At 51.6% G+C, this 57,671-nt stretch carries 62 protein-coding genes and 1 other RNA gene (1 of these 63 running past the window's edge); 8 read left to right on the top strand and 55 right to left on the bottom strand.

What is annotated here, in order from left to right; all coding sequences use genetic code 11:
• From bshC to NR121_RS10645, 5 genes are all read right to left on the bottom strand, one after another.
• On the bottom strand, positions 1–1,447 hold the 5' portion of the coding sequence (gene bshC, locus NR121_RS10665; protein WP_054818099.1) for a bacillithiol biosynthesis cysteine-adding enzyme BshC. Its footprint begins 191 nt before the window's first position; only the first 1,447 of its 1,638 coding nucleotides appear in the window; its start codon is at positions 1,445–1,447; the stop codon falls past the left edge of the window.
• A gap of 277 nt (positions 1,448–1,724) precedes the next feature.
• Positions 1,725–2,012, bottom strand: coding sequence for a late competence development ComFB family protein (locus tag NR121_RS10660; protein WP_054818066.1), 288 nt, complete (start codon positions 2,010–2,012; stop codon positions 1,725–1,727).
• Between the two features lie 13 nt (positions 2,013–2,025).
• A complete protein-coding gene (locus NR121_RS10655; protein ID WP_256831184.1) occupies positions 2,026–2,424 on the bottom strand; it encodes a DUF3397 domain-containing protein in 399 nt (132 codons plus the stop codon).
• 26 nt (positions 2,425–2,450) lie between these two features.
• Positions 2,451–3,437, bottom strand: coding sequence for a ketopantoate reductase family protein (locus NR121_RS10650; RefSeq protein WP_256831183.1), 987 nt, complete (start codon positions 3,435–3,437; stop codon positions 2,451–2,453).
• A gap of 149 nt (positions 3,438–3,586) precedes the next feature.
• The gene (locus tag NR121_RS10645; RefSeq protein WP_062407632.1) at positions 3,587–4,237 is read right to left on the bottom strand and encodes an RsfA family transcriptional regulator; all 651 of its coding nucleotides are present in this window, start codon (positions 4,235–4,237) and stop codon (positions 3,587–3,589) included.
• A 309-nt stretch (positions 4,238–4,546) separates the two neighbouring features.
• On the opposite strand from NR121_RS10645, the gene NR121_RS10640 reads away from it, so the two are divergent.
• The gene (locus tag NR121_RS10640; RefSeq protein ID WP_062407630.1) at positions 4,547–4,777 is read left to right on the top strand and encodes a DUF2626 domain-containing protein; all 231 of its coding nucleotides are present in this window, start codon (positions 4,547–4,549) and stop codon (positions 4,775–4,777) included.
• Between the two features lie 47 nt (positions 4,778–4,824).
• On the opposite strand, the gene NR121_RS10635 is transcribed toward NR121_RS10640, so the two are convergent.
• The gene (locus NR121_RS10635) at positions 4,825–5,946 is read right to left on the bottom strand and encodes a class I SAM-dependent methyltransferase (protein ID WP_254611374.1); all 1,122 of its coding nucleotides are present in this window, start codon (positions 5,944–5,946) and stop codon (positions 4,825–4,827) included.
• A 97-nt stretch (positions 5,947–6,043) separates the two neighbouring features.
• Here NR121_RS10635 and NR121_RS10630 point away from each other — a divergent pair, with 97 nt between their 5' ends.
• The 4 genes from NR121_RS10630 to NR121_RS10615 all read left to right on the top strand — a co-directional run bounded on the left by NR121_RS10630 (position 6,044) and on the right by NR121_RS10615 (position 8,521).
• Positions 6,044–6,271, top strand: coding sequence for a hypothetical protein (locus NR121_RS10630; RefSeq protein ID WP_174350719.1), 228 nt, complete (start codon positions 6,044–6,046; stop codon positions 6,269–6,271).
• 67 nt (positions 6,272–6,338) lie between these two features.
• Positions 6,339–6,698, top strand: coding sequence for a hypothetical protein (locus tag NR121_RS10625; RefSeq protein WP_256831182.1), 360 nt, complete (start codon positions 6,339–6,341; stop codon positions 6,696–6,698).
• Between the two features lie 107 nt (positions 6,699–6,805).
• Positions 6,806–7,921: a hypothetical protein gene (locus NR121_RS10620; protein WP_256831181.1), complete on the top strand. Its 1,116-nt coding sequence runs from the start codon at positions 6,806–6,808 to the stop codon at positions 7,919–7,921.
• 78 nt (positions 7,922–7,999) lie between these two features.
• Positions 8,000–8,521 (top strand): hypothetical protein, encoded by a 522-nt coding sequence (locus NR121_RS10615; RefSeq protein WP_082660682.1) that lies wholly within the window; start codon positions 8,000–8,002, stop codon positions 8,519–8,521.
• Positions 8,522–8,743: 222 nt separating this feature from the next.
• Here the strand turns inward: NR121_RS10615 and NR121_RS10610 are convergent, their stop codons facing one another.
• Entirely contained in the window at positions 8,744–10,078 is a 1,335-nt protein-coding gene (locus NR121_RS10610) for a PhoH family protein (RefSeq protein WP_054819409.1), read from the bottom strand.
• Between the two features lie 109 nt (positions 10,079–10,187).
• Between NR121_RS10610 and NR121_RS10605 the strand changes: the two genes are divergently transcribed.
• A complete protein-coding gene (locus tag NR121_RS10605) occupies positions 10,188–10,709 on the top strand; it encodes a YhcN/YlaJ family sporulation lipoprotein (RefSeq protein WP_062407620.1) in 522 nt (173 codons plus the stop codon).
• A 36-nt stretch (positions 10,710–10,745) separates the two neighbouring features.
• Here NR121_RS10605 and NR121_RS10600 read toward each other — a convergent pair whose 3' ends face one another.
• The 21 genes from NR121_RS10600 to NR121_RS10500 all read right to left on the bottom strand — a co-directional run bounded on the left by NR121_RS10600 (position 10,746) and on the right by NR121_RS10500 (position 27,305).
• A complete protein-coding gene (locus NR121_RS10600) occupies positions 10,746–11,198 on the bottom strand; it encodes a pyridoxamine 5'-phosphate oxidase family protein (RefSeq protein WP_174350722.1) in 453 nt (150 codons plus the stop codon).
• Positions 11,199–11,334: 136 nt separating this feature from the next.
• The gene (locus NR121_RS10595; RefSeq protein WP_074726964.1) at positions 11,335–11,607 is read right to left on the bottom strand and encodes a hypothetical protein; all 273 of its coding nucleotides are present in this window, start codon (positions 11,605–11,607) and stop codon (positions 11,335–11,337) included.
• 7 nt (positions 11,608–11,614) lie between these two features.
• Positions 11,615–12,070: a hypothetical protein gene (locus tag NR121_RS10590; RefSeq protein ID WP_062407615.1), complete on the bottom strand. Its 456-nt coding sequence runs from the start codon at positions 12,068–12,070 to the stop codon at positions 11,615–11,617.
• A gap of 39 nt (positions 12,071–12,109) precedes the next feature.
• Positions 12,110–12,382 carry a YlaH-like family protein gene (locus tag NR121_RS10585; RefSeq protein WP_054819407.1) on the bottom strand — a complete coding sequence of 91 codons (273 nt, stop codon included), beginning with the start codon at positions 12,380–12,382 and terminating at the stop codon, positions 12,110–12,112.
• Between the two features lie 91 nt (positions 12,383–12,473).
• The gene (gene typA, locus NR121_RS10580) at positions 12,474–14,315 is read right to left on the bottom strand and encodes a translational GTPase TypA (RefSeq protein WP_062407613.1); all 1,842 of its coding nucleotides are present in this window, start codon (positions 14,313–14,315) and stop codon (positions 12,474–12,476) included.
• Positions 14,316–14,507: 192 nt separating this feature from the next.
• A complete protein-coding gene (locus tag NR121_RS10575) occupies positions 14,508–15,233 on the bottom strand; it encodes an amino acid ABC transporter ATP-binding protein (protein ID WP_062407611.1) in 726 nt (241 codons plus the stop codon).
• A 10-nt stretch (positions 15,234–15,243) separates the two neighbouring features.
• Positions 15,244–15,693: an amino acid ABC transporter permease gene (locus tag NR121_RS10570; protein WP_256831196.1), complete on the bottom strand. Its 450-nt coding sequence runs from the start codon at positions 15,691–15,693 to the stop codon at positions 15,244–15,246.
• Complete coding sequence (locus NR121_RS10565) at positions 15,609–15,890, bottom strand: hypothetical protein (RefSeq protein ID WP_256831180.1); 282 nt, start codon at positions 15,888–15,890, stop codon at positions 15,609–15,611. The genes NR121_RS10570 and NR121_RS10565 overlap by 85 nt, the downstream gene beginning before the upstream one ends.
• 17 nt (positions 15,891–15,907) lie before the next feature.
• The gene (locus NR121_RS10560) at positions 15,908–16,558 is read right to left on the bottom strand and encodes an amino acid ABC transporter permease (protein WP_256831178.1); all 651 of its coding nucleotides are present in this window, start codon (positions 16,556–16,558) and stop codon (positions 15,908–15,910) included.
• A 59-nt stretch (positions 16,559–16,617) separates the two neighbouring features.
• A complete protein-coding gene (locus NR121_RS10555) occupies positions 16,618–17,511 on the bottom strand; it encodes a transporter substrate-binding domain-containing protein (protein WP_256831177.1) in 894 nt (297 codons plus the stop codon).
• A 226-nt stretch (positions 17,512–17,737) separates the two neighbouring features.
• A complete protein-coding gene (locus NR121_RS10550) occupies positions 17,738–18,247 on the bottom strand; it encodes an electron transfer flavoprotein subunit alpha/FixB family protein (protein WP_074726968.1) in 510 nt (169 codons plus the stop codon).
• Positions 18,244–18,423, bottom strand: coding sequence for a hypothetical protein (locus tag NR121_RS10545; RefSeq protein WP_054819401.1), 180 nt, complete (start codon positions 18,421–18,423; stop codon positions 18,244–18,246). The genes NR121_RS10550 and NR121_RS10545 overlap by 4 nt, the downstream gene beginning before the upstream one ends.
• Positions 18,424–18,440: 17 nt before the next feature.
• Positions 18,441–19,457 carry an NAD(P)/FAD-dependent oxidoreductase gene (locus NR121_RS10540; protein WP_054819400.1) on the bottom strand — a complete coding sequence of 339 codons (1,017 nt, stop codon included), beginning with the start codon at positions 19,455–19,457 and terminating at the stop codon, positions 18,441–18,443.
• An 18-nt stretch (positions 19,458–19,475) separates the two neighbouring features.
• Positions 19,476–20,690 (bottom strand): threonine synthase, encoded by a 1,215-nt coding sequence (locus NR121_RS10535; RefSeq protein ID WP_054819399.1) that lies wholly within the window; start codon positions 20,688–20,690, stop codon positions 19,476–19,478.
• A gap of 278 nt (positions 20,691–20,968) precedes the next feature.
• Complete coding sequence (locus NR121_RS10530; RefSeq protein WP_174350728.1) at positions 20,969–21,631, bottom strand: TerC family protein; 663 nt, start codon at positions 21,629–21,631, stop codon at positions 20,969–20,971.
• A 21-nt stretch (positions 21,632–21,652) separates the two neighbouring features.
• Complete coding sequence (gene thiI, locus NR121_RS10525; protein ID WP_256831176.1) at positions 21,653–22,867, bottom strand: tRNA uracil 4-sulfurtransferase ThiI; 1,215 nt, start codon at positions 22,865–22,867, stop codon at positions 21,653–21,655.
• A gap of 3 nt (positions 22,868–22,870) precedes the next feature.
• On the bottom strand, positions 22,871–24,040 hold the full coding sequence (locus NR121_RS10520) for a cysteine desulfurase family protein (protein WP_256831175.1): 1,170 nt from the start codon (positions 24,038–24,040) through the stop codon (positions 22,871–22,873).
• A gap of 95 nt (positions 24,041–24,135) precedes the next feature.
• Entirely contained in the window at positions 24,136–24,828 is a 693-nt protein-coding gene (locus NR121_RS10515; protein ID WP_074726970.1) for a lytic transglycosylase domain-containing protein, read from the bottom strand.
• Positions 24,829–24,945: 117 nt separating this feature from the next.
• Positions 24,946–25,368 (bottom strand): hypothetical protein, encoded by a 423-nt coding sequence (locus NR121_RS10510; protein WP_054819398.1) that lies wholly within the window; start codon positions 25,366–25,368, stop codon positions 24,946–24,948.
• Between the two features lie 220 nt (positions 25,369–25,588).
• Entirely contained in the window at positions 25,589–26,728 is a 1,140-nt protein-coding gene (locus NR121_RS10505; protein WP_174350732.1) for a glycoside hydrolase family 15 protein, read from the bottom strand.
• A 76-nt stretch (positions 26,729–26,804) separates the two neighbouring features.
• Complete coding sequence (locus tag NR121_RS10500; protein ID WP_074726973.1) at positions 26,805–27,305, bottom strand: YpuI family protein; 501 nt, start codon at positions 27,303–27,305, stop codon at positions 26,805–26,807.
• Between the two features lie 217 nt (positions 27,306–27,522).
• On the opposite strand from NR121_RS10500, the gene NR121_RS10495 reads away from it, so the two are divergent.
• Positions 27,523–29,388, top strand: coding sequence for a S8 family peptidase (locus NR121_RS10495; protein WP_256831174.1), 1,866 nt, complete (start codon positions 27,523–27,525; stop codon positions 29,386–29,388).
• A gap of 77 nt (positions 29,389–29,465) precedes the next feature.
• Here the strand turns inward: NR121_RS10495 and rnpB are convergent.
• The 25 genes from rnpB to NR121_RS10370 all read right to left on the bottom strand — a co-directional run bounded on the left by rnpB (position 29,466) and on the right by NR121_RS10370 (position 50,643).
• Positions 29,466–29,876, bottom strand: an RNA gene (gene rnpB / locus NR121_RS10490) — RNase P RNA component class A.
• Positions 29,877–29,949: 73 nt separating this feature from the next.
• Positions 29,950–31,065 (bottom strand): Nif3-like dinuclear metal center hexameric protein, encoded by a 1,116-nt coding sequence (locus tag NR121_RS10485; protein ID WP_054819396.1) that lies wholly within the window; start codon positions 31,063–31,065, stop codon positions 29,950–29,952.
• Complete coding sequence (locus NR121_RS10480) at positions 31,041–31,805, bottom strand: tRNA (adenine(22)-N(1))-methyltransferase (protein WP_054819395.1); 765 nt, start codon at positions 31,803–31,805, stop codon at positions 31,041–31,043. The genes NR121_RS10485 and NR121_RS10480 overlap by 25 nt, the downstream gene beginning before the upstream one ends.
• Positions 31,806–32,648 carry a hypothetical protein gene (locus tag NR121_RS10475; protein ID WP_062407578.1) on the bottom strand — a complete coding sequence of 281 codons (843 nt, stop codon included), beginning with the start codon at positions 32,646–32,648 and terminating at the stop codon, positions 31,806–31,808.
• A gap of 114 nt (positions 32,649–32,762) precedes the next feature.
• The gene (gene rpoD / locus NR121_RS10470) at positions 32,763–33,881 is read right to left on the bottom strand and encodes an RNA polymerase sigma factor RpoD (RefSeq protein ID WP_054819410.1); all 1,119 of its coding nucleotides are present in this window, start codon (positions 33,879–33,881) and stop codon (positions 32,763–32,765) included.
• 51 nt (positions 33,882–33,932) lie between these two features.
• The gene (dnaG, locus tag NR121_RS10465; RefSeq protein WP_174350734.1) at positions 33,933–35,768 is read right to left on the bottom strand and encodes a DNA primase; all 1,836 of its coding nucleotides are present in this window, start codon (positions 35,766–35,768) and stop codon (positions 33,933–33,935) included.
• Between the two features lie 41 nt (positions 35,769–35,809).
• A complete protein-coding gene (locus NR121_RS10460; protein WP_062407575.1) occupies positions 35,810–36,271 on the bottom strand; it encodes a YaiI/YqxD family protein in 462 nt (153 codons plus the stop codon).
• A gap of 104 nt (positions 36,272–36,375) precedes the next feature.
• Positions 36,376–37,188 (bottom strand): pyruvate, water dikinase regulatory protein, encoded by an 813-nt coding sequence (locus tag NR121_RS10455; RefSeq protein ID WP_054819394.1) that lies wholly within the window; start codon positions 37,186–37,188, stop codon positions 36,376–36,378.
• A 250-nt stretch (positions 37,189–37,438) separates the two neighbouring features.
• On the bottom strand, positions 37,439–38,185 hold the full coding sequence (gene recO / locus NR121_RS10450; RefSeq protein ID WP_174350736.1) for a DNA repair protein RecO: 747 nt from the start codon (positions 38,183–38,185) through the stop codon (positions 37,439–37,441).
• 54 nt (positions 38,186–38,239) lie between these two features.
• Entirely contained in the window at positions 38,240–38,386 is a 147-nt protein-coding gene (locus tag NR121_RS10445) for a YqzL family protein (RefSeq protein ID WP_256831173.1), read from the bottom strand.
• Between the two features lie 143 nt (positions 38,387–38,529).
• On the bottom strand, positions 38,530–39,447 hold the full coding sequence (gene era, locus NR121_RS10440) for a GTPase Era (protein ID WP_062407569.1): 918 nt from the start codon (positions 39,445–39,447) through the stop codon (positions 38,530–38,532).
• A complete protein-coding gene (locus NR121_RS10435; protein ID WP_256831171.1) occupies positions 39,447–39,863 on the bottom strand; it encodes a cytidine deaminase in 417 nt (138 codons plus the stop codon). Before NR121_RS10435 ends, era begins: the two co-directional genes overlap by 1 nt.
• A gap of 33 nt (positions 39,864–39,896) precedes the next feature.
• Positions 39,897–40,598, bottom strand: a complete 702-nt coding sequence (locus NR121_RS10430; RefSeq protein WP_256831170.1) for a diacylglycerol kinase family protein — start codon at positions 40,596–40,598, stop codon at positions 39,897–39,899.
• Positions 40,595–41,125 carry an rRNA maturation RNase YbeY gene (gene ybeY, locus NR121_RS10425; RefSeq protein ID WP_054819393.1) on the bottom strand — a complete coding sequence of 177 codons (531 nt, stop codon included), beginning with the start codon at positions 41,123–41,125 and terminating at the stop codon, positions 40,595–40,597. Before ybeY ends, NR121_RS10430 begins: the two co-directional genes overlap by 4 nt.
• Positions 41,122–43,386 (bottom strand): HD family phosphohydrolase, encoded by a 2,265-nt coding sequence (locus NR121_RS10420; RefSeq protein WP_256831169.1) that lies wholly within the window; start codon positions 43,384–43,386, stop codon positions 41,122–41,124. The genes ybeY and NR121_RS10420 overlap by 4 nt, the downstream gene beginning before the upstream one ends.
• A gap of 20 nt (positions 43,387–43,406) precedes the next feature.
• Complete coding sequence (locus NR121_RS10415; protein ID WP_074726977.1) at positions 43,407–44,369, bottom strand: PhoH family protein; 963 nt, start codon at positions 44,367–44,369, stop codon at positions 43,407–43,409.
• A 65-nt stretch (positions 44,370–44,434) separates the two neighbouring features.
• Positions 44,435–45,616, bottom strand: coding sequence for a sporulation protein YqfD (yqfD, locus tag NR121_RS10410; RefSeq protein ID WP_074726978.1), 1,182 nt, complete (start codon positions 45,614–45,616; stop codon positions 44,435–44,437).
• A 21-nt stretch (positions 45,617–45,637) separates the two neighbouring features.
• On the bottom strand, positions 45,638–45,916 hold the full coding sequence (gene yqfC, locus NR121_RS10405; RefSeq protein WP_054819392.1) for a sporulation protein YqfC: 279 nt from the start codon (positions 45,914–45,916) through the stop codon (positions 45,638–45,640).
• 186 nt (positions 45,917–46,102) lie between these two features.
• Positions 46,103–46,558, bottom strand: a complete 456-nt coding sequence (locus tag NR121_RS10400; protein ID WP_062407556.1) for a hypothetical protein — start codon at positions 46,556–46,558, stop codon at positions 46,103–46,105.
• 32 nt (positions 46,559–46,590) lie between these two features.
• Positions 46,591–47,583 carry a flotillin-like protein FloA gene (gene floA, locus NR121_RS10395; RefSeq protein WP_062407554.1) on the bottom strand — a complete coding sequence of 331 codons (993 nt, stop codon included), beginning with the start codon at positions 47,581–47,583 and terminating at the stop codon, positions 46,591–46,593.
• Positions 47,584–47,612: 29 nt separating this feature from the next.
• Positions 47,613–49,001, bottom strand: a complete 1,389-nt coding sequence (locus NR121_RS10390) for an NfeD family protein (RefSeq protein ID WP_256831168.1) — start codon at positions 48,999–49,001, stop codon at positions 47,613–47,615.
• 126 nt (positions 49,002–49,127) lie between these two features.
• Positions 49,128–49,571 carry a GatB/YqeY domain-containing protein gene (locus NR121_RS10385; RefSeq protein ID WP_054820180.1) on the bottom strand — a complete coding sequence of 148 codons (444 nt, stop codon included), beginning with the start codon at positions 49,569–49,571 and terminating at the stop codon, positions 49,128–49,130.
• Between the two features lie 12 nt (positions 49,572–49,583).
• On the bottom strand, positions 49,584–49,757 hold the full coding sequence (gene rpsU, locus NR121_RS10380; RefSeq protein ID WP_010491812.1) for a 30S ribosomal protein S21: 174 nt from the start codon (positions 49,755–49,757) through the stop codon (positions 49,584–49,586).
• A gap of 129 nt (positions 49,758–49,886) precedes the next feature.
• Positions 49,887–50,231, bottom strand: coding sequence for a histidine triad nucleotide-binding protein (locus NR121_RS10375; protein WP_062407552.1), 345 nt, complete (start codon positions 50,229–50,231; stop codon positions 49,887–49,889).
• A 118-nt stretch (positions 50,232–50,349) separates the two neighbouring features.
• Positions 50,350–50,643, bottom strand: coding sequence for a hypothetical protein (locus tag NR121_RS10370; RefSeq protein WP_137670490.1), 294 nt, complete (start codon positions 50,641–50,643; stop codon positions 50,350–50,352).
• A 294-nt stretch (positions 50,644–50,937) separates the two neighbouring features.
• Between NR121_RS10370 and NR121_RS10365 the strand changes: the two genes are divergently transcribed.
• Entirely contained in the window at positions 50,938–52,860 is a 1,923-nt protein-coding gene (locus NR121_RS10365) for an FAD-dependent oxidoreductase (RefSeq protein ID WP_062407549.1), read from the top strand.
• Positions 52,861–52,983: 123 nt separating this feature from the next.
• Here the strand turns inward: NR121_RS10365 and NR121_RS10360 are convergent, their stop codons facing one another.
• Positions 52,984–55,167 carry a stalk domain-containing protein gene (locus NR121_RS10360; protein ID WP_256831166.1) on the bottom strand — a complete coding sequence of 728 codons (2,184 nt, stop codon included), beginning with the start codon at positions 55,165–55,167 and terminating at the stop codon, positions 52,984–52,986.
• 104 nt (positions 55,168–55,271) lie between these two features.
• Positions 55,272–57,155 carry an SbcC/MukB-like Walker B domain-containing protein gene (locus NR121_RS10355; RefSeq protein ID WP_256846831.1) on the bottom strand — a complete coding sequence of 628 codons (1,884 nt, stop codon included), beginning with the start codon at positions 57,153–57,155 and terminating at the stop codon, positions 55,272–55,274.
• Positions 57,156–57,671: the final 516 nt, after the last annotated feature.

Raw genomic sequence — 57,671 nt, 5'->3', positions numbered from 1 at the left:
ACCCGTCTTCGGCCTTATGCTGTAAAAATTCGATCTGTTCGATAATTTTGCCCAAATTGGTCTCTCCTAATTTCCCGAGACCCGGATTAATACCGGAAATCGCCGCGATCAAGGGCTCATAACCCGAACGGAACTGTTCTTTCACTTCTCCGAACCGGGCTTTGAGCTGCAGCCGGTCTTGGGCACGCAGCCATTCCTGCTGTTTCTCTTCAAGACGCAGCACCACATCTTCGAACGTGAGACCATATTTTTGCATGTTTTTGTGGACCGTGCCTTCCACAATGGTGAATCCGAGGCGCGGAACCAATAGCGGCATCCTCATCCCCAGCAGATGAAACGCCTTGCGCGTCAAGCCCCAATAGGCAATCTCCGCAGGGCCGAGTACGGTGGCCAGTACAGGAAACAAAAATTCCTGCATCAGCGGCCGGGTCATGACATTATTGCTCAGCCGCTCCGGCGCGGTGTCCGCCCAATCCAGCAGCCGTTCCCGCGAGAACCTCCGCACGCCCTTGCGGTCGGTGAAGCCCCCACTGTCATCGGCATACAACAAAATCCGTTCGCCTTCTTCATCGTATACAAATAAATTGGCTGCATTCGTATGGAGCTCCGCTTGAGGCTGATAGCCGCATGCTATCAGTTGATCACGGTTTTGGAGGAAGGCTTCGTTCAACTCGCCGTTTTGCTCAATGAGCGTCCGAAACATGGATCCTTCCACCTTGCGCAGGGCGGGATCGTCGGAGTCCAGAAGCACGAGCCCTTGCGAGCCGAACAGCCGAGCCATCAGCCTGGCGAATAAATCCACCAGCGTGGCCGAGTCTTCCACCGCAGCCCGAAACGATTGGACTAATTCATCCTTAAACTCGGTTGTCATTAACGACTGCTCCAGCTGCCGCAGCGCATCCTCCCACTGCTGGCGTCCAAGCTTCGTTCGGCTGACCGACGTTCTCAAGCCGGTAGGATGCTCCACCTTAATTTTATCCACTTGAAGATTCGGCGTCAGATAGTTCACATGATTGACTTCATCAAAATCATGATCCTCACCGGCAATCCAAAACACCGGCACCACCGGCCGGTTCAGTTTCCCGGAAGCTTCTTTCGCCAACCGAAGCAAGGTGACCGCCTTATAAATCACGAGCAGCGGTCCCGTAAACAGCGAAGCCTGCTGGCCTCCTACCACGCACAGCGTCCGTTCGTCTCTCAGCCGCTCGATCGCATCCATCGCTTCGCCGGCGTTGCCGGCCCGCTCATTGAACCGGCGCAGCGCATCCGCCAGCCGCTGACGATCCGCTCCGGTCACGCGCTCCTGATCAAGCCAGGATGCTCGGGCCCGCCAGCTTTCCCATTCCCAAGGATTATAGTCATAAAGCTCGCCCGTCTTCTCAAAACGGCTCACGTAATCGTCCGTCAAAGGCTGGCCGGATTCCCATTGTATTGCTTCCAAGCGCACGTTTCCCGCCACCTTTCCCATACTTGATCCTGCTTATACTTATGTAAAGAAAGCCGCTTTCGCTTTGTAATCGCAAGTAGCATCTATATTGTACACATGTTGAGAAAAATCGTCAAAATGTACGTCCCCGCTAACAGCAAGAACCGTTCGCCAACTGCCCGCGAACGGTTATCTTCTTTATATAATACAACCACGCTGCAAAATCGACGAGCTTGCCGAGGTCCGTTATGCCGATCCGGCCGGAAATCGGCTTGGCTATCGCCAACCAGGCCATGTTCTATTCGCTGTCGGCCCGCAATGCAAACTTCCTTTCCGAATTCAGCACCACATGTATGGCATTCGACAGCTCCCGGTATACATCGGTCTCCACCTGCATCCGCAGCTGGGTTTTGGCGAATACCTCTCCCTTGACCGTCGAAACATATTTGGCCGGAAGTTTATTCAGTGCAATCGCGATGATGTCGCTTTGTTCAATTTCCGTTAGATCGGCCAAATACTCCTGGGAATTCATCAATTCTTTCAGGCAGCTTTTCACAACGTCTTCCATTAAGTTATGTACGTTCATTAGGCTTCTCTCCTCAAGAGCTAATCATATACTTGCCGATGCCGAAAAATAACAGCAAAACATAGCAGGCTCCAAGCAGCAAAAAACCGAGTCGTCCAAGCGTCCGGACAATTTTGACAAGGTCGATGCGCCCCTTAATCCGGTTCTGCAAATTTCCGAGCAATCCGGCCGCAATTAAAAAAAACAGTATGATCGTCCACAACAGCATTCCCGATCCGAACAGATTGCGGCTCATATAGGCTACGGAGCCGATTAGGAACAAGGTGGTGATGTCCATGCTGACATAGGTCGCTTTACGTTTATTCCGGCCGCAACCGTAATAAATGATCAGCCATGTGATCAAAAAAGCCACGAAGGGGACAAAAGCAATCACCTTGTAAAGCTGATGGAGCCACTCTAATATTTCGTTCAACCCTCATCACCGACCCTCAAATAAGTTCAACGTCTAATCGGCGGCAGGCGTCCTTCCAGCGCTTTCACAAGCCGGTATACGGCAAGGTGCGTCGGCATGGAAAGGCCGATCGCCTCGGCTTTCTTAAGCAGCCCCCCGTTAATCGCGTCCAGCTCGGTAGGACGGCCTGCAAGCACATCCTGCAGCATGGAAGACCGATTGGCCGAAGTTCTTCGGCATACCTCGAGCAGTTGTTCCCATAGATCCGGTTCCAGCTCGATATGAAGCGCCGCTGCCAAAGCGGTTCCTTCATCGAATAAAGCACGCATCAGCTGCTGCGCTTGGGGCAGCCCCGGCAGTTCTCCATTGGTCACTTGCAATATGGCTGTCAGCGGGTTGATGATGGAATTCACGAGAAGTTTGTGCCAAATTCGGCTAGTGATGTTTTTCGACAGAAAAGCCTCGAATCCTGCAACCTCCAGCAGCTTTACCCATTTTTTTTGCGCATCCTCGGCACCTTCATTGTAATGAGGAGAAGCGCTCCCGATCCAGGTGCGTCCTCGGCCGGTATGCTCCGCTTCCGTTTCCGAATGCTTCAAAGCGGCTTCGGTCGTTACGGCAAGCAGGATCCGGTTTGCAGGAATGAATTTTTCAAGCGTTTCCACGTGGCCGATTCCGTTCTGCAGACAAATCACCCAGGAATGAGGGCCCATTCTTTGTTGTACCGTATGAGCCAAGTCCATTGTTATCGCCGTTTGCTTCACTGCGAGCACAATCCAATGCGTACAGCCCTCCCAAGCTGCATTGCTGCAATCCTCTTCGTTCATTAAACTGATCTTGGGAAAGATCTTTACCATTTTTTTCGATCCATCCGGCCAAGCACCGGCTTCGGTTAAAGAAACCCCTTCAGACATCAAGAGATGCTTTTGCTCCGCTCGTCGAACTACAAGTTCCATATTGGGAACGGCGCTTGCAAGCTTAACAGCAAAGAGCATACCCAGCGCCCCTGCCCCAATGACCGTGATCCGGTTCACATCTTTCACATCCTTTTATTGTAAACGGCTATCTGGACTCTATCATAACAAAAAAAACGGAAGCCGTAACAAAAAACCCCCCAAACGCTGAAAACGTCCAGGGGGATGCTTATGTAGGAATTGTCGGATATGCGGTCTCTTCGCCGGACTTATTCAATCCGTTCGAGATTTCCGTTCTCATCCATTTTAAAACGCGCCTTGATCTCCTCTTCTTCCTCCGTGAGAAAAGCCAGCTTCCTCGCTCGGTCCATGATTTGAATCAAAGCTTTATAATCGTCATTGACCACACGATAATCGGTGGAAACATCGCTGACCTTCCTGCTTAGCTCGTCATTGATCGTACGAAGCCGCTCCAGCTCATCCTGCTTCTCATTCACTTCTTTTTCCAGCTGCCGCACATGGCGGACCATTTCTTGATAGCTTCCTTTCCACTGCCGCAAAAACCGGATCACCGCGTCGATGGACAACTCTTCTACGATGCCGTCGCTGCGGACGGAGCCTCCTTCCACTAAAGGACCTGCGATAGCGCCGCCCGCCACGGTAGCAAATGAGCCCGTATGCTTTCTTTGCTGGTTGCGTTTTTGCCGCTGTGCCTTGGCGATTTGGATCGCCGCTTCGTATTTTTTTCTGACAAAGCTATTCCAACGGAAGCCGCAGGCTGCCGCGGTTCTACCGATCTTCTCACCAACTTCTTCGAAAGCGGAGAGCTGAGTGCTGCCCTCCCGGATATGCCTTAACGTCACCTCCGCCAATATTAAATCGTCTTCCTCGCTCCATGCATCTTGTCTGATTGCAGTCATCAAAGCCGTCCTCCTAACCACTATAGGTTCATCCACATCTATGATAGGCAGTGCATGAAATATTACGTTACTTTATCTCTATGCCCATGGTAGAGTTCATAGAATACTTTTCTAGTAATTTGTATTGCCATTTTTACAGGAGGTCATACATCATTTTATTCAAAAATGGGGATGATATTTATCAAGCGGGCATAAATTGACTTAATTTCGTCACCGTTTGGACGTTTACACGTCAATCCGGTTTCGCTATAATGTTGAGTAGTAACGTAAAAAATGCAACGTATGTGATGGAAGAGAGGGGGCTGCAGAATGGATCGCATGTTTCGTGTTCTCGGTTTTTGGACGCTTGTCATCGGACTAGCCGCGCTGGCCGGGGAGATGATTCCGTTCGCTATGATCTTTTTCGCCCAAACGGCGATTTTCGTACTGTTAGGATACATGAAATTGTCCGAACGTGCCTACATATTGATTTTTTGGGGGTACATGATTCTTTCGTTTACCGGATTTACGTACTGGTCATTCTTCAAAATGTCCGTATAATCCTGAAACGAAACCGCTATCGCATAACGCTAAAGGTGAACCGTTTTTTACTGCGGTTCACCTTTTTTTTGGATCAGCACCTTAAACAGCTCGCTCATTTGATCGCTGATCAGCAGCTGTCGTATGGCTCGGTTTCGCTTGGCTGCCGGAGAGAACGGATCGGCGGCATCGTGCGGCTGCAGCCTGTTCAATAATCCGTTTTCCACCAAAAATTGCTTTTGGGTCATCAACTGGAATTGATTTAGGCCGCACTCCCGCCCTGCATCGATCAGCGTACTGAAATTAACATGAGAGGTCATATCCTGCTCGCCCGGATACAACAAAGGCAGATCATAAGCCTGATGCTTCCGGTAGCACAGGAACGTTCCATTCATGCGATGCGGGGCATAAAGCTCTTCCCGGACATCTCCGTAATCGATCGTAATCAGCTCGGCCCGTTCTCCCAAGCCCGCGGCTACGTTTTTGAGCCACTGTACGGACGCAAGTCCCGCCTCCAACCTTTGTCCCTCCCGCATAGGCATCTGTTCTTTGGAGATAAAATCCAGCAGCCCTTGGTCCGTCACGGGCATCTCCCGTTCTACCAGCGTCTGTTCCCGATCGTCCCACGCTACGAAGGTTTCCATCCAACCGTCTTTCCGATACGTAATGCGATGCACCGGCAGGGCATCCGGGAGCTCATTGGAAAACACAACGCAATCCTTCCAAGGACCTTCCTCCACCCACTCGTCTTCCATCAGCCAGCGCACCTTCTCTATATGCGGCGCCAGCGTCTCAGCCTGAAGCCTCCGGTGATAGGCACTCGCTTCTATGCTGATATACTGAAGCCTGTTGTACAGATCCGGAGAAGACAGCTGAAGGGCGTTGAGCAGATGCAGCGCCAGCATGCCCCTGCCTCCGCCCCACTCGGTCAGGCAGATCGGTCCCGATTGACCGGACGCTCTTCGGCTCACATATTGCGCCAATACCTCCCCCAGCAGCGTACCTACAGAAGCAGCGGTATAGAAATCACCGTCTCTTCCGATTTTTGTCCTCTCTTTCATATAGTAGCCGTAATCCGGATGATATAGACACAAGTCCATGTATTCAAAAAACGAGATGGCCCGCTCCTTGCGTTTCTCCATACGTTCGCGGATGATCGCCAGAAGCTCGCGGCCTCCTGATGGTTCCATATGCATATGCCCTCCAAGTATCACGCGATTTTAATTACAGACAAAGCATCTCCTGTCCGATATGATGAATGAAGACGACAATGGAAGGAGCGCAACCTTGCTGATTACTCGAAAAATGTTACCTTTACTGCTTCTATGCTGTATCCTTGTCCTTGCCGCCGGATGCACGGATCATGAACAGCTGAAGCAAGATCTGCTGCAGGCCGCAGCCAAGCAAAAACAGGTACAGAGCTACCGATTCTCCGGCCAGGCCAACCTTCAGCTCGACCCCTCCCTCTTTCAGGGAGCGCAGCCAATGACAGCCGCAATGCTTAGCTTTGTTTAAGGAAAGCACAATTCAATATGAAGGGATGGTCTCGCTCCCGGAACCGATCCTTCTTAAAGATAACAAAATGTACCTGCACTTGCCAGCGATCAGTCCAACGGATGAATATATTATGCTCCCGCTTGAGAATGCTCAGAGCCTATGGAATGCCGATCGCGGGCTTGCTTCCGGCATCTTTGCAGAGCAATGGAGTCCGGCCGCGCCCTCTTCCGTAAGCACCGTGATCGATGAACAGGGCTTTATCCGTGAGCAATCCGGCAAGCTGAGCTTTACGGATAAAAAGAGAGGCAAAGCGGTGAGCGTGATCGAATGGACACAACAGATAGACGATGTGAACCAGACGCCGAATTTTACCAAAGAAGAGCCGAAACAGGTGAAGAACCTCCAGGATATCCTTCGGTTTCTCCCCGCGGCGCCCAAATCATAATATCTTTCCGCTGCTTTTCGCCGATTTCCGGCAGAAAGCCATTTTTTTGTCATCATTTTCCCATTCGTATGATAATCTTTAGGTGAGAGGATGGGAGGGAAACTCGGGTGACATCGCCATTAAGACAATTAAGACAAGCCATGACTGGTTTTATTCTGGTTGGCTGGTGCGTTCTTGGCTTGGGATTCCCAATCGCGAAGGCCGAAACGATTCAGGAAAACAAAGAATTGCTGCAAAAAGGTCTGACGATCTACGAGATCGACCAGGAGCTCCTGCGCATAACGGAGCAAGAGGCAAAGCTGCAGGAGGAGCTCAAGACCGCCGAAGAACAGCTTAAGCTGGCCGAAGCGTCGTCGGCCGAGGCGAGGGCCCACGCGGCCAAGGTCATTCGCGCTTATTACATGGGAGACCGGGATTCGCTTTGGGCTTTGCTGTTTACGATCCGCAGCTTCTCCGAAGCGCTGGCCTCGTTGGACTACCTGCAAATGATTCTAAAAAACGATCAGCAAGCGCTCAGGCGTCACACCGAGACCTGGCGGCAGTTAACGGAAGTGAAAGACAGACTGACCAAGGCGCAAACCGGACTGCAGCAAACCAAATCGAATTATCAGGAGCAGCGGACTCGTCTTGCGGCTTTGCAGCAGGAAGTGGACGATACCCTGGCAGAAAATAAAGAAACGGCTGTTCAGCTTCAGCAGCAGATGCTGGAACTAAACCGCTTATGGCATGACAAGGGTGTGCCGATGCTCAGAACCTACTTTCAGGCGCTGGGGGATGCGTTGGAGCAGCTGCCTGAACTGGTGACCTCCGGATCAGGCTCGGGCAATAATTTGATCATGAATGGATTTAACTATACTTTTCAGATGACCGACCGGGAGCTGAACGACTATTTAAAGCAAAAACACGAGCTGTTCACGGATATGACGTTCCGGTTCGCGCCTGACAAGATGACGGCTGCCGGAAGCCGGGACGGCATCTCCGTGCAGATGTCCGGCAGCTACGAGCTGGCTTCCAGGGACGATCGCCGAAATGGAGCGTTTTTGCGTTTTCGGATTACAGAGCTGCAGTTCAACGGCTATATGCTGCCCTCCACGACGATCGATGCCTTGGAGAAAGACTTCGATTTGGGACTTTATCCGCAAAACATCGCATCGTTTCTCCAAGTGACAGGGGTGAAAATCGAGGAAGGAAAGCTTAGCATCATGCTGAAGCTGGCCTTGTAACGCAAAGGTTGCACCGGCCGGCTTTTTTTGTTCATAATGGTGAAATAAGAAACAAACGGAAAGAGAGGAACTGCAGGTATGACAGGATTACAAATGAAATTCGGTTTGGCTATGGACCTGCCTGAGGACAAGCGGGCGGGTTACTACGCACAAATTGTAAAAGCGCTGGCCGGTAAAGCAAGCCTATTCGACCGGGATAAGGAGCTTCTGATCTTCTCCACCCCGCAAGAGCGCGAGCAGGCCAAACCGATTATGAACCAGTATTCCGTACCCTGCGAGGAGTTCGATTTGCTGCTGCTGCCTTCAACGGTGCGAATGAGCCCTTCTTTTGAGGATTACGGTTTTATCACTCGGCTGGAGAACGCTTATCTCTACGCCGATATGGCCGTCGTATGTAAGCTGAATAAGCCGGAAGAGCCGTCCAGCCGCGCTTATGAGCCGGAACAAGCGGCTGCGCAGCTTGAAGAACACCTGCTGGCGTATTGGAGCTCGGATGATGACGGCGCCGCGGTTTACACCCTGGAGAAGCAGCACGCCGAACTGGCCGAAGGCATTGCCCGTGCCTACGGCTGCAGCGTCGAATGGATCTGCGGTCCGTAAGAAAAGCTTCTGAGCGAAGCCCCTTTGCTGAAGGAAACCGGTCATAACCTGATAGGCAGCTTTGTTTTGGGAAAAGGAAGGTTTAGGCTCCGCATGAATCTCGTATCATAACAACATCGGCCGCAGGACGATAAGAATATCGCTGTGGCCGATGGGTATGGGAACTGCCTTTGCGCTGCCTATAGGGTTGAACCGGATGCGAAGCTTTCCCCCCGCTTTTCTTTACAGCAAATCCGCTGCAAGCTGCGCCAGATGGGAGCGTTCGCCCCGCTCCAGCATAATATGCCCGCTGATGCTCTGATCTTTAAAACGTTCCACGACATACGTAAGTCCGTTGCTGGAGGCATCGAGATAAGGATGATCGATTTGTTCGGGGTCCCCGAGAAGAACGATTTTGCTGCCTTCCCCAACGCGGGAGACGATGGTTTTGACCTCATGCTTGGATAAATTCTGCGCCTCATCGATAATGATGAATTGGCCCGGTATCGACCGCCCGCGGATGTAAGTCAAGGCTTCAACTTGAATACTTCCGAGCCCGGCCAATATTTTATCGATATCTCCCGGCTTTTTCGTATCGAACAAATATTCCAGATTATCGTAAATCGGCTGCATCCAGGGGCGCAGCTTCTCCTCCTTCTCACCCGGCAAAAAACCGATGTCCTTGCCCATAGGAACGACGGGACGGGCGATCAGAAGCTTCTTGTACTTCCTTTCGTCTTCCACCTTCATCAAGCCCGCTGCAAGCGTCAAAAGCGTCTTTCCCGTGCCGGCCTTGCCTGTCAAAGTAACCAAAGGAACCTCATCATTGAGCAGCAGTTCCAGAGCCATCCGCTGCTGGGCGTTTCTTGCCGCAATGCCCCAGATCGGGTCGTTGCTCAAAAAGAGCGGCTCGAGCTTCTTGCCATCCGCATTCACCTTCAGCAGAGCCGATTTGCTGGTCCCCATTTCATCTTTTAGAATGACGAACTCGTGAGGATGCAGCCGGTAAGTCAAGTTTAAAGAGCTGACGCTCAGCTGGCGGTACGTATAAAATTCATCGATAACGGATGGATGCACACGAACGGTAAGATATCCGGTATAAATATCATCAGCCACATTCACAATCCGGTCCGACAAATAATCCTGCGCCGTAATGCCCAGGACGTCGGCTTTAATCCGGACCAGCACGTCTTTGCTGACCAGAATAACCGGCTTCGGTTCGGGCTTCTCATTTTCCTCCAAATGATAATTCAGCGCAACGGCCAGAATTCGGTTATCGCTGGTCGCATCCGCAAATACTTCCTGCAGCCTCGCAAAGCTTCTGTGATTGAGTTCCACCTTCAAGCTTCCGCCGCTCTCAAGGTCAATGCCTTCAAATAGTCTTCCGCTGCTCCGCAAGCCGTCCAGCATCCGGGAGATCTGGCGTGCATTTCGCCCCAGTTCGTCTGCGTTTCGCTTTTTGGAATCGATCTCCTCCAGCACTACCGCCGGAATAATCACCTCATTATCCTCAAAAGCATATACGGCATTTGGATCATGCAGCAAAACGTTGGTATCCAGCACATAAATTTTTTTCACCTTGAGTCCCTCCCAGGTTTGGTGTTCGGTAAAAGCTAAATACATAGGAACTAGCCAGTCAGGACAAACTAAACCTAAGCAGATCATGAACAGAAAGGAACGAAAACAAGTGAGGAAATTTGTTGCGCTTATTATGCTGTTGTCCGCTGTGCTAACAGGTTGTACCCAATCACCAAAAAATGGAGCAGCCCCTCCTCAAAACGTTGATCCAAACCATCAGGTGCAGGTTAATCAAACGGCTCCTCAAAAGAAAGAGATTACAGATCCCGCGGGCGTTGCCCAAAGGCTGGAGCAAATCGCCGGCAGTGTACCGAATGTGGAGAGCGCCAATTGCGTCGTATTCGGCAATACGGCCGTCGTGGGAATCAACGTACCGCAAGGTATGGATCGAGCCAAAGTCGGTACGGTCAAGCTGTCTGTCGCAGAAGCGTTAAAGCATGATCCTTATGGGGTGGACGCGCTTGTGACGGCCGATATGGATCTGGCCGAACGTTTGCGCCGCGTAAGGGATCATGTCATGAACGGCAGACCGATCAACGGATTTGCGGAAGAAATGGCGGCCATTATCGGAAGAATCGTTCCCCAAGTGCCGCGGGATGTGGTTCCGCCACAAACGAACCCGAACCGTTGATCTGTGTAGAAAAAAAGCCTAGAACGCATAACGATTCTAGGCTTTTTTCATGGCGTCGAACACCTGCGTGTCCAGCTTCTCGGCGGCACGCTTATCGTACGTCTTTTCATATTCAGGCGCAACGGAAATGCGAGCTCCGTAGAACATGGCATCCCGTATCGCAGAAATGTCGATGTCATAACAGGCCAGCTTAAACGGAACCCCGTCTAATGCTTCAGCAACAAGACGTGCAGTACCATAAACGGCATGTACCGAGCCGGCACCGATGAAGGTCAGATTCACTAGCGGTTGTTTCTTCAGGTTGGTTCCGATACGCGAACGCTGGTCCACGGCAAAACGAATGGTCTTCTCATCCTTGGCATAAAGCCAGGAAATAGCATTCATGGCCGGCGCACCGGTTTCATGATCAATCGTGCTTAACAAAGCAAACGATTCCTTCTGCAATGCGTCGAAGAGCTGTTCCGAAAGAGCTGTGATCGTTTCGGCCATGGATTCCCCTCCTACAGTTATTCCTGCTGCTGAGTTCATTATATCATACGTGAATACTGACAGCTACAAACAGTTGTCATGGCCACTCCTTTCCATTGTTAATATTTTATTTTATCTACCTGTTTAACGGATTATGTCATTCATTGTATTTCGGGTTTGAACGAATATCCTCCAGCAGCTGCTCTGCGGACTCACGGTCAAATTGCTGTGTACGTTGTTCCTCCGCTGTTTCATATTGAACCCGGTATACGTGATCGTCCGCGGTATACCCGAATTGAGTCAGGTGATGGTCTTCCCGCAAGATCACTTCAAAAAACGCTTTCGTCTCCGCGGCTGCACGATCTTCCGGACGAGCTTCAGCGACGATACTGATTTGCAGCCAATTGAACAGCGCATCCTGTAATTTCAAAACGCTTTCAGTCCTCTCTCAGCAAAATGACGAAGCGGCCCTGCTCCAGCCATTGCCGCATTGTCTCCAACCACGGCTCCGCTTCCTTGCCGGCGTCCGTTTGCGACAGCAAGGATAAAGCCTCCTGCGGTGTCATCAAACGATTGAAATACGCTTCGGCACAATGGGACAAAGGATAATCTTCCCCCTGTTCCGGCTCCTGTCCCTTCTGTTCACCGGCTGCAAGACGGATCGGTTGTCCTTGTCCCAAATCAAACGGAAGCGCGTCTGTTCCGCATGCTTCAAGAGCTTCATCGGCGAGCAGCAGCTCCGCCTTAAAGCTTAACAGCAGCCTGGGATGAACCGGGCGAAGCGCTTCGACAAAACGGATACGGGCTTGTTCCGGCTCCAGCAGCAGCCTTTCTTCACCCAGCACAGCGTAACTCCCATCCCACTGGACCGGCATCAGCCAAAATTTAGCCATAGGATCCACTCCCATCCGAACACCTTGTGCAAGGCGGCTCTATTCCTTTTTCTGGCTCCGCTCCTGAATGAAATAACGGATCTTCACCATGAACATCAAGGCTACGGCAACAGATAGGCTCGGTACGATCGGCAGACCCGCCAACTGAAAGAACAGCAGCATGCCGGAGCCTAATGCGAGCATCAAATAGATGATCGCGTCTTTTAAGATCGGCAGCTTCCGTACCCGAAACACTTTATTGTAAACATAAGTGATAAGAACGAAAATCAGAACCCAAGTGATATAAGGATGAGCACGAAACCAATCCGTCATAAAATACACCTCTCTTCGGGAGCGATTATTCTATCATGATGGAAAAGAAAGCTCTGATCCCTCAGAGCTCTCGTCATGAAGCATATGATCATTACACGCGGGCTTCCGCCATTTTGCGGTGTTTCTCAGCCCGTTCACGCTCATTCTTATTCAAAATCTTCTTCCGCAAGCGGATCGATTTCGGTGTAATTTCACAGTATTCGTCGTCGTTCAAATATTCGAGCGCCTGCTCCAGCGAGTAAATGCGTGGCGTCTTCATTTTGACGGTGTCTTCCTTCGTAGCGGAGCGAACGTTGGTCAGCTGCTTCTCTTTACAAATGTTAACGATGATGTCGTTATCGCGGTTATGTTCGCCAACGATCATTCCTTCGTAAACCTCCGTTCCCGGTTCCAGGAACAGTGTACCCCGGTCTTCAACCGACATCATGCCGTAGAACGTGGAGACGCCAGTTTCACTGGAAATCAGCACGCCTTCATGACGTCCGCCTACGCCGCTGCCTGCATAGGGACCATAGCTGTCGAAGGCGTGGTTCATAATGCCGTACCCGCGGGTTAGCGTCAAGAAATAAGTCCGGTAGCCGATCAGACCGCGTGCGGGAATCAGAAACTCAAGCCGTACATTCCCCGACCCGTTGTTGATCATATTGACCATCTCGGCTTTACGCGTGCCCAGACTTTCCATCACCGGGCCCATGCTCTCTTCCGGAATATCAATGATCAGGCGCTCAATCGGCTCCATCTTTTGTCCGTCGATTTCTTTAATAATAACCTCCGGTTTCGATACTTGAAGCTCAAATCCTTCGCGTCGCATATTTTCGATCAAAATCCCCAGGTGCAGCTCGCCGCGTCCGGATACGATGAAAGCGTCAGGGCTGTCCGTCTCTTCCACGCGAAGACTGACATCCGTCTCCAATTCTTTGAACAGGCGCTCGCGCAGCTTTCTGGACGTCACCCATTTGCCTTCCCGTCCGGCGAACGGACTGTTGTTCACCAGGAACGTCATTTGCAGCGTAGGCTCATCAATTTTGAGCACCGGCAAAGCCTCCGGATGGGCCGGATCGGCCAATGTTTCCCCGATGTTGATATCTTTGATGCCGGCAATGGCAATGATATCGCCCGCACCGGCTTCTTCGATCTCCAAACGCTTCAAGCCCTGGAAGCCGAACAGCTTCTCAACGCGCGCTTGCTTGGTTTGTCCTTCACGGTTAATGACAGCAACCGATTGGCCTTGACGGACCTTGCCGCGGTTAACCCGACCGATGGCAATGCGTCCCAAATATTCATTATAATCCATCAGCGTGACGAGGAACTGCAGCGGCTGCTCCACATCTTCCTTCGGATATGGGATATGGTTCACAATGGTATCATACAGCGCCTGCATGTTCCCGTCCTGACGGTCGGGCTCCAAACTGGAGGTTCCCATCAACGCCGAAGCATAGACGACCGGGAAGTCCAGCTGGTCGTCATCGGCTCCAAGCTCGATAAACAAATCGAGCACCTCGTCCACCACTTCGGCAGGGCGGGCATTCGGACGGTCGATCTTGTTCACGACGACAATCGGGGTCAAATGCTGCTCGAGCGCTTTGCGCAAAACGAATTTCGTTTGCGGCATCGTGCCTTCGAAGGCGTCGACGACAAGCAGAACGCCGTCAACCATTTTCATAATCCGCTCCACCTCACCGCCGAAATCGGCGTGGCCCGGTGTATCGACGATATTAATCAGATAATCCTTGTAATGAATAGCCGTATTTTTGGCCAATATGGTGATGCCCCGCTCACGCTCCAAATCATTGGAGTCCATAGCCCGTTCCTGAATGGCTTCGTTCTCACGAAACGTTCCGGATTGTTGAAGCAATTTATCTACGAGCGTCGTTTTGCCATGATCGACGTGAGCAATGATGGCAATATTTCTTATCTTTTCTCTTGAATGCATAAGTCACATAACCCTCTCTTCAGATGTAGCTTGTTTCTGCGGGCATGATAAGCCCCGCTCGGAAGCCCGTTCAAAAAAGAAGCGTCGGACGTAAGCGCCGACGCTACAATTCACACTTCATTATACGGGAAAATACATAAGAACGCAAGAAACTTGCATATGAACCGTATGCCAAAACCGTTGAATCACCGGCTAATGCAGCACCCTGTTCAGAAACTGCTTAACCCGTTCGTCCTTTGGAGCTTCAAAGAAAAGCTCGGGCGGTCCTTCTTCGATAACGGCTCCGCCGCTGAGAAAAACGACCCGATCCGCGGCCGCTTTGGCAAAGCCCATCTCATGTGTGACGATGACCATCGTCATTCCTTCCCGCGCAAGATCAAGCATAACGTCCAGCACCTCCTTGACCAACTCCGGGTCAAGTGCGGAGGTCACTTCGTCGAACAACATCACATCGGGACGCATGGCTAACGACCTTGCAATGGCTATCCGCTGCTGCTGGCCCCCGCTGAGCTGAGCAGGGTAAGCGTTCCGCTTATCGGACAACCCGACGCGCTCCAGCAGCGAAAGGGCGATTTCAACCGCTTCTTTTTTCGTTTTTTTCTGCACCCTGACCGGTGAAAGGATTAAATTATCAAGCACCGTTAAATGAGGGTACAAGTTGTAACTTTGAAAAACCATCCCTACCTTTTGCCGAATCCGCTGCCAGTTGACACGCTTCCCGGTAATGTCGATGCCGTCGATCCATATTTTCCCTTCGCTTACGCTCTCAAGCCCGTTGATGCAGCGCAGCAGCGTGCTTTTCCCGCAGCCGCTCGGACCAATCAGCACAATAACTTCTCCTTTGGCGATCGTCAAATCGATGCCGTTAAGAACCTGATTGTTATCGAATGTCTTATGTATATTTTCGAGTTTAATCATGTCGAAGCGGTCACCTGCTCAATTTTTTTTCCAGATAAAAAGAGGCGATAGAAAACGGGTAACAAAGGATGAAAAATACAGCGATGATAAACAGATAAATTTCCAGGGAAGCCATCGTACGCTCGATCACAATTTGTCCTGCGGTGATTAAATCCCTGACGCCGATCAATGCGGCCAAAGTAGTGGACTTGGCAAGCCGGTTGTATATGCCGATCAGAGGCGGCAGCATTCTGCGGAATGCTTGCGGCAGCAAGATCCAGACAAGAATCTGGAGGTAGGTTAACGCATGCGCCTTTCCCGCCTCCGTCTGTCCTTTCGGAATCGATTGCAGCGCGCCTCTGACCACCTCCGCAATCTCAGACATGCACCACAGCGTCAAGCCGGATACGGCGGCAATTTTACTTGGGATATCGATATGAAGAACATAAGGCGCAGCGAAAAAAACGAAAAATAAAGTGATCGGGACAGGCAGTCCGCGAAATACTTAATTATACCGAAAACCGGAAGCCGTACCGCCGCTATCTTCGAATTGCGCAGCACGCCCAAAGGTATGCCAAGCGCCGTCCCCAGCACCAATGTATAAACGAATATTTCAACGGTGACCCATACTCCTTTGGAAAGCAACGGCCAATTATCGATAATCACATGCCAATCCAATTCACGGTGCCTCCCGTTTATAACTCATACTTCAATTTATTCTCAAGCCGTCTCAGCGCAAAAGACAGTGACCATACAATCAGCAAATAAAGGACCGCTACCGCGGTAAACATTTCAAAAGGATGAAAATAAATGGCGATTATGTCTTGGGCTACAAAGGTCGCCTCCGAAATTCCTATGGCGGCCAGCAAAGAGGTCGACCTTACCAGGTACAAAAAATAACCGTTCAGCGCGGGCAGGCATATCCTGAGCGCCTGTGGAAAAATGACATGCCTCATGCGCTGGAATCTGGTTAAAGCAAGCGAGGTCGCGGCCTCGAACTGCGTTTTGGGCACCGCCTCAAGCCCGGAACGATACACTTCGATGAAATAGCCTCCTCCGAAAAACGTCATGGCAATGATTCCGCACGTATAAGCGCTGAACTTGTAACCAAGCGACGGAAGCACAAAAAAGACAAAATAAATTTGGACGAGCTCCGGAACGTTCCTTGCTATTTCCACATAAGCGGCGGTCACCCAACGAAGCAGCTTGATGCGCGATGTACGGGCCAGCGCCCCCAGCACCCCGACAATATTGACAAAAACGAGCAGAATCAAAGAGACAGACACCGTGGTTTGCAGCCCACGAAGCAGGCTCGGGAGATGTTCCCAGACGAATTTAAAGTCCATTTTACCTGATCCCCCATGACATCATTGCAGCATACGCTTAAGAGCGGTATCCGATGCTTCTATTTTTTCGGCCTTCTCAGGAAGTCGCTCGGGTTAAACTCCTTGGGCATATTGGGAGCGATCCACTGCTCGCTTAGTTCGTAGAAGTAGTCTTGATCCTCCCACTTTTTCAAATTGGCATTGATCCAATCCACAAGTTCGCTCTCGCCCTTCCTGACCGCGATTGCCCATGGCAGCTCGGCGAACGGCTTGCCGACCACCTTGAATTCCGGGTTGCTGCCGGCAAGCGGATACAGGAGCGTATTATCCTGCGCAAAAGCGTCCGCTCTTCCATCCTTGAGCGCCTGCACCGATTCCGACGTTTTTTGCAGCTTGACCAATTCCGCATCCGGCACTTGCTTGGCAATGCCGAGATCCCCGGTGCTTCCCGGAACAACGATCACTTTTTTTCCTTTCAGGTCAGCGACATCCTGAATGGTACTGTCCGCTTTAACAAGGAGCTGCACGCCGCTTTTAAAATACGGCTCGGAGAAATCCACTTCCTTGGCCCGTTCTTCGGTAATGCTCATCGTGGCAAGGATCAAATCGATTTTGCCGCTTTGCAGATAAGAAATTCGGTTCGTGCCGGTAACGGAAACAAATTCGATCTTGTTGGCATCCTCCAACAAATCTTGAGCCAGCGCTTTGGCCATTTCGATCTCGAATCCCACATTATTGCCTTTTTCATCAATATAACCGAACGGATTATAGTCCGTTTTTACCCCTACAACAAGCTTCCCTTTGCTCTTTATGCGCTGCAGAGGACCATCGCCCTTCGCCACTTTCAAAGCGTCCTGATCATTGCCGGGCGCTGAAGCTGTTTGTGGGCCATCGGTTTTGGCGCAGCCCGCCGCAAGTACAAACAAGAGAATGACCGACAGCCATACCGCATACATGCTTTTTGATTTAACCATACTTCCAGCCTCCTGATCATCCGATCTATTATTGCTGCCAGCCCGCATTTCCGGATTCTTGTTTTTCGCTGCCGGAAAAGAAAAAAGAGACAGCATGATCCGTTAGATGAAACTCGATCTAACAGATCACAATGTCTCCGGCTTTCCGGTCAACATAACCCAATATTCCTATGTATATAGTTGCTTTAGTAGCATACTATTCCTCTTTTTGATCTGTCAACTACTTTTATGCCTGTTGATTCAGCAGATGGATGATCAAGGGTATGATTTTTTCCACATCCCCCAATATACCGTAATCCGCAAGCTGAAAAATGGGGGCATCCGGATCGCTGTTGACCGCAACAAGCAGTTCCGCCTGTACTCCGGCTAGGTGTTGAACCGCACCGGAAACACCGCAAGCGACATATACCTTGGGAAATACTTTTCTGCCTGTCTGTCCGATTTTGTACTCGTACTCGATCCAGCCTGCTTCCACGGCCGCCCGAGTGGCTCCCGCCATTCCGCCAAGCGCTTCCGCCAGCTCAAGCACATGCCGAAAGTTCCCCGACGAACCTATCCCTCTTCCGCCTGTGACAATGATGTCCGAGCGGTCGGCGCTCCCCCGGCCCGCATGCCGCAGGCGTGAGATCAGGCCGGATTCCCGAAGTCCGCGCTCGAGGCCGCCGTTCTCCTCATCAATGAACCGCGCGCGCGTGTCTCCAACCTTGTCCCCCTGAAACAAATCAGAACCTATCATTGCTCCACCTCCGAAGCATGAGGCTGATTATGCTTTAAGCGGCTCAACGCGCTTGTCGTCACCGAGTCGATAAGATCGTTCTCCTCGAACCGGCTGAGCCGGAACATGCGTGCTCGCGGATCGGGGACGGAATGGGCTACCAGGGAGGTTACAATCTGGCCTATGGCAGGAGCCAATTTAAATCCGTGACCGCTTAATCCGCATGCCGAGTAAAGCCTTTCACCTGATCGCTTTTATCCAGAATCGGAAAACCGTCGGGGGTTACGGCATATATCCCCGACCAGCTGCCCACAACCTCGCCGTTCTGCAATAGGGATAAGGAGTCGGAGCATCTCGACCACAGTTCCGCCGCTTTGCCGCCGTCATCGCCGTCGCGGAACAGCTCCGGGTCCACCTTCTCCCTCACATCGTCCGGATGGTTCGACCCCAGAATCGCAAGGCGCTTTCCATCGGGACGAATATAAACGGAACGGACAGGGTCGGAGAAAATGGGGAAAGGCTTGTCCATTGGCGAAGGCAAAGCAATCCCCACTTTATAATGCCGGCTGGTTTCAATGGGCAGATGCATTCCGGCCAAATGGCCGATGGCAGCCGCCCATGGCCCTCCGCAGTTGATAATGGTTCTGGTTTCGATCGTATCACGGTCGGTACGGACCCCGCTGACTCCATCCGCATCCCTTGCAATAGCCAGAACCCTCGCTCCCTGCATGATCGCGGCTCCATGCTCCTTTGCATAACGGATAAAGCCGAGACAAGAAGCATGGGCATCGGCATAACCCGCATCCTCCTCATAGAGCCCCAAGGTAATGTCCGTCCTCAGCAAAGAAGGAAGGTATTCCATGATTTCCTCTTTTGCCAGCATTCTGCTGCGGATGCCAAGCTCCTGCTGGAGCCGGAATCCCAGTCCCAATGTTTCCGCGTTTGCCTCATTGCCTGCCAATAGAAAGCCCGTCTTCGTATAATCGCTGGACGAACCGGTGATCTCCTCGAACCGGGAGTAATAATTCAGGCCGATCCGGGCCATATCGACCAGCACCTTGTTCGTATAAAACTGTCTTAACACGCCGCTGGATCTGCCCGTGGAGCCGGCGCCGAGATGAGTTCGTTCGACGATAACGATACGCCTGAAGCCTTCCAGAACAAGGTGAAACGCTATGCTTGCGCCGACGATTCCCCCGCCGATAATGACGACATCAGCTCTGATGCTCATGCTTGACCACTTTCCTTCTTATTCGAGGTTTATGCGCTCTCCCGGCTGCAGGATGGGAACATCGATCCGCACGGTTTCCGGATATTTAATGCCACTGCCCGTATTTAAGGCTATAACGGTATCCTCTTCCCTGATCCAACCGTTCTCCCTTAATCTTCTTGCCGCTGCAAAGGCGGCCGCTCCTTCGGGACAGACGAATGCGCCTTCATAGCGCGCAATTCTGCCCTGCTCTTCTAACAAGTCCGCATCTTCCACCGCTATCGCGCATCCATCGCTTTCATAAATCGCTTCCAGCACCAAAAAGTCTCCGAGCGCCTTGGGGACATTGATTCCAAAAGCAGCCGTTGCGGAATCGGGCCAAAATTCGGATTCACGCTTTCTTTCATTCCATGCCTTGACAATCGGCGCGCAGCCCGCTGCCTGTACGGCGACCAGTCTGGGCAATCGTTCCTCGATCCAGCCGATTTGCGCAAGCTCCCGAAAAGCTTTGAAGATGCCGATGAGTCCGACGCCTCCGCCCGTCGGATAAAGGATGACGTCAGGCACCTTCCAGCCGAGCTGCTCTGCGATTTCCAATCCCATCGTTTTCTTGCCTTCGATGCGGTAAGGCTCCTTTAATGTAGAGGCATCGTAAAAGCCGTACTCCTTAACGGCTTGGCCAATGATTTTACCGGCATCGCTGATCAGACCGTTCACCAGACAAAGATGAGCACCCGAAATCGCACATTCATTGCGGGTGATCTCAGGAGCGCCGACAGGCATCACAATCGAAGCTTTTATACCCGCTCTGGCCGCGTAAAGCGCCCAAGCGGCTCCGGCGTTGCCGTTGGTCGGCATGGCCAGCTCCTTTATTCCGAGCTCTTTCGCCTTGGACACGCCCACAGCAGCCCCCCGGGCCTTAAAGGAGCCTGTCGGAATAATCCCCTCGTCTTTCATAAGCAAATTCGGAATGCCCATCTCCGAACCTATCGTCGGCATCGAAAGAAGCGGCGTCATCCCCTCTCCCAAAGTGACGACATGGCTTTTCTCCCTAACCGGCAGAAGCTCATGATATCGCCACAAATCAGGGATTCTTCCTTGCAGGTGCCCGGGTGTCACTTCTTTTTTCAATGCATGCAAATCGTAATCCGCAAGCAAAGGGGACCCGCACACACACAACTGCCTGATCTGGTCAGCATTATATTGTTCCTTGCACTTCGGGCAGTGCAGTCCGATCAAATAACTGAATGTCATACCCGTACACTCCCTTAGGCCGCATTTTCATGGGAATACTGAAAAAGTAAACAAAAAAACTCTAATTATCCCGTCCGCGTACGAGCTAATTAGAGCCTTCGGTTAACCGATTGGCTGTATTCAAATGAAATCCAGAGCATCATTTCAATATCATATCATGTGAATGCTGTGCTTTACAGTTATTAACAACTTAACATTCAAGCATTTTGTTGTCAAGAACAAATTTCCCTACCTGGATGGACGCTTGAAACGGCTTAGCTAAATGTCAATCTCGCCGATTAAGATGATCTCGGAGATATAACGAACCTTTTCAAAAGTCCGGATCCAATGACGATCAGCGTTGTAATGACAGGGAGAACATAATGGGGGATACTGCCTAACAGCCAGTCGGATACCTTATGGTCCGCCATAAACATTTCGCCTGCCGTATAACCAAGAATTCCGGCTCCGGCAAAAACGAGCACGGGATAGCTTTTCAGCAGCTTGACCACAAGCGCACTGCCCCAGATAATCACGGGAACACTCATGGCGATTCCCAGAATAACAATGCCGATTTCGCCTTTCGCCTTGGCTGCGATGGCCAGGACGTTATCAAGACTCATAACGAAATCGGCTAAAATGATCGTCCAGATCGCTTTGCCGAGCGTAGAAGCCTCTTTTACGTTAGAGTGTTCCTCCTCATCCATCATCAGCTTGACGGCAATCCACAGCAGCAGCAGCGAGCCTGCGGTTTGGATGTATGGAATCTGAAGAACGTACACCGCCGCAAGGGTCAGAATGATCCGTATCCCTATCGCTCCGAAAGTCCCCCACCATATGGCTTTTTTGCGTTCTTCCAGCGGAAGCTTCTGGCTGGCCAGCGCAATGACTATCGCGTTATCCCCGCTGAGCACGATGTTAATCAGCATAATTTGCAAAAACAGCAATATCCATTCCATCATGACACTATGCCTCCCGTTTTTTCAAAAAAACGAAGCAAACTTGTCTCTTGGATTTACAACGTCCTCTTCATCTACCAACAGGGATCGGGTATTTCGAACGGCTTCTTCCAGCTCGTCCTCAAGCCAGGTCATCTTGCTTTCAATGCTTTCTACCACCCTGAGATTCGGGTTCGTACTGGGGCTTGGAGGCAAAAACAGCGTACAGCAATCCTCATGCGGGAGAATGGAGATCGGGAACGTACCGATTCCTTCAGCCACCCGAATGATCTCCCGCTTCTCCATGCATACCAAGGGCCGGATCAGCGGCAGGCTTACCGCCCGTCCGATGGTATTCATACTGAACAGCGTTTGACTGGCGACCTGCCCGAGGCTTTCCCCCGTTACAATCGCTCCGGCTCCTCTTTCCTCCGCCAGCTTCTCTGTAATCCGCAGCATGGCGCGCCGCAGTAAAGTAATCAGCAAATTTTGATTGTAGGCCGCATGGATTTTCGTCTGCACCGATGTGAACGAAACCATATGGAGCTTGACGGGTCCGGCAAATGCAGCCAGCTTCCTTGCCAATTCGATCACTTTTTGCTGAGACTTTTCATTGGTGTAAGGATAGCTGTGAAAATGTACCGCTTCCACTTGAAGTCCTTGTCTTAAAGCAAGATAGCCGGCGACCGGGCTGTCGATCCCCCCGGACAGCATCAGCATGGCCTTTCCGTTGGACCCGACAGGAAAGCCTCCGGCGCCCTCGTCTACACGGCAATAAAGCAGCGCCTCCCGTTCGCGGATCTCTACTCTCAGCTCCGCCTCCGGCCGGTGCACGTCCACTTTTAAGTCGGGGAACGCTCGTAGAACGCAGCCCCCTACCAAACGGTTCATTTCTTGTGAATCATGAGGGAAGCTCTTGTTTACTCTCCTTACACTTACTTTATATGTTCGGGGCAGCGGTTTTAATGACTGTATTACATCCAAAGCCGTTTCTTGTATGCGTTCCAATTCAAGGGGAGAGGAATAAACCGGGCTGAATGAAGTAAGGCCTAATACTTTGCGTAAATAAGGCACCAATTCCTCATAGTCCGTACCGTTCAACTGAAGGATGATTCTCCCGAATTCCTTCCGGTAAGAGACCGCCTCGAAGGAACGAAGCGTTCGTTTCACTTGTTCGAATATTGTATTTTCAAACCGGTGCCGGTTGCGCCCCTTTAACGTCAGTTCCCCAAGCCGGAGAATCGCTTGCTGTGGTTTCATCAATTATTTTCTCCGTCCTTTCTGTGAAGACACGGCCGGCTTCAGTTCGGCAACCACTTCCTGAAGCGTGGAGCAAAAACGACGCACGTCCTCCTGTGTTTGCTGAAGCGAGTAGCTGAGCCGTATACCGCTTACCGCCGCGGCATCGCTTGCTCCCATAGCCGTCAGCACCCGGCTCGGCTTCTCCGCTGCGGAAGAGCATGCCGAACGGGCCGAGACACAAATGCCTCTTTGTTCTAAAGCATGCACGAGTACTTCCGACTTCATGCCGGGAAACGAAAAATGAACGATGTGCGGAGCCATATCCTCCGGGTTCCGGGAACCGCTCAGCACAAGCTCCGGCAAACGATCAATGCCTTGAACGAGCATTTCCCGCAAGCCGGCCGTATGTTTTGCGAAAGCTTGCTGCTCCTCCACGGCCATACGTACGGCTTTGGCCATGCCTACGATCGCAGGGACATTCTCCGTTCCCGAGCGCAACCCCTTCTCCTGGCCGCCTCCAAGCAGCAGCGGCTCCAGTTCCACTCCCCGACGGCAGTACAAAAAGCCGATCCCTTTCGGTCCGCGGAGCTTGTGTGCCGAACATGTCAGCAAATCGGCTCCGAGCTGCTTGGGAATAACCGGAAGCTTGCCGACGGATTGCACCGCATCGACGTGAAACAGTGTTTTGGGACGATGTTGAAGCATCCGGCCGATTTGTTCAATGGGCTGAATCCGTCCCATTTCATTATTGACATGCATTACACTCACAAGAATCGTATCATCCGTGAGTGCTTGTTCCAGCTCTTCCATGCGAATTTGCCCTGTATCGTCTACCGGCAGGTAGGTGACGCGATACCCATCCTTCTCCAGCTTCCGAAAGGTTTCATAAACCGATGGATGCTCAACCATGGTAGTAATCAAATGATTTCCCCTGTGCCGGTATCTTCCTGCCGCGCCGCGAATGGCCAAATTGTTGCTCTCCGTCCCCCCCGATGTGAAAAGAATTTCACCGGGATCGCACTGCAGCTTAGCGGCAATGGTTTGGCGGGCCCGGTCCACAAGCTCCTCTGCATCGGTTCCCATCGCATGCAGCGAGGACGGATTGCCATAGAACGATCTCATCACTTCCGCCATCGTGTCAATTACTTCTTCGTACATCGGCGTTGTCGCCGCGTAATCCATGTAAAGCAAAAAAAGCTCCTCCTTCAGTTCTAAGAAAAGACCAATTTCCGCTCCCCTTTCGGCATAACGATGCGAAAGAAAAACTGAAATTGGTCTTATAGCCGTCACACTATAGCCTCATATTTCTGCTTTAAATCCATCACTTTGCGTACGTATTGCTGCGTTTCGGCCGGCAGCAAATGAAGCTTGGCCGCCAGGTCATCATCATCCTTGATGTCAAGCCGGTTCACCCGCCCCGGACCTGCGTTATAAGCCGCTAGCGCAGTACCGGCATTCCCGTTGTATTTTACTAGAAGGGTGGATAAATAACGTGTGCCGCCTTCTATATTTTGTACCGGATCGAACGGATTCGTTACACCCAGACTTTGCCCCGTTGCATCCATCAGCTGCATTAATCCTTTGGCTCCCGCCCGGGATACCGCATCAGGGTTAAAAGACGATTCCGCATCGATGACGGCCTTGATCAGGCTCGATTCCACACCGTAACGCCGGCTTGCTTCCTGAATATACGGTTCAAATTCGGTTGGCCTGCTGGCAGAAAGACGATGTTGAAGCCACGGGTTCCCGGATATAAAGCCCGGCATCGACATCAACGCCGGCTTCAACGAAGCCGCAGGCGGTATATCCTGCTGTTCTTTCATCGCAAGAAGTCCGTTCAACAGCTCGGAGAAATCGTCGCTTTCCTCTGCGGCAGAAGAACCGCTTGCAGGGGACAGCAGATTGGATTTGCTCAGCATGTGAAGCCGCAGCAATTCTTTTAACGTTCTGGGATCAATCGATCCGGGATTCAAACTCATATGGGCTTAAACTCCTTGATTTTACAATCTCACCATCTCAATAAGGCTATTGTACACCTTTTTAAGCTTGTCATCCAGTCATATTTTCAGTCGTCATGTTGTCGAAATTTCAACGGCTTAAGTTAACAAAGGCACCAAAACGAAATAACCAGCCAAAGCAATCAATCCGATCGCAACCGACCATGCCCCCAAAGTTCTTTGCCCGAGCATGAATGCGAAAAAGCCAATCAGCGCTGCCGTCGAGCCCAGCAGTACCGGGAGCACCATAAGTGACAGCACCGCCAAAATCAGTGCAGTGTAGCCCAACCAGCGATATGAAGCGGACACCGCCGGATCAGGCTGTTCCACTCTGGATGCGGCAGCTGTCCTGGTCCGTTCCCGACGAAACTGCAGAAGATGAAGAGGCGAGGCATCGGCAGCAAATTCTTCATTCCCCTTCATACCGGACTCTCTGTTCAGCTGCTGCTGCTTTAATCGCTGAAGCGGTATGTCCTGACGGAAGGCTGATCCTGAACGTTTACCTCCGGGCTTGTGTTTCACGCATGATCGCTCCCTTCATATAAAAAGTTCATTTCGATTTTTTCGGCTCGAAGGCATGGCAACGGGTATGGCGATACGTTTGTCTGCATCCCGGCGGTTCTCGGAATCCGCGGCAATTCCTTACCCTTATCCATTGCCACGGTTCATCCGCCTCGATTATGACTTAGCTTGCCTCTTTTGATCGGAGATATTCCTGCTGCAGCAACCAGCGATCACTGGCTTATCCAATGGTTGTGGTGTTAAGATACAATATCAGAAACATCGCATGCGACCATAACAGCGGCACGGCCGGCGGTCCCCACCGCGCAACCCACTCGTCATATTTATGCCTGTCCTCCAGCGTATCCGGCACCTGCTCAGGAAGCCTGCCCTGCTCATCCGCCTTGGAGGCAATCCAGTGAAGCGCCCGTTCCGCTTCACGGCGATCGCCCATGGACAATTTTACCCATCCGTACCATGCCGTAAGCAGCAGCCATTCACCTCCGCCGTAATACTCATCGGCCTTATACCGCCGAATCCCGCTCTGATCTGTTCGCAGATCCGCTTCGATTTTCGCCAGCGTATGCTTCATCACCGGATGTTCCGGCTCAAACAAACCAAAGGGCCGGCAGAGCCACATTAAGCTGGCATCCACTCCGTCATTTCCAATCGTGGTTGCGGAGGATTCAGGAGTTGGGGTAACGAATTTTACAAAATGGCCTTGCTCCGGATGCACCGCATGGTCGAGTAAAAATGTCTCAATCTGACCGCAAACATCCTCAAGGTCGCGCTTGCCCTCCAGTTCAGCGACGCCTTTTAGCCCGCCATAAATACAGGCCAGCGTTGAAGGATGAATGTGGTCCGCATTCTCCTCCCAACAGTCGAAATTCGGAAGCCTCCAAAAGGCTTTTAAATAAGCCGCCGTCACATCGACACTGGAGCGGAAACGGTCCGGAAGCCGCTTATGGCCATTAGCCTTCAAATGCTCCGTCAGCCCCCATAACCAGGTTCCGTAACCATCCAGCTGAAAATGCCCCCATTCGGACGTGACGTCATCCCTGCCATCCAAATGATATCTTGTATGTAAAAATTCGTTAAGTCCGATCGGCTCGCCGCGGTTGTGCTTTTCCAGCAAATACTGAATATGTCCCTGCTTTCGTTCGACGATGCGGCTGACCCATTCGTAAAATTGCCCCGCGCTTGCATGCTCCCCTGCACAATCCATCGCATAGGCGATGAATGTTCCGTCACGAAGCCAGCTGTAATTGTAATGGGCGAACAACGGGCAGGCGGCGTACCCTCCGCTCGGGTGCTGGTTCAACCGAATCAACCGGATACTCTCTTCGGCAAGCTGCTTCAATGGAATGATCCGAGACACCATTCAGTCCTCCTTAAACAAAAAGAGATGCCTTTGGGAAAGCATCTCTTCTTTATCATTATATTCCAAGCGGACTTTATTATACTTTCTCGCCCTGCATCCGCTTTTGCGTGATATAGTCAGTTTCGTAGTAAGCCAGTTCATCGCGGAGCGTTTCGAAAATTTTCGAAAGCTCAATCGTCAAATCCCTTACTTCGCGGGTCGGCTTTTTGCGGAAACGGATGGCATCCTGTCCGGTATAAGCATATCTGCCGTCCTCGGAGTAGCATTCATTTTTGGGATAAAAGAAATTGTTTACGCAGCTATGATACACTTCATACAAAACCTTTTCGGCATACTCCACGTTGAAATTGGGACGGCGGAGAGCCACGCCAAGCTTCTCGTAAGACACTTCGGAAAAAACAAGCAGATGTCTAATATCAGATAAATACCCTTTGTAAAATTCTTCCATTGCTTCATCTTTGTCTGTATTTAGCTGCTGCAGAGAGCGTTCATTCAAAAATGTTTCCATTTTTGCAATTGCTTCGCTCAGCTTCGCTCTTGTTGTTTCACAAAGATTTTTAACGTTAAACACTGCCATAGCTTAAATAGACCTCCTCAACTTAAAAAACAACATTGGGTACTTAAAATGACCTTGATCCCATCCTACCATAAATCCCGCATAAAAGTAACATGAAAAAAGTCTAAAAATATAACTTCGCCCATTTCAGAGATTCGTCCCGTTTGGATAACATTGCTGTAATGGCAAACCGGCGATCAAGGGAAAGCTAACGGCAAACATTTAGGAGGCAGCAACTATGTGGAAATACGTGATGTCCGTTCTGCTTGTGATTGCCGGCGTGGCGCTGCTCTTCCCCCGGGGAGAACAGGCGCCCGCACCTGAAACGGTAACCCCCGCAGCCGAGCTGCAAATGAAACAAATGACGCTAAATCAGGACCTTGCCAGAACTGACGAACTCTGCCGCAGTGAATGCAGCATGGTGCTTCACCGTACTGTGCAGGAACTGAGAACCAAGGAAAGCGGTCAAGTGATGGAAACCTTAAAAAAAGTACAAGCCGAGCATCCTCACATGGAACTGCTCGCTTGGACCAAAACACAGCAGCCGTTAGAGCAAAGTGCGGCAGCCGGCGGTTTGCCGGGCACGGTTCGTCCGACGATCGAGCCCTTCCTTAAAAAAGCCAAGCGGCAAGTCGATTCAGGTCAAGCTTATCAGTCAAAAGCGATCCATGCCGACGGAAGCACCTATTTTGTCATCGGCGTTCCTTCCGAAGACGGCTCAGCCGGTCTTGTGGGTGCAGTTCGCCAACAGATTTTACAGCAAGTGGCCGATCACCAGCTCAAAAACCTGCGGATCGTCGCTTATCCGGGCGAAGGACGCTACAAGATCAAATCAGTGGATGCCAATTCACTCCAGGACGTCCGGGTCGATCATCCTGAAGACAACGAAGGCACCAGCCACTACCATGTCAATCAGGTCGTTGTAAAATTCAAGAAGGAACCGGCGGAAAGCGAGCTTACCCGAATCCGCAAAGATATCGGCGGCAGTCCATTCCGCAAGCTGGGCTCTACTTACGTGTTTGAATCAGGAAATATGGAAGCCAAACAAATGATGGACTATTTCAAGCAATGGAACATCGAATATGCCGAGCCGCATTTTCTTTATTTAACCAACCAAACGGAAATCAATAATCCGAAAACAGTGGCGACGGTGTTCACGCCAAACGATTCGCTTTACCAGCGCTATCAATGGAATTTGCCGCAAATTGAGACCGAAGCCGGCTGGAACATTACCAGAGGCTCTCAGGACGTTGTTGTAGCCGTTGTAGATACCGGTGTCGATATTAATCACCCGGATCTCAGCAAGCAGCTGGTCAGCGGCTATAACGTAGTCAATCCGGAATCCCAGCCCATGGATGATGTCGGCCACGGGACCCATGTAGCCGGAGTCGTCGGAGCGCTGGTCAACAACAACCTGGGGGTCGCCGGAATGAGCTGGTATAACCGGATTATGCCGATCAAGGTGCTGGATAAATCCGGGGCAGGAAGCACCTATGCCGTTGCCCAGGGCATCATATGGGCGACCGATCACGGTGCGAAGGTCATTAACATGAGCCTGGGCAATTATGCCGATTCCCAGTTTCTCCACGATGCCATCAAATATGCATTCGACCGCGACGTCGTTCTGATCGCCGCGAGCGGAAACGACAATACGGAGCAGCCCGGCTACCCTGCCGCATACCCGGAAGTATTCGCGGTTGCCGCAGTGGATGCCCGGAAGTCGAAAGCATCGTTCTCCAATTATGGGGATTATATCGATGCGGCCGCACCAGGCGTCAGCATTGCAAGCACTTATCCGCAAAGCCAATATGCGGCGCTCTCCGGCACTTCCATGGCCAGCCCGCATGTTACCGCCCTGGCTGCATTGATTCGTTCCGTTAACCCCAATCTGAAGAACACCGAGGTTATGCAGCTGATAAGGGACACGGCAACGGACCTCGGGACCTCCGGCAAAGACAAATATTTCGGCCATGGCCTGATCGACGTCGTGGCCGCGCTGCAGGCCGCTAAGCCGACAACCGCCGGCCAGGAAGCGGTGAATACCCCGAACGAAACGGGCTTGATTGGTTGGCCGGAATGGTTGAGGCGGCTGTTCTATCAATAAACGAAAAAAAACAAAGAACCGCCTCTTGAAGCGGTTCTTTGCACATATCCAGAAAGCCTTCTATTGCATAATGGCTGAAAGAAAGTTTGCCATAAGCCGGGTTCTGTACTTCCAGTGGTCGTAACGGGAGCCACCCTGCCACCGTTGAAGCGACAATCATCTATCTAGGCCAGACATTGCTGCCTGGCTCAAGCGACCAACCCGAACGCGTCTCGGGCAAAGACTGTCCCTGACGGGACATGCGTTCCTCTAGGTCTTGCTCCAAATGGGGTTTACCAGGAGCGATGTCACCATAGCTCCTCGTGGTCTCTTACACCACGGTTCCACCCTTGCCTGTGCTTGCGGGTCGCCCCGCTGCCATCGGCGGTCCATTTCTGTGGCACTAGCCTTCAGCTCGCGCTGACTGGACGTTATCCAGCATTCTGCCCTGCGGAGCCCGGACTTTCCTCTCGTGGCATCAAGCCACCAGCGATTGTCTGTCAAACTTTCTTTTGCAATAGATGCCATGAGATAGTATACAAGGAATCTCACCAAAAAACAACTGCCGTATTTTAGAATGATCTACACAAAACGGAACGGTTCTGTATGAATTCGCGAAGCGACGACCGCTGTCGCCCATTTTCTTTCGGCAAGCTTTCGCTGCAGGTATTCGGCAACGCCCTGCTTCATAATTTTCTCTACGTTATGACCGGGATCAATAAGGGCTATGCCGGCGGCCAAAGCATCGTGAGCCGTATGGTAATCGATATCGCCGGTAATCAGAACATCTGCGCCGGCAAACATCGCGTGCTTGACATAACGGCTTCCCGATCCTCCGAGTACGGCGGCTTTGCGGATAACGCGGTCCGGATCTCCGACCACACGCAGCATAGGAACATCAAAGGCCTGCTTCACCTGCTCGCACAGCTCTGCTAGCGTAACCGGCTTGGGCAGCTTGCCTGCCCGCCCCAGACCGAATGTGCGCGTCTTCAGATCGAGAGCATACAAATCGTAGGCCACTTCCTCGTAAGGATGCGTCTTCAGCATGGCTTGGACGACTTTGCGCTCCACGCTTTGCGGCACGATCGTTTCCACACGCACCTCTTTGACTTCCTCGAGCTTTCCGGTCTTACCAATGAACGGGTCTGTACCCTCGCCCGGTTTAAAGGTGCCCGTTCCCTCGATGTTGAAGCTGCAGTGACTGTATTTGCCTATCCCGCCGGCACCCGCGTCGAACATCGCCTGCCTGACCTTCTCCACATGATCTGCCGGTACAAACACAACCAGCTTCTTCAGCTTATCCGTATGCACTTCATCCAGAGGCTCCGTAACGGTCATCCCGATCGCTTCCGCCATCATATCGTTAATTCCGCCATCCGCCACATCCAGATTCGTATGCGCGATATAAACGGCGATATCATGCTTGATCAGCTTCTCATACAGCCGCCCCGCAGGGGTATCGGTTTGAATATGCGACAGAGGACGGTAAATAATCGCGTGATGGGCGATGATCAAGTCAGCTCCTTCCCGAATCGCCTCGTCCGCCACCTCTTCGGTGACATCCAACGCAACAAGCACTTTGCGTATATCCTTTTGCAGCGTACCGATTTGCAAGCCGATCCTGTCACCCTCTACGGCATATGATTTCGGAGCCAGCTCCTCCATTAGGCCGATCACGGTTTGTCCTTTGGCGTACACAGCTCAAGCACCTCCTTGATTCGTTGCATTTCCCTTTTGATCTCCGCTTCCTTGCTGCGCGATGCTTCCAATTCGGAATGCGACAGCCGCTCGCAAATGCGGTTGAGCTTCTCCAACTCGTTAAGCCACTTGTCGATCCAGACTTGCGATGCCTCCCGGAGCAAGAAAGGCCCCATCTGCAGCATGAGCTTCCGATCCGCGATCAGTCCGCCCGGCAGCGTTCGGGATGCGTACAATTCATCGTTGCCATACGGAGCCAGATCTGTGGGGACGGCTGTTAAAATTTCATAGGTTTTGCCGTCCTCCCGCATGATTTTCTCACCTGTAAGCACCCATTCATGGTCCAACAGCCACTGCCTGACGTTGGCTTCCCCTACATTGGGCTGCAGCACCAGCCGGCGAACACCGGCAAGCTTGCTTATCCCCGCTTCCAGTATGGAGGCGATAAGGGTGCCGCCCATACCTGCGATCGTAATGACGTCCACTTCCCCCGGCGAGATCACCTGCAGTCCGTCACCGAGCCTTACATCGATGATCCCGTCGAGTCCCGCCGACCGGACCTGTTTCAAGGCCGCTTCGAACGGCCCTGCATTCACTTCTCCGGCCACACCGCGGAGGATGGTTCCCTGCTGCGCCAGAAAGGACGGCAGCAGCGCGTGATCGGACCCGATATCCGCCAGGCGGCTGCCGGCCGGAACCTCCTGCGCAATCATTTCCAGTCGTTTTGACAATCGAATCATCTATACAACCCACTCAGTCCATTTTTTTCTCCAAGCAAACAACAGCCCGGCCTGCGCCAGCAGCTTGCTTAACAACAGCCATTGCACGGTTTGGGAGCCGTATTTTTCAGCATAAAGCATAGCATATAATTCGGGCATATACCAAACAATTAAACTTAGCAGGAAAAAAACCAGCCCAGCCTGACTGTTCTTCTCATGAATTATCCAAGACATCCAGCAGAAAAGAATGGCCAGCGGCATCCAGCTCAGCTGCAGCGTGATCCACGATAGCGTCTCCAGTTGATAGTGCAGCAGCCAGCCATAGCAGAACACCAAACTGACCCAGCCGCACAGCTGGAACAGCGCCAATCTGGCCAAAAGACCGGTCAGGATCCAAACCACGCTGCACAGCGCAACGTAGGCAACGACCGGCACCGAAGCCTGAACACCATGCAGCCTCAGTAAATAAACACCGATAAACAGCAGGAATAATGAGGCCATTCCAATCCATAATTGGGCAGCCATAGGTTCCTTCTCAAGCTTGGAGGAGCCCCATCCATAACAGCCCGCTAAAAAAATAATGGAAATTCCTATTTGCATTGGTAATTCAAAAGCGTTAAAATTAAGAGCAGTAAAAGATAAAGCAATGATCAGCAGCAATCCCAGCATCCAGATTTTCCAATTGCTGTTTCGAATTTTACTTGGGGTGACACCAAATAAGCCGCCCTGTTCCTTCTTATCTTGATCCTGCTGGTGCATATCATAAATATTCAATAAAAAATCACAGTAATGCTCAGGCAGCAGCTTGCTGCGCCGCCAGTGCTCGATCTCACGAACAATCATCTCTTTCTTTTTATCATCCATAGGCCATGTCTCCCCTAAGCCTGCATTTTTTTCATAATTGATTATCGGCCTCAGAATGACAAAAAATTAGACCTAACCGCGCATCCATGCGCAGAAAGGTCCAGGCATACCCTTTTATTCAAGAAAATCTTTCAACCGTTTGCTTCGACTGGGATGACGAAGTTTGCGCAGCGCTTTAGCTTCAATCTGACGAATCCGTTCCCGGGTAACACCGAATACTTTACCGACTTCCTCCAATGTACGAGTACGGCCATCGTCCAAACCGAAGCGCAAGCGAAGCACATTCTCTTCACGCTCTGTCAGAGTGTCGAGCACATCCTCGAGCTGTTCCTTAAGCAGTTCGTAAGCCGCAGCGTCCGCAGGCGCAAGCGCTTCTTGATCTTCAATAAAGTCACCCAAATGGGAGTCGTCTTCTTCGCCAATCGGGGTTTCAAGGGATACCGGCTCCTGAGCGATTTTCATGATCTCCCGTACTTTATCGGTACTTAAGTCCATTTCCTTGGCGATTTCTTCCGGCGTAGGTTCACGACCAAGCTCCTGCAGAAGCTGACGGGATACCCGGATCAGCTTATTGATCGTTTCAACCATATGTACCGGAATCCGGATAGTTCTGGCCTGATCGGCAATGGCGCGGGTAATCGCCTGACGAATCCACCAGGTTGCGTAGGTGCTGAATTTGTAGCCTTTGGTGTGATCGAATTTCTCTACCGCTTTAATCAAGCCCATGTTGCCCTCTTGAATCAGGTCAAGGAACAACATCCCGCGACCGACATAGCGCTTTGCGATGCTGACCACAAGCCGGAGGTTCGCTTCCGCCAAGCGGCGCTTGGCTTCTTCATCGCCAAGCTCGATGCGTTTCGCTAAATCAACCTCATCCTCAGCAGAGAGCAGCGGAACCCTGCCGATTTCCTTCAAGTACATCCGAACCGGATCGTTGATCTTGATCCCTGGAGGCAGAGACAAATCGTCATCAAAATGAAATTCGTCGTGATCATGCTCCATCGCAACCATGTCATGGTCGTCATCTGCTTCGTTGCCGACATCAATGCCCATCTCTTGTAGCTGCTCGAAAAACTCGTCAATTTGCTCCGGATCCTGGTCAAAAGGAGCAAGTTTTTCCATAATTTCTTTGTACGTGATTGCGGAACGCTTCTTTCCATGTTCAATCAGCTGTTCCTTTACTTGTTCCAACGTCAGTTCTGTCTCTATTTCCGTACGTTGATCGTTCGCCATCATACAACTCCCTCCTCCCTAGAATTTCAACCATTCACCGCTTGGTCGGCTTCAGGATGATTTCAACTGCTTTTCTAGGGAAATAATCTCACTGCCCAGCTGCAGTGCTCTAGGGATATCCCCTGAACGTTCTGCTTGCTTCACTTCTTCTTTCTTTAGCTCCAATGACTGCAATAGAGGGTACTTCTTAATTTCCCGGATGTAATCGTCAATAACGGCATCGTTGATCCCGTTGCGGTTGTCTATTAAGGTCAGGGAACTGGCCAGGCTCTCCAATTTGTCATCCTGCAGCATGCCTATGAATGTGCCGGCATTCGGCTCATACCCTTGGGCATAGTAGGAATACAAGTATGCGGCCAACGCCGCATGAGCCTCCACATTAAAACCGTCTCCCAACCGGCGCTCAACATAACCGGCTATATCCCGGTCCAGCATCATGACGGCAAGAAGCTGCCGCTCTGCGAATTGATACGCAGGAACCATAGAAGGGATTTCTTTCCGAGGCTTCCCGTTATTCATAACATTATTCCACGGATTGCCGTTATTATCCCCAGATCTTACGTTTTTTTCCGTTTGCAGACGGATTTCGTTCAAATTCTGCTGCAATGCTTCCAATGAATACCGGAATTCGGACGAAAGCTCTCTGAGATAATGTTCCCTCTCAATGGGTGATGACAGTCCTGCAATCAGTTTGAGCGCCTGCTTGATGTACCGGAGCTTTTCTCCATCTTCCTGCAGCCTGTAATTGTTGCGAAAGTAAAGAAGTTTATATTTGATCGACGGTACGGCGGTTTCGATAACTTCCCGTACGAATCGTTCAGAACCATATTTAGCAATATACTCATCCGGATCGAGAGCATCGGGCAGCATGGCGATCCTGACTTGGCAGCCCGCGTTCTCGAGTAAAGGAATGCTTTTGTAGGCGGCGGTTTGCCCCGCCTGATCTCCGTCATAAACGACCGTCACCCGTTCGGCGAGCCGACGAATCGATTCTGCTTGCTCTGAAGTAAGAGCCGTACCCATCGTAGCTACACCATTTTTTATGCCTGCTTCCCATGCTCGAATCACATCCATATACCCTTCGAACAGCACAATCTCCTGAGTTTTGCGAATTTGGGGTCTGGCCAGGTGAAGATTGTAAAGCGTCCGGCTTTTGTGGAAAAGCATGGATTCAGGACTGTTTAAATATTTGGGCTGCACATTGCCCATGGCTCTCCCGCCAAATGCGATAACCTGTCCCTTCCAATCATAAATCGGAAACATGATGCGGTCGCGAAACTTATCCACATAACCGTTTCCGTCATGTTTGGCCGAAAGCAGTCCGCCTTGCTCCATAAGCGGAAGAAAGTACTGTTTCTTGTCCAAAAGGTTGGTCAACGTATCCCGCCTTGCAGGCGCGTATCCAAGCCCGAACGTTTCGATCAGCTTGTCATTCATTCCCCGATCCCGTAAATACGCTTTAGCCGCTTTCCCCTGTTCGGTGTTATGAAGGATATACTGATACAGCTTGGCTGCCATCTCATAGCCTTCCAGCAGCTTGGCGCGCTCCGCCTGCTCCTTTGTTTCTTCCTGTGCGTTTTGCAGACCAAAACCGACATCAAGATTGGCTTCGTTCGCCAGCTTGCGAACCGCCTGACCAAAGGACAGACCTTCCACCTCGGAAATAAAACGAATGGCGTTACCCCCCGCTCCGCAACCGAAGCAGTGATAGATTTGCCTTTCCGGCGTAACGGTGAAGGACGGTGTTTTCTCAGAGTGAAAAGGACAGAGACCCTTGAGGTAATGACCCTGCTTTGTCAAGTGAACGTGCCGGCCGACAATTTCCACAATATCGTGGGCTTTGAGGACCGCGTCGATGACATGCTCGGGAATGCGTCCGTTACTCATCCTAATCACCTTCATTCAAATTAACACGTAATTACTATTCGCTACATTCCGGCATTCTCCTGCATGCGAGATAAAACTTTTGTCAAAGTTTGTAGAAATGCTTGGCGATCTTCGTCCGTAAAAGCTTTTGGACCCTTGGTATGCTTTCCCCCCCGCCGCAGCTTTGCCTGTTCATGCCGACGCTCAAGTAAAAACCCTATAGTCCGGTCACTGTACATTTGTCCGCGGTTGGACATCGCTATCGCTCTTCTGCCCAAACCCAGCATCGCAACTCCGAAATCCTGTGTAATCAATACATCTCCCGCCGAGATGCGGTTGGCGATATATAAATCAACGGATTGATCGGAGCGATCCACCTGAACAATCTCCACGCCTTCCGCCGGCTGAAGCAGGTGGTCAAACGAAGCGACCATCAGCACGCCGACTCCGAATTTAGCAGCGGTCTGTACGATTTCCGCTTTCACCGGGCATGCATCGGCATCCACTACAATTTTATACGTCATTATGCACCCACCGGAATGTAACCAGGAATTATGACTGAAGTACTATCGTTAATATTATATACGATGAATTTGCAAAAAATCCTGCTTGAACCCCAAAATGAGGTTTACCTGGAACGATACATATCTATAATGACACTGGCAATCTCTTCCACAGCTTTGTTTGAAACATCGACAACGGTGCAACCAATACGCTTCATGATCTTATCGGCATAATCAAGCTCCGCGCGAATGCGTTCCGTATTGGCGTAAGTGGCGCTGTCGGGAAGACCCAATGTTTTGAGTCTCTCGGTACGAATCACATTCAACTTATCCGGATCGATGCGCAATCCGACAATTTTGCGATTCGAGACCCTAAACAGCTGTTCCGGCGGCTGGATTTCCGGCACTAGCGGGACATTGGCCACCTTAAACATTTTGTGGGCCAAGTACATCGATAACGGTGTCTTCGACGTTCTCGAAACGCCCACCAGCACGATATCCGCTTGAAGAATACCGCTAAAATCACGGCCGTCATCATACTTAACGGCAAATTCAATCGCTTCGATCTTTTTAAAATAATCTTCGTCGAGCTTATGAATCATGCCCGGCGTATGACTCGCCTGTCGCTTTAAGGATTGCTCGAGCGTACGGATAATCGGCCCGAGTAGGTCGATATAAGGGATCCCGTAACGATCCGCCTGATCGACCAAGTAATCTCTCAACTCCGGAATGACCAGCGTGAACAAAATGATTCCGTTGCGTTCAACCACCGTGTGAATCAGCCGATCTACATCCGACGTATCCCGCAGGAACGGAACCCGCCTGATTTCCACCTGCTGCGGATGAAATTGCACTGCCGCCGCGCGGACAACAGCTTCACCCGTCTCTCCTGCCGAGTCCGAAGCGACAAATATTACCGATCTTTCGGTTACCCCCATGAGTCCCCGCCTTTCCGTTCTGTTTCTTTGGATTCATAATAGCGTTTTTTATCTACTATATATTATTTGCACTACTACGATCCGTTTGCCAAAAAATGTTGTATTAGCTTTCCTCTCACAAAAAAATCCCGCTGTCAAAGCCTGCATATAGGCTCCGTCACGAGAGGTATCAACACGGGTGTATCATATTATAATACCATCGGGTCAAAAAAATGTCAATTCTGTACAAATCTTTTAAAAATCTTAAACACTATATCCCGTATTTATCCATCTGATCCAAAAAGTCGCGCGATTTCAGCCTTATACCCACATGTGTATCGAAGTAATTCCGTATAATCTGCTTCAATAATTGCTTGGTTTGCGGTTTGACATCAATTTGGCCAAGACGCCTGGCATCCAGCTGCATAAACAGCCGAAGCAGCTTGTATACCCCGGATGTCAAACGAATGGCCTCGGGGTCGCGCAGCCGACACCGTTCGCACAGCACTCCGCCCATGCCGATGCTTATCGCGACAGGTTCTGACTTTTCCCTGCACACTACACAGTGTTCAAGCTCCGGGGTATATCCGGCATGCATCAGCATTTTGATTTCATAAAGATGATTAACGATCTGCAAATCCTTATCTTCCTGAATCGCTTGCAGGCTCGCCTTCAGCTGACCGAATAAAAAAGGCTGCCCTTCCTGATCTCCCATCATTCTGTCCGTGAGCTCCGCAAGGTAGGAAGCGTGGGCGGCCTTGTGCAAATCTTCCCTTATTTTATGAAAGGCTTCAATAATCTCCGCATGATTCAAAGTACCCAACTGGCCGGATTTAAAAAACAAGTAATCTCCGTAGGTAAAAAGCTGGGCGGACGAACCATACCTGCTTTTTACCTTTTTGGCTCCGCGGGCAACAACGCTCATCTTGCCCAGTTCACGCGTAAACAAGGTGATGATTTTGTTGCCTTCCCCATAATCCATGCTGCGGATTACAATTCCCTGCACTCTGTACTGCACCGACAGCCTCTCCCCGCGTATTCAAACCGGTAACCGGAAACGGACCGCTCAAATTTACTGCATCGTCTCCGGAGCTTCCGCCGCAGACTCCTGCTCCGGCAGTTCCGGGTCCTCTCCGGGCTGAATCTGATATTCCTTATAAAGCAGGTAAGCATCCACATCTCCAGTGATCGAAAAATACTTCCACGAAAAATCTCTCATGGTACATCCTCCCCTTGGCAGCGTGATTACAATACCTGTTGCTGGGATTAGGATGGATCGATTCGGACAGAAGTATGCTGAACAAAAACTGGAATGTATGATTGCATTAAACGCTGCAGAATTCTTTGAAAACAAGCAAGAGCCTATTCGTGGCGGAAACCGAGATCCCGCAGTACCCGCTCCTGGTTGCGCCAGTCTTTCTTTACCTTTACCCAAAGCTCAAGGAAGGTTTTGGATCCCAGCAGCGCTTCGATGTCAGCGCGGGCTTTCTGGCCCACCTCTTTAAGCAGCGCACCTTTTTTTCCGATAATAATTCCCTTTTGTGAATCCCGTTCGACATAAATCACGGCGGAAATATGCACAACGCCATTTTCTTCCAACTTCATATCTTCTATCGACACAGCGATCGAATGCGGAACCTCCTCCCGCGTCAAGTGTAATATTTTTTCCCGGATCAGCTCCGCGCAAACAAACTGTTCCGGGTGGTCCGTGACTTGATCCGCGGGATAATACTGCGGTCCTTCCGGCAAATACTTGATTACCTGATCGAGCAGCGTGCTCACATTATTTCCATGCATGGCTGAGATCGGTACAATCTCGGCAAAGGGATACAAGTCCTTATATGTGGTAATGACCGGCAGCAGAGCTTCAGGGTGGACTTGATCGATCTTATTCATGACCAGCAGCACCGGCGTCTTTACTTTCTTCAACTGCTCGATAATGTACCGATCCCCTCCGCCGAGACCTTCTGCGACATCGACCAAAAACAAAATGGCATCGACTTCGCTAAGGGCGCTTTCCGCTGCTTTCACCATGTAGTCCCCCAACTTCGACTGCGATTTATGAATACCCGGCGTATCCAAAAAGACGATCTGGGCTTCATCAGTCGTATACACCCCATGAATCTTGTTCCGGGTGGTTTGCGGTTTATCGGACATAATGGCGATTTTCTGGCCGATGACCTGATTCATGAGCGTGGATTTGCCGACATTCGGCCTGCCGATGATGGCGACAAAACCGGATTTAAACTTGGGTTGCTTTTCTTTATCGGAATAAGACATCAGTCAATGGTTCCTCCGTCCAAATCATATGATGTAAATGCGCCCGGGAGCAGCGCGCCAACCGTCGCTACATTGATATCCCCGCGCAAATTGGCAAGGTACACCGGCATATCCGGACGGCACAGCTCTACGAGCACTTGACGGCATACGCCGCAAGGAGTGATCGGCTGTTCCGTATCGCCGATGACAGCCATCGCCAGAAAAGTGCCGGGGAGCTCCCCGTCCGCAATGGCACGAAACAAAGCCGTACGCTCGGCACAGTTCGTCGGTCCGTAGGCGGCGTTCTCAATGTTGCATCCGAGATGCACCCTCCCTTTGGCGTCCAGCAGCGCACTGCCCACTTTAAACTGCGAATAAGGAGCGTAAGCTTTCTCCCGTGCTTCTTTAGCTTGAGCGATCAATTCGGTTTTATCCATGCGAAGCACTCCTTTACAGGCAGAGATCGCCCATTATATAGAAAACAGGTAAAAAGCCAATATCGTAATAAAGCTTCCGAGCAGCGCACCGAGAATCAGCGAACCGAAGCTTCGCTTCCGTTTGTCGTACAGGGCCAGCAAAAGCACGCCGGCGAGTAAAAATCCGAGCAGCACCGCCAGTGTGTCCTGCACTCTGACGGCAATCAAGCTGGCGATGGCAAATGCAACCGATGTCAGGAGGCTCGGTTTGAACCAAACTCCTTTATCCGAGAAGCGGGTCTGCGCTACGATTGCCGTAAGGACAACCAGAGCAAGCAAGATCCACACGCTGGCTGCGGTCAAAGCATGCCCTTCCGCCGCGCGGGCCGTCCGCAATAACCGGTCCAATGGCTCGTAGAACACGATCATGCCTGTAACAGCGGCAAAAGCTGCAGTCGCCAATACGGAGGCTGCAGCTACATCTTTTGCGATTTTGGCTAACGGATGAAGCTCCGGCATGGCCAAATCGACCGTTTTTTCCACGGCGGTATTGATCAGCTCCGTCATGAACATGAGCGTCACGGCCAACAGAATGAACAATATGTCTGTTTTGGAAAGCTTAAAAAACAACGCCAGTACTAACGCAGCGAGTCCCGCGAAAAAATGAAATTTCATATTCCGTTGGGTGGCCAGAGCATATTTGATTCCTTCATAAGCGTAACGGAAGCTGCGATGCCATTTGACCGGCTGCTTCACCGCGTTAGACCCGCCTGCTGCAAAATCTGCTCTTGCTTGCCGAACATGACCCGCTCTTCTTCCTCGTCCTGATGGTCGTATCCGATCAAATGAAGGAATCCATGCACGAACAGGAAGCCGAGCTCCCGATCGATGGAATGACCATAGTCGGCAGCTTGTTCCACAGCCCGGGGCACCGAGATGATGATATCGCCGAGAGGCTCTTCAAAGCCCTCGTCTTCGTCACCCCTGTTCTCCGCCGGATCGTCCTCAAATGCGTCATCCTCATCTCCGTAGATGATTTCCATTTCCTCGTCGCCCAATTCCTGCATGGAGAATGACAGGACATCGGTCGGTTTATCCAAGCCGCGGTATTGCTTATTCAGCTCCTGTATGGCAGCGTCGTCCGTAAACGTCAGCGCCACTTCGCCGTCCGTCAACTGTTCCAGGGTGCCTGCCAACCGGAGCAGTTCCTCCAGCTTTTCAATCAGGGCATGCGTAATCTCATACTGCTCTTGTTCATTGTTCCATGAAAGCGTAAGGCTCATGGCTTCACCTCATCTGTCTTGTCCGTATTCTTTCTTGCCGAATCCGCCTTTTGAGACGGCATTTCGGTCGGGTATTCGATTCTTGAATGAAAGATGCCCAGCAAAGCTTCGTTCAGCGTCTTGGCAATCTGGTCCAGCTCTTTAATCGTCAAATCGCATTCATTGTATTGTCCGTCATCCAGGCGGCTTTTAATAATTTTACGAACCATCGTATCAATCTGCTCCACGGTCGGGTTACGCAAAGAACGGACGGCGGCTTCCACACAATCGGCAATGCCGACAATCGCCGTTTCCTTCGTCTGCGCATTGGGACCGGGATACCGGTACTCGCTTTCCTCCGGCGGCTTTTCACCCTTCTCTTCCGCCTGCTTCTTCGCCTTGTGATAAAAATATTGCAGCAGCGTCGTACCGTGATGCTGTTCCGCAATATCGCGAATCGGCTTAGGGATGTTATATTCCTTCAGCATTTCGACGCCGTCCCGGGCATGCGCTACGATAATCGATTTACTGAGCGCAGGATCGATTTTGTCGTGCGGATTTTCAATGTTCGTCTGATTCTCGATAAAGTAACTCGGACGCTTGGTCTTGCCGATATCGTGATAATAGGCTCCCACCCGGCAGAGCAAACCATCCGCTCCGATCGCCTCCGCCGCAGCTTCGGACAGATTGCCGACCATAACGCTGTGGTGATAGGTTCCCGGCGTCTCGGTAAGCAGCTTCCGCAGCAGCGGGTGATTCGGGTTCGACAGCTCCACGAGCTTCAACGGCGACAGAATGCCGAACGCCATTTCAAAGAACGGAAGCAGGCCGATGACGAGAACCGCCGTTAACAAGCCCCCGCCAACCACAAAAGAAGCAGCAAAAAGCGCGTCTTTTTGCGTGATATCATCATCCAGCATCAGCAGCGACGCAACAAGCACAAGACCGAACAACGAGACCATGAAGCCCGCCCTCAGGATTGAGGAACGCCGGCTGGCTCTTTGGATGGAGAAAATCGCGGCAAAGGAGCAGGTCAGCGTCAGCAAGCCATATTTGAAATCGAACGGAAACAGCTGATCCGAGTTAAAGACGACGCTGGCGATGACACTGAACAGGACCGACGAGATAAAGGCCAGCTGAGCGTTAAGCAAAATCGTGATCAATATGGCTCCCATCGCGGTCGGCGCCAAATAACCGATAAAAGGGAAGTCCAGGCTTTGCGCCATAGAGAACACTTTCATCAATCCCAGCGTCAGAATGATAATCAAGATCAGCATCAGCAACTGAACGTTGTTATGCTTTACCGGAAGGGTGCTTTGGCGGACATACATGAAAAGGACGAGGCAGCATAAAATAACAAATAATAGAAGCCCTATATTCGGCCATGAGCTGGTATCATCCTTAAGCAATTCAAGCTCGGCAAGACGGTTGTATACTTCCTCCGTAATTTTTTCACCCTTGGATACCAGTACCTCATTTTTGTTTATATATATTTCCTTCACGTTGTCGCGCGCGTGGGCCCTGGCCTCTTCTGTCCCCTTCTGGTCGTAAAATTTATTGGGCGTCAGTGCCGCCCGGACAAGCTCCTGCACCAGTTCGCGCGTCAGGCTCTTCGTTAAGGTCGAAGCGTTCACCAGCTCAGGAACCTTTACGCGGGCCGCCTGCGCATCCACAATCTGATCGTTCATCAGCTTGCTTACGATCTCTTTGGCTACAGGCTCCATCGCAGTCAGATCCTCTGCGGACAACCTTGGAATTTTATAAAACGCTTCCTCCGGTATCCGATACTGCTGCTCACGGAAGCTCTTGTTCATCTCCGTAAACAACTGGTCGCTGTATTGACCGCTGTTCATATAGTTCATTAATTGGCGATCAAGATGGTCCTGGATCAAGGTTGGAATGACCGTCTTATAAATGCTGACCTTATCCGTCTGGGACACATCCGTATCACTGTTGATCTGCTGCAGCTTTTCAAAAATCGCTCCTACGGCAAGTTCGTTTCTGAGCGGCACAATGGTGTAGACCGGCTGCACGCGCTGTGCGGCTTCTTCTCTTGCTTGTTCGGTGGCTGCGTTGTTCTTGATTGCTCTGGTTGCGAGAATATCTTTCTCCGCAATGGAATTTAATGTAATATCATAGGTTTGAGGCACGACTTGATGGAACATCGTTAAATAAAACACAAGCGCAAGCAAGACAAACAGAAGAAAGCGCACTACGGCGCTGTGTCTCCAACCGGTAAGCCGATATTGAAATTTGCCTGGAATGGAAACGAGGTTTTTCATGACGAAAGGTCAGCCCTTTCTCAGCCTTCTTTATCCTCATTATAGGCTACGATGATTTTTTGCACCAATGAGTGTCTCACTACGTCCTGTTCATCAAATGAGATAAAGCCGATTTCTTCGATCGACCGCAGAATACGCTGCGCTTCCACAAGCCCGGATGATTTACCCCGAGGCAAATCGATCTGGGTGACGTCACCGGTGATCACCATCTTGGAGCCGAAGCCCAGGCGGGTCAAAAACATCTTCATCTGTTCCGGGGTCGTATTTTGCGCTTCGTCCAATATGATAAACGAATCGTCCAGCGTTCTTCCGCGCATATAAGCGAGCGGTGCGATCTCGATCAATCCGCGCTCCATTGTTTTCGCGACCTGCTCAGGACCCAAGACATCATTAAGAGCATCATACAATGGCCGTAAATAAGGGTCAACCTTTTCCTGAAGATCTCCCGGCAAAAAGCCCAGGCTTTCTCCTGCTTCCACCGCAGGACGGGTGAGGACGATCCGCTTGATTTTACCTTCCTTCAGCGCCGCGACGGCAAGAACGACGGCAATATACGTTTTCCCCGTTCCAGCCGGGCCGATACCGAAGACGATATCCTTCTTCCTGATTTCATCCACGTATTGTTTTTGGCCAATGGTTTTTACCCGGATCGGTTTCCCTTTATGCGTAACGGCGATTTCACCCTTGAACAAATCCAGCAGCTGGTCTGCTTTCATCTCTTTGGCGAGGTCCATCGCATAATTCACATCACGTTCAGTCAACGTGTATTGGTTGCGTATCAGCGTAAGCAGTACGGTGAACAAATGCTCCAAACGAGCCGTCACCTCGACTGAACCCTGCACTACAATTTCTTCTTCACGCGTAAAGATCCGAGCCGGCATTTCCTTTTCAATCAGTTGTAAGAATTTGTCCTGCGGCCCGAACAAGGCGAGTCCTTCGGCCGTATTTTTTAGTGCCACTTTCACGGTTGCTTGGTCTGTCAACAGGTTTTATCTCTCCTCCGGGTTTTCGGAATATTGTACTTCCGAAAACGTCTGCGTCTATAGAGTTATGGCACGATCGGCTGTTCAACAGCAATCGATTCTTCTACTTCAAAAAGTATTTCCATATAAACTTTACCACTCTCCGTCTTTTCATGCAAAATTTTTTCGGATAGAATTCGAGATTCTTTGCCTGCGGCGGCCAAAATTTGCCCTCTGGCCTGCTCGAGTCCGATAGCCGATGCTTCCTTCGGATCAACCTGCCGTTGTTCCAGCCTCACTTCCATGATTTTTTCGCGTAGCCAACCGATCGGAAGCGTATAATTTCGCCAAGTCAGCATTTTTTGTTCGGGCAGCGTTTCATGCTGTTCGAACGGAATTTTGCCGTAACCACTCATCTGCACACCGCGGCTGCCGATAACGAGAAAGGAACGGGTTTTGCTTTCTCCCGTGTACGTTTTGTACTGCCAGACAAGCGGTACCTCGACAGCAGGCTTGTACCATACCAGCCCCTTTACCTTGCCCTGGGCGACAACCGTTTGCTGATGCGCCTCATCCCCCAGAATACCGGAGATCAGAATATCTCCTTTGCGCACATAAGCATTGGGCTTCACGACGGGTTTGCCTTTTTCCGCAAATATTTCGGTGACCATCGCATTTTTGGACGCGACCAGATGACGCGGGCTGAGCAGCTGCGGCGTCTCAGGAATCGTAGCCTCAACAATTTTAATGATCACATGGGTGCCTCGAACCTCCACCCCGACCCAAGCGATGCCAGGCAGTTGGCTCAGCAGCGATCTGGACAGCGCCTCCGGCTCTTTCAGCCTGAATTTCCACTGCAGCTTATGGATTCCTTCCCGCTCTGCCGCCTGCAAAATCCTTTCGGTTTCAATCGTTTCATTGCCTTCTACCCGAATCTGCCATACGACGGAAGAAAGCAGATAGATGCCGATGAAGAAGCCGAGCAGCCCTAAAGCAAAAAACTTGCGCTTCTCCAGCTTGTCCAGCCAAAAAGGCAGCCCATGCCTTTCCTTGATTCGGATCCGGGAGCCTGTCTCTTTCAACAGCGGCCTAAGCCTGAAGAAGTCGGGAATCGTTACGAACATCTTGGCCTGCTGCTCCGCCGAATAATGAATGTCCCAGACGGACATTTGCATGACCGCCATGCGATTGATCAGTTCTTCCAACTGCCGGCCTCTTACTTCGATCAAAACATAACCGCGCAGTCGATGGATAAACGATGATTTCACGGACGACTTCCCCTTTCCAGGCTATGGAATGTATTTGATATCTCGAATGACGCCTTCAATAAACACTTCCTCCGACAAGATCGCCCGGATAACAAGCTGTGATCCGTATACCTCAATCCGGCCTTTCGTCAAAGCCAGCGTAAGCAAGTCGCTTGAGAAATGCAGAACACCCCGGTGATTTTCAATGTACAGCTGTACGTTTCCGATCATCGTCATGCGGGGCAAGTCCATCACCACGTCCTGAGGCAGGTCGAGCAGTTTGGCGGTCCATTGATTGAATCTGCGTGTCAATCTGCGCATACGTTACCTCCTCCGTAAGCTGCCCTTCGGGCATCCAAAAGCCAGAACACGGCTAATTACACCATATGCCCGGAATTTGAAAATATGCCCGTTGAACTGGCTTATCGCTCCCGGATATCGTCCACCGCCAACAAAAAAGCACCGTACCGCTGATCAACAGATCAGTGATACGGTGCTTCTTGAGCTTCACCGCCGATAAGGACGTTTGGCTCGCGACGGACCCAAAATCTCGGCCCACAGCACGCCGCGCGCCAAATCTTCAGACGTAGCACGGAATGAGGCCTTCACGGGACTTTGCACCGGTACGGAAGACCCCGGGAACCCGGATGCCGGCGTTCGCTGCGCAGGTCTGGGCCGCGGAGCTTGAGCTCTGGCAGGCTCCTGACGGGGTTCCGGAGCAGCAGCCGCTCTGGCCTCCGGAGCCGGAACAGCCTTGGGCTCCTGCCGCCCTTGAACGTGTTTAGCCCGGCCGGGCCCGTCCCCGCCGAACGGAGGCATACCCTGGGGAACCGGCCTCGCAGGCCGGCCCGGCTGATCCTTTGGTTCATCCCCGCCCCGTTTGGTTTTCATAAACGTGCTTAGTCCAATATAAATAATCACCAGAATGAACCAGTTGTCGAGAATGAATTCGATTAAACCCACGATTATATCCCGCCTTTCCGAACGGAAGACGCTTAAGCATCCCCGCTGTTCTTATCCGGGTTGTTCATTTTTCCAAGACCGGCGCGCATTTGGGTATCGGCTTCGATGTTTTTCAGGTTCATATAATCCATCACGCCGATCTTGCCTTCGCGAAGCGCATCGGCCATCGCCTGAGGAACCTGAGATTCGGCTTCAACCACTTTAGCCTTCATCTCGACGACGCGCGCGTTCATTTCCTGCTCCAAAGCAACGGCCATCGCTCGGCGCTCTTCCGCTTTGGCTTGCGCGATCTGCTTGTCGGCTTCCGCCTGCTCCGTTTGCAGCTGGGCGCCAATGTTTTTGCCCACGTCCACATCGGCAATATCGATGGATAAAATCTCAAAAGCCGTACCGGCATCCAACCCTTTGCCCAATACCGTACGCGAAATCAAATCCGGGTTTTCAAGCACGTCCTTATGCGAATTGCTGGAACCGACTGTAGTAACGATCCCCTCACCTACGCGGGCGATGATCGTCTCTTCCCCGGCTCCCCCGACAAGCCGGTCGATGTTGGCCCTAACCGTTACTCTTGCAATAACCTTCACTTCAATACCGTCTTTGGCTACGGCAGAAACCGTAGGCGTTTCAATCACACGCGGGTTGACGCTCATTTGTACCGCCTGCAAGACATCACGGCCCGCCAGATCAATCGCAGCCGCCCGTGCAAACTCCAAATGAATGTTGGCGCGGTGCGCCGCAATAAGCGCATTCACGACGCGATCTACGTTACCGCCCGCCAAGAAGTGGCTCTCCAGCTGATTAATCGTTAAATCCAAACCGGCTTTGGTCGCTTTAATCATCGGGTTGACGATCCGGCTCGGAATAACGCGGCGAAGGCGCATGGCCACAAGCGTAATAATGCCGATCCGCACGCCGGAAGCGAGTGCCGAAATCCACAGCATCACCGGGACAAAGGTGAAAAACACCGACAGCACGATGATCGCAACCGCCGCAAGCAATAAGAACGTAATCAGGGTAGTATCCATACAAGCACCATCCTATCTCCAATTTTCAATCATTCTTTCATCTCTTTAACAACGATTCGCGAACCGTCGACCTGAATGACCTTGACTGTCCGTCCGGCCGGAATAAAATCGCCCGACGTGACCACGTCCACACGCTCCTCGCCGAAAACCGCCGTTCCGGCAGGCCGCAGCGGCGTAAGCGCATGACCGGTTTGGCCAAGCAATTCCTTGCGGGACGAAGCGGAAACGTATCCTTCCTCCGCAGTCAGCTTCTCACTCAGGATGAACCGGTTCCAAACGCCCCGGTGCCTGAATATCCGGATCACAATGACCACAATCACAACCGCCAATACAAAAGCGATCCCAAGGCTCCACGCGGCCATTTGCTTATTATAGGCTGACAAAACCACTCCGCTGAACAAACAGAGCGCTCCAAGGATGCCCAGAATGCCAAAGCTTGAAACGAAAATTTCCAGAAAAAGCAAAATGATGCCGGCCACAAACAGAGCAATATCCTCAGCCCCTGCGAAACCCGCGATGTAATGGCCGAAAAAGTACAATCCGAAGCCGAGCACTCCCAAAATACCAGGAAGACCAAACCCCGGTACGAAAATCTCGACCGCAACCCCAGCAATGCCGATCAGCAGCAGCAGAGTGGCCACCCACGGCTCGGTCACAAAGCGGGCTATTCTTTCAGCCACAGTAAGCTCCATCGTAATCAGCGGATGATTCTCTCCGCCGATAAACTTGACGACCTCATCCAGACTTGCTGCAATGGTTTCCGCATATCCGACCTTTAACGCTTCCTGTGAAGTCAAAGTAACGATTTCGCCCTTCGGCACGGTCCTGCCGATTTCGGGCATTGTCACGCCGACATTCTTATCTACCATCGCTTCGGCAATTTGCGAATTGCGCCCGCGCATTTCGGCCGCGCCTTTCATGAGTCCGGACCAGGTAGAGATGGCTTTCGTATCCTCAATCTCGTTACCGGTAATATCGACAATCGCCGCCGCTCCGATCGAGCTGCCCGGTTCCATAGCAATCTGCTCCGCATTTAACGCGATATAACTGCCGGCCGAGATCGCCTTGCCTCGTATATAAGCGATGGTCGGAACAGGGCTATTCTTGATCAGCTGGCCGATTTCCTGTGCCGAGTCAATGCGTCCTCCGAACGTGTTGATGTCGAGCACGATATGAAGCGCGTTCATCTCTTCCGCTTCACGGAACGCACGTTCTAGGAAATTGTACAGCCCGTTTTCCACCGTGTGGTGTACCGGAATGACGACAACCGGTGCCGCAAGAGGCTTCGTCTCCGCATGGGCGGTCTTGAAATCCGGCAGGCCCATAAACAGCACCGGCATCATCAGCGTCAACGCCAGCATCAAGGTGACCATTCTTTGCCAAAACTGACTTTTTGATTCACCGGCTCCAACCCGCATGGCTTTACCTCCTTTTCTCTGTTATTGATCAGTCTATCCGGTAATACGCGCCAGGGACGTATTTGATTCATAAAATATCCTAAAATGAAGAAAAACACTCCTGTTACGGAGTGTTCCTCGTTGTTGTTAAGACAATAGCTGTTGGACAAGCTGATTGACAAGCTTGCCGTCAGCCCGCCCTTTTACCTTCGGCATTAATGCGCCCATGACTTTACCCATATCCGCTTTTGAAGAAGCTCCCACTTCCTGGATGGTCTGCTGTACAATGGCTTTTACTTCTTCATCGGATAACTGCTGCGGCATGTACTCCATCAGTACGGCAATCTCTGCCTTCAGGTTTTCCGCCAAATCATCACGACCGGCCTTTTCAAATTCTTGGAGGGAATCTTTGCGCTGTTTGATCTCACGATTCAGGACGTCAAGTACTTCTTGGTCATCTAAGGTTTTACGCTGATCTATCTCGATATTCTTGATAGCTGCACGAACCATACGGATTACGGAGAGTTTAAACTTATCTTGACTCTTCATCGCAAGCTTCATGTCATCGTTTAATCTCTCGCTTAAGCTCATTGATTAAGCCTCCTAGAACTTTCTCTTACGAGCAGCCTCTGACTTCTTCTTGCGCTTTACGCTTGGCTTCTCATAATGCTTGCGTTTTTTAACCTCCGCCAAAACGCCGTCTTTAGCGATAGAACGCTTAAAGCGACGAAGTGCAGCATCTATAGTTTCGTTCTTGCGAACTCGAGTTTCTGACACCAGTTTTCCCTCCCTCCGAACAGACCGTCCAAGACAACTAAAGACATTCGTCAAACTTCATTATAGGCGAAAACAAAACTGGGTGTCAACCTGATCAAAGCAATGGATAAGCAAAGCTTCGGAACCGTATTACCTTGCATTCAGCGCGCCGAGTTTCTCCCCTCCGAGCAGGTGATAGTGGATATGAAAAACGACTTGCCCGCTATCCGGCCCGCAGTTGTTGATCAGCCGATACCCCGTTTCAGCAACCCCCTGCTCCCTGGCGATTTGCTGAGCGGCGGAATGAATTTCCCCAAGCAAATACCAGTCTTCCGACTCCACATCATTCATCGAAGAAATATGTTTCTTGGGAATGATCAGGATATGTACGGGGGCGGCAGGCTGAATATCGTGAAAAGCCACAACATGTTCATTCTCGAACACTTTTTTCGATGGAATGGCGCCCTCGACGATTTTGCAAAAAATGCAGTCCATGGATGTCCACCTCTTTTCGTCCCATGAGTAATTTTACCATTATATCATAACGAATCGGACTTCAAAAATCCAATAGAAAACAACGCTTGTAAACATGTCTTTTTTCATTATTTTAAACTTAATGCTCCATCCATTCCACAACCAGGTCCACCGCTTGCTTAAACCGTTCACGACCGTGATTGGCCAGCGCCTGCTTAGCCTTCTCAAACTCCCCTTCAAGCATCCACTGCGCGATCTGGTCTTTGATGATTGAAAATTGCCTCCAGGCTGCCTTCAGCGCCTCGAAACAGGCTATATCCCGCTCCGTGCGCAGCCCGTTCTCCAGTATCGCAAAGCATTCCGCAAGCTTGCTTTCCTCCACCAGCTTCCGCTCGTGCCAGCAGTATCCTCCGCCCGCTTGCCAGAACTCCATCGCGAGAATGCCAACATCCCTTCGCCCACATTTTAATGTCATATATAATAACATAAAAGGAACATCATTTTAAGTAAAATACAAAAACACACGTCAAATTACAACGTTTAATCTGTACCATATTTCTTTTTTTGGTTCTTCTTAAAGTAATGTTATTATATTTAACAAATACTGAAGATTGTCTGCAAAGCAACGTTTTGTGCTAAAATATAGACTGGAAGTCTAATTTAATGATAGACCGTGAGTCTAAATTCATTTATAATGGTTTCCAGCACGTTTCGAGGTGGGGATTTCATGAACAAATTCATGCGTGCCGCAACCCGGAAAAAACGCGAATATATGATGGAAGTCGCCTTGAAGCTGTTTATCGAGCACGGTTATGAGAAAGTTTCGGTAGACGATATTATCAGGTCGACAAATACTTCCAAAGGAACGTTTTATCATTATTTTGAAAGCAAGGACGAAATTCTTCTGGAAATTCCGAGGAAGCAGATATCCATCATTCAAGCGTGGGCAAACCGCCCGCCTGCAACGGAGAACGCCTTGGAAAGCCAAATCAACGGACTTCTTATCAGCTTGGCTGAGAATCTGCAGCATTCATCCAAACTCATGCGGAGCTGGATTGCTTTATCGATGCAAAACCATACGCTCAAAGCCGCGTTCGAGGAACAAAACCGCTTGCTGTATGAATGTCTACTGCTCCGGCTGCAGGATTCGCACAAAGCGAGAACGCTGGTGGCGGCCTATCTCGGAACATTAATGCTGTGGTGTTTACAGGATGAAGATGATTTGAAGGAACTTATGCGCCAGCAATTAGCACCAGTTTGGGCCGGAATCCGCGCAAATCAGAAGGCGGATACGTTGTTGGTCGAACCGGATCGGGGAGGGGAACATGTTATGAAGGTGGCTGTCATTGGAGGCGGTCTGGCGGGCTTGACCGCAGCCGCATATTTATCGGAGAGCCCCGGTATCGAGGGGGTTTTATTCGAGCGGAGTCCGCAGCTCGGAGGCAGAGCGTTTACTTATGAAAAGGCGGGCTTTACGTTAAACTACGGGGCACATGCCGTTTATGGCATCGATCGTCATACCTTGTCCGTGATGGAAAAGGAGTTGGGACTTTCCTTCAGCTCCAAGCAGGTCGATAAACGCAGAGTCATGTATGCCAAGAACGGACAGCTGACGCCTGCTCCGCTCGATTTTGTCAATTTGATGAGAACCGAACTGTTGAACCCCATCCAGAAGGTTCGCTTTGTCGGGGAGATTACAGCGATTATCGCTAACATTCACCATGTGCGGAACTACGAGACCCTCGGGGATTATTTGGCTCAATCCGATGCTGACGAGGATGTCAAGGAATTGTGGGAGCATCTCGTATGCTCGAACTTTTTCATTACTCCGGAGGAAGCCAGAAAAGTACCCGGAGCGGTCATTAGCGAGTATTACCATAACCTGTTTCTGTCCGGAAAACCGGTGAATTATGTTTTAGGCAGCTGGGCCGTTATCACAAACCAGCTCAAGCAAAAAATAGAGCTGGGCGGCCGCTGGGAAATCGCCCTTCAGGAAGGCGTGGAAGGCATTCGTTATGCGGATCGCAAATTTTGGCTGCAAACGAAAAAAAGGGAGCTGCCTTTCGATCGCGTCGTTTTCGCCATGCCTGTACAGCAAGTGTGCAAGCTGCTCAAGGCTACGCCATGGGAACCGTTCCTGTCTCCGTACGAGGATAATACCGCGACAGAGGTTATGGTATACGACGTGGGCTTGAAACAGGTTGTGGCCAGGCCGTTCAGTTATATCAGCGATATGGACAATAAGCTGTTTATCAGCGATGTGTCGGCAACCGACCATACGTTGGTTCCCGACGGAGGCCAACTGCTTCAAGGGATCGCTTACCTGAACGACAAATTTGTCGACGAAGCCGAACGCAAAGCTTACCTGGACAATAAGACCAAACAAATGGAAGCCTTGTTCGACAAATATTATCCCGGCTGGCGCGAGGCGACGGAAGTCAAACGCGTATCGAAAAAAGCGATGGTTGCCAGCGTAAAGAATATTTCGGGGAATCGTCTGCTGCCCCATCGCATCGAGAACGTTCCGTTTTATTTCTGCGGCGATGGCTGTGAAGGCAAGGGGGAACTGGCGGAGCGCGCATTCTCAAGTGCTATGCTGGCTGCCAAAGCGATATTGGAAGATCCCGAACTGAAGAAGATCGGTGCATAGGGATGAATAAGAGGGGCCGTCCCATAAGTCAACCTGATGGAGTAACTGGATGACTGAGGGACGGCCCTTGTGTTATATGAAAAAACGACGATATGGCAGGAGCAAGGAGCTGGGAACACTTGCCTACGCCGCATCGTTAAACAGCTTGAACGCTTTGGCGACTTGCAGCTTGAACCATCCGAAAACAGCCCCCGCCACCGACCCCAAATTCTTTTTGTCTTCTGTCGTCGTATTCGCGGCAAGGGTTTCCTGTTCCTGCCGATCCTCGGCTGTGCCGACCTTTGCGGCCGGTGCTTGACCGTCACTTCGGATCTCCACCGTTCGCGTTGTGCCGTCCCAGCTGACAGCACCGCCGAAGGCCTCGCCTACAAAACGTGCCGGAACCATGGTATGCCCGTTTACCAATTGGGCCGGCATTTCGAGAGCCACGGTTTCCCCGTTCCGGTTCGCGAAGGTGCTGCCGATTTGGATGGACACCACCGCATTCCCCTTACGTGCGGTTGCCGTGCGTGTGGATGAATCCCACTCCACCTTGGCCCCCATCGACTCCAATATCGCCCGCAGAGGCGTCAACGTATAGCCTTCCCGGATGACCGGCCGCTGCTCAAACTTCACATCCTTGCCGTCTACAACCACGGACACGCTGGAAGACAAAGGGAAAGATTTTGAACCGCTCCTTTGGCCGTCCTTATTGTAAACAACAATTTCAAAGACGGAGCCCTCCGGTACGGCCCCCGCATTAAGCTCAATGCCGAAAGGCGGTCCGCTTTGGCTATCCAGCAGCCTGCCGTTTAAATAATATTCAAGCTTGCCGATATAGACATCCGGAATTTTAACGAAGGGCGTAATTTTCGCTCTTTTGACAATAGGCGTCCGGGCGGTTAACGGCACATGGCCGGCATGATCCGAAGGCCTGGTCCCCTGCTCGACTTTGGTCAAATAATACGGAGGAGCGATCATACGGCTGTAAAGCTTCATCATCGCTTCATTATCCCGGAGCAAATAGTTGTTTTTGGATTCCTTCATCTCCAGATTGACATTGAAGTAAGTGATCGCCTTCAGCCGCGGATACTTATACGGCATAATTTCGTACAACCGCTGCAAATTCAGCAGTCCGTAATCGGTGAACGACTCCTGGGGAAGATTCGCGTAATGGGAGACGGCCGTTTCACTGATCATCAGCGGCTTCCGGCCGGCATAAGTCCGGTACAAATAATCCAGCCGCTCCACAGGGCTTGTCGCCTGCATATTTCCCTGCTTGGGATCTCCGTTCTCATACGGCTCGCTGTAAAGGCTGACGCCTACCCAATCGACATAAGCATCTCCCGGATAATAAGGAGCTATCGAGTACATCGGCACTTGCCCAGGACTCCATACCATGGCCACATTCGGCGCTTCCTGTTCCATGATGTCATGAACCATGCGGAAGCTTTGAATATATTTCTGCGGATCGCCGTGCCACACGACCCAATTGCCGTTCATCTCGCTGGCGTAACGCAGAAAGATCGGAATGCCCGCAGCCTTTGCCTCACGGGCCCATTGACGGACCGTCTCTTCCTTAACGGCATCAAGCCCGTCCATCGGCTCCCAGGCGATCTGCAGTGCGACCCCCGCCTGCTTCGCCCTGGTCACATACTGTTTTGGAAACGGTTTTCCCACCTGGGTATAGACCAGGTAGAGCGCGTGTTTTTTCCCGTAAAATGTCTCTGAGCGATCGTAGTAATTATGCATCTGCGGGTCGCGTTCCGTATACATTCCGATATAAATCCCGTATTCCGGCTCGAATTTCGCCAGCTGTCCGTCCGGCGGGGCGGCCAGCCGCTTCAACTCTTCCGTATCCGAGGTGCTGATATAAGCCTCCACGGTGGTACGTATTTGCTCCGCGCGCTGCAAATCGATGGCTCCCCAGTCTTTTCCGTCTTTGAGCCAGTACTCGTTTTCCAGCTCGTAGTAGTGAATCGCCTTCTCATAATCCTTCATCCGGTCAAAATATTGATTGAGTCTGCCGCAAAACAGCGCCGCATTCTGCCAATCTCCAATCGACGCATAGTGACGAACCAAAAACTCCCAATGCGGTACGGCATCCTCTGGCTTCCCTTTGGCCACGGCAGCGTCGGCCGCTTTCCATCGATCCCATATCGCATCGGCGTAAATCGGTTCGGCGTGAGAGAATAACAGTCCGGCACAAAGCGCTGCAGCCAGCAGACGCTTAACCTTTTTACAGCATACGGAAGCCGTAAACGAACGGGGATCTAAGAATCCCTTACGGCCAAGCCACCGATCCGGCTTCCGATGAGATGTCTGCATGATTGTCCCCCCTAGATGATGCATGTCCTTCTATCTATTCAACAGGTATGCCGGAAGAGGCCTGCTTATGTCTAAAGACGATCCGTTTACCGAATCCCGGAGCCTTACATGATCTCAATCGAGATCCGGCTGCCTTGGCCGCCGGGCTCCGCGGGATGCACCACAAGCCGTCTGGGAAGCCGGGCCCGCAGCTCAGGCACGTGGCTGATGACGCCTACCGTCAGCTTGTCCGTATGCAGTTTTTCGAGAGCCGTAATGACCGTATCCAACAGCTCCTGATCCAGCGTACCGAAACCTTCGTCAAGGAAGAAAAACTCAAGCGGATGCTCGCCTTTGAGCTGAATTTGCATGGAAAGAGCCAGCGCAAGCGATAACGAGGTCAAGAACGTCTCGCCGCCCGAGAGCGTAGTCACCGGTCTGCGCACCCCTCCATTCGCATCGTCCCGCATGACGAAGCCTCCGCCGGAGTCCACCTCAATCGCGTACCTTTGCCGGGTTAGCTGTCCTAATCGCTCGGAAGCCGCACGGCTGACATGCATCAGCTGCTCCTCCGCCAGAAATTCAACGAACGCGTTGCCCCGAAGCACGCTCTGAAGCTTGCCAAGCCGTTCCAGCTCGTTGCGGCAGGCTGTCTGCTTCGACTCCAGTTCGCGCCAGCGCCGGTGTTTGGCCTGCAGATCCTCCCAATCCCTCTCCGCCTTGGCCATCGTTTGCAGAGCCGCTTCATCCTGAGCCTTGCATTCGCCAAGCTCCCGCTCCATCGCCTCCCACATGTCATCCGTGACCTCACGGCCCGCCAGCTCATGATCGAGCTCAGCCAAGCGGGCTGACAGCTGATGCTCCAGCTTGCCGTGAGCTTCGACTTCGGCACTCCACTGCTGCTGCTGTTCAGGCGAGATCAACGCATCCGACACTTCCTGAACCGTAGAGAAACCTTCCGCTTCCGACTGCTGGGCCCATTCCCTTTCCGCTTCTTCCAAAGCCAGCCGCGCCGATTCCGCCGCCTGACGAACGGCGGATTCCGTCTTGGCCGACTCTTGATACCCGGACTGCATTTCTTCCAGCAGCTTCGCTGTCCTTTGCGCTTCCGTTCGCAGCTCATTCAGCCTGGTCTGCGCCTCGGAGGCCAGACCGCCGGCATCCTCATCGCCGACCCAGGCATAGAGCCGTTCGGCCTGCGCGTCAACGTGCTGCTGCAGCGCTTGCTGTTCCGCAGTTATCCGGACCGCTTGCTTCTCGGCTTCACCCACTTCCTGCAGCAGCTGCTCCATGCGCGTTTGCTTGGCCGACAAAAATTCCACGCTTTTGTCCAACCGGCTTTTGAGCTCATCCGCCAACTGCTCCTGCTGCTTCAAGCGCTCTGCCAATGCCGCAACGTCCTCCGGCCTGTAGTCCGGAAACCTGTTTGTCCAGCCGGAGCTGAGCGTTTGAAGCAAATCACGCGTTTCCGCCGCTTTTTGGGCTTCTGCTTCATAGACGCCGCGTGCCGTTTGTTCTCTGGCGTCCAGATCATGACGCTGCTTGACCAGCTGCCGCTTCTCCTGCAGCAGCGTTTGGAGCGCATGCTGAAGCTGCTGCGCTTCCCGGCGGGCAAGCTCAAGTTCATTCGCAGACGTATCCAGCAAAAGTTGAAGCTCATCGGCAAAAACGCCCGTCCCTCCTGCGAATTCAGCAGAAAGCGACGCAGCCGCCTCATGATGCGCGGACAGCTTTTCCGACAGGGGCTGCCGTACTTCTTCATCGACGGCCTGATTCCACTGCTGCTCCATCGCCTGCAGAGCATGCAGCAGCTGGCGCAGATCAAGCTGCCTTCTCCGGACATCGTCCTGCAGCCGCTCCAGCTGTGCCACGGCCGTGTGATGCATGTCTTCCCCGCTCTGTACGGCTGTCAGCTCCCCGCGCTCCACAGCCGGCTTCGGATGAACCGACGAGCCGCAAACCGGACAAGCCTCGCCGTCATGCAAATGTGCCGCCAGCGCATTGGCCATGGCCGTTCGTTCGGCCTGCTTTTGCATGCTCTTGAGCCTGGAGATTTCGTCGGGGATTTGGCCCAGAAGCGCCGATAGCCTTTGTTCGGTTTGAAAACATGCCGTATGTAACGAAGCTAACCGTTCCAACCAGACTGCTCCCCGACTCTCCCATTCTTTCTCCGTAAGCTCCAGCGCCGCCAGCGATTGCTTCAGCCGTTCCAGCTCGGCCTGCCGCCGGGCCAGCTCCGCCTGCTGCTCACCGTACTGCTTCCCGAGCCGATCGAGCTCGCGCTTTTCCTGCAGCGCCTCCTGGAGCCGATCCCGATACGCCCTGGGCACCTCGGCAAGCTTCAGCTCGTCCTTGAGCTGCGCCTGCCACTGCAGCGCCTTCTCGCGCAGCTCGGCCTCGCGCGCCTGCTCCGCGTGCAGCCCCGCGAGCTGCGCCCTGCTGCGCTCGGCCTCGGCGGCCAGCACGGCGAGCCGCTCGCGGCTTTGCGCGAGCTCGGCCGCGAGCGCCGCCGCCTGGCGCAGCTG

The sequence above is a fragment of the Paenibacillus sp. Pae15 genome, from assembly GCF_024519685.1.
GTDB classification, from domain to species: domain Bacteria; phylum Bacillota; class Bacilli; order Paenibacillales; family NBRC-103111; genus Paenibacillus_G; species Paenibacillus_G naphthalenovorans.
This window is presented reverse-complemented; position numbering and strand designations above follow the sequence as displayed.

Coding starts and splice junctions, on each gene's coding strand:
- NR121_RS10660 (WP_054818066.1), bottom strand. CDS start 2,012: ATGAACGTACATAACTTAATGGAAGACGTTGTGAAAAGCTGCCTGAAA.
- NR121_RS10645 (WP_062407632.1), bottom strand. CDS start 4,237: ATGACTGCAATCAGACAAGATGCATGGAGCGAGGAAGACGATTTAATA.
- NR121_RS10640 (WP_062407630.1), top strand. CDS start 4,547: ATGGATCGCATGTTTCGTGTTCTCGGTTTTTGGACGCTTGTCATCGGA.
- NR121_RS10635 (WP_254611374.1), bottom strand. CDS start 5,946: ATGGAACCATCAGGAGGCCGCGAGCTTCTGGCGATCATCCGCGAACGT.
- NR121_RS10625 (WP_256831182.1), top strand. CDS start 6,339: ATGTACCTGCACTTGCCAGCGATCAGTCCAACGGATGAATATATTATG.
- NR121_RS10615 (WP_082660682.1), top strand. CDS start 8,000: ATGACAGGATTACAAATGAAATTCGGTTTGGCTATGGACCTGCCTGAG.
- NR121_RS10600 (WP_174350722.1), bottom strand. CDS start 11,198: ATGGCCGAAACGATCACAGCTCTTTCGGAACAGCTCTTCGACGCATTG.
- NR121_RS10590 (WP_062407615.1), bottom strand. CDS start 12,070: ATGGCTAAATTTTGGCTGATGCCGGTCCAGTGGGATGGGAGTTACGCT.
- NR121_RS10585 (WP_054819407.1), bottom strand. CDS start 12,382: ATGACGGATTGGTTTCGTGCTCATCCTTATATCACTTGGGTTCTGATT.
- typA (WP_062407613.1), bottom strand. CDS start 14,315: ATGCATTCAAGAGAAAAGATAAGAAATATTGCCATCATTGCTCACGTC.
- NR121_RS10575 (WP_062407611.1), bottom strand. CDS start 15,233: ATGATTAAACTCGAAAATATACATAAGACATTCGATAACAATCAGGTT.
- NR121_RS10560 (WP_256831178.1), bottom strand. CDS start 16,558: ATGGACTTTAAATTCGTCTGGGAACATCTCCCGAGCCTGCTTCGTGGG.
- NR121_RS10555 (WP_256831177.1), bottom strand. CDS start 17,511: ATGGTTAAATCAAAAAGCATGTATGCGGTATGGCTGTCGGTCATTCTC.
- NR121_RS10550 (WP_074726968.1), bottom strand. CDS start 18,247: ATGATAGGTTCTGATTTGTTTCAGGGGGACAAGGTTGGAGACACGCGC.
- NR121_RS10540 (WP_054819400.1), bottom strand. CDS start 19,457: ATGAGCATCAGAGCTGATGTCGTCATTATCGGCGGGGGAATCGTCGGC.
- NR121_RS10535 (WP_054819399.1), bottom strand. CDS start 20,690: ATGACATTCAGTTATTTGATCGGACTGCACTGCCCGAAGTGCAAGGAA.
- NR121_RS10530 (WP_174350728.1), bottom strand. CDS start 21,631: ATGATGGAATGGATATTGCTGTTTTTGCAAATTATGCTGATTAACATC.
- thiI (WP_256831176.1), bottom strand. CDS start 22,867: ATGAAACCACAGCAAGCGATTCTCCGGCTTGGGGAACTGACGTTAAAG.
- NR121_RS10515 (WP_074726970.1), bottom strand. CDS start 24,828: ATGAGTTTGAATCCCGGATCGATTGATCCCAGAACGTTAAAAGAATTG.
- NR121_RS10505 (WP_174350732.1), bottom strand. CDS start 26,728: ATGGTGTCTCGGATCATTCCATTGAAGCAGCTTGCCGAAGAGAGTATC.
- NR121_RS10500 (WP_074726973.1), bottom strand. CDS start 27,305: ATGGCAGTGTTTAACGTTAAAAATCTTTGTGAAACAACAAGAGCGAAG.
- NR121_RS10495 (WP_256831174.1), top strand. CDS start 27,523: ATGTGGAAATACGTGATGTCCGTTCTGCTTGTGATTGCCGGCGTGGCG.
- NR121_RS10480 (WP_054819395.1), bottom strand. CDS start 31,805: ATGATTCGATTGTCAAAACGACTGGAAATGATTGCGCAGGAGGTTCCG.
- NR121_RS10475 (WP_062407578.1), bottom strand. CDS start 32,648: ATGGATGATAAAAAGAAAGAGATGATTGTTCGTGAGATCGAGCACTGG.
- rpoD (WP_054819410.1), bottom strand. CDS start 33,881: ATGGCGAACGATCAACGTACGGAAATAGAGACAGAACTGACGTTGGAA.
- dnaG (WP_174350734.1), bottom strand. CDS start 35,768: ATGAGTAACGGACGCATTCCCGAGCATGTCATCGACGCGGTCCTCAAA.
- NR121_RS10460 (WP_062407575.1), bottom strand. CDS start 36,271: ATGACGTATAAAATTGTAGTGGATGCCGATGCATGCCCGGTGAAAGCG.
- NR121_RS10455 (WP_054819394.1), bottom strand. CDS start 37,188: ATGGGGGTAACCGAAAGATCGGTAATATTTGTCGCTTCGGACTCGGCA.
- NR121_RS10445 (WP_256831173.1), bottom strand. CDS start 38,386: ATGAGAGATTTTTCGTGGAAGTATTTTTCGATCACTGGAGATGTGGAT.
- era (WP_062407569.1), bottom strand. CDS start 39,447: ATGTCTTATTCCGATAAAGAAAAGCAACCCAAGTTTAAATCCGGTTTT.
- NR121_RS10435 (WP_256831171.1), bottom strand. CDS start 39,863: ATGGATAAAACCGAATTGATCGCTCAAGCTAAAGAAGCACGGGAGAAA.
- ybeY (WP_054819393.1), bottom strand. CDS start 41,125: ATGAGCCTTACGCTTTCATGGAACAATGAACAAGAGCAGTATGAGATT.
- NR121_RS10420 (WP_256831169.1), bottom strand. CDS start 43,386: ATGAAAAACCTCGTTTCCATTCCAGGCAAATTTCAATATCGGCTTACC.
- yqfC (WP_054819392.1), bottom strand. CDS start 45,916: ATGCGCAGATTGACACGCAGATTCAATCAATGGACCGCCAAACTGCTC.
- floA (WP_062407554.1), bottom strand. CDS start 47,583: ATGGATACTACCCTGATTACGTTCTTATTGCTTGCGGCGGTTGCGATC.
- NR121_RS10390 (WP_256831168.1), bottom strand. CDS start 49,001: ATGCGGGTTGGAGCCGGTGAATCAAAAAGTCAGTTTTGGCAAAGAATG.
- NR121_RS10385 (WP_054820180.1), bottom strand. CDS start 49,571: ATGAGCTTAAGCGAGAGATTAAACGATGACATGAAGCTTGCGATGAAG.
- NR121_RS10375 (WP_062407552.1), bottom strand. CDS start 50,231: ATGGACTGCATTTTTTGCAAAATCGTCGAGGGCGCCATTCCATCGAAA.
- NR121_RS10370 (WP_137670490.1), bottom strand. CDS start 50,643: ATGGAGTTCTGGCAAGCGGGCGGAGGATACTGCTGGCACGAGCGGAAG.
- NR121_RS10365 (WP_062407549.1), top strand. CDS start 50,938: ATGAACAAATTCATGCGTGCCGCAACCCGGAAAAAACGCGAATATATG.
- NR121_RS10360 (WP_256831166.1), bottom strand. CDS start 55,167: ATGCAGACATCTCATCGGAAGCCGGATCGGTGGCTTGGCCGTAAGGGA.
- NR121_RS10355 (WP_256846831.1), bottom strand. CDS start 57,155: ATGGCCAATGCGCTGGCGGCACATTTGCATGACGGCGAGGCTTGTCCG.